53 protein-coding genes and 1 pseudogene (2 of these 54 running past the window's edge) are annotated in these 56,220 nt (G+C 65.5%); 32 read left to right on the top strand and 22 right to left on the bottom strand.

The genetic code is table 11. The features are described from left to right. Together IOC61_RS06840 and IOC61_RS06835 are read left to right on the top strand one after the other, a co-directional pair. On the top strand, positions 1-73 hold the 3' portion of the coding sequence (locus IOC61_RS06840) for a hypothetical protein (RefSeq protein ID WP_195688117.1). 254 nt of this gene lie to the left of the window's left edge; 73 of the gene's 327 nt are visible here — the last part of the coding sequence; the start codon falls outside the window, past its left edge; it ends in the stop codon at positions 71-73. Positions 74-147: 74 nt separating this feature from the next. Beyond that, complete coding sequence (locus tag IOC61_RS06835; protein ID WP_195688116.1) at positions 148-726, top strand: hypothetical protein; 579 nt, start codon at positions 148-150, stop codon at positions 724-726. 368 nt (positions 727-1,094) lie between these two features. Here the strand turns inward: IOC61_RS06835 and IOC61_RS06830 are convergent. Continuing rightward, positions 1,095-1,277: pseudogene (locus IOC61_RS06830) on the bottom strand (IS630 family transposase); the annotation flags it as partial. Positions 1,278-1,901: 624 nt separating this feature from the next. Here IOC61_RS06830 and IOC61_RS06825 point away from each other — a divergent pair. The 5 genes from IOC61_RS06825 to IOC61_RS06805 all read left to right on the top strand — a co-directional run bounded on the left by IOC61_RS06825 (position 1,902) and on the right by IOC61_RS06805 (position 7,882). Then, entirely contained in the window at positions 1,902-3,539 is a 1,638-nt protein-coding gene (locus IOC61_RS06825; protein WP_195688115.1) for a BCCT family transporter, read from the top strand. 109 nt (positions 3,540-3,648) lie between these two features. Beyond that, positions 3,649-5,025: an NAD(P)/FAD-dependent oxidoreductase gene (locus IOC61_RS06820; protein WP_195688114.1), complete on the top strand. Its 1,377-nt coding sequence runs from the start codon at positions 3,649-3,651 to the stop codon at positions 5,023-5,025. 59 nt (positions 5,026-5,084) lie between these two features. Continuing rightward, a complete protein-coding gene (locus tag IOC61_RS06815; RefSeq protein ID WP_195688113.1) occupies positions 5,085-5,471 on the top strand; it encodes a nuclear transport factor 2 family protein in 387 nt (128 codons plus the stop codon). Between the two features lie 148 nt (positions 5,472-5,619). Next, positions 5,620-6,222 carry a helix-turn-helix domain-containing protein gene (locus tag IOC61_RS06810; RefSeq protein WP_195688112.1) on the top strand — a complete coding sequence of 201 codons (603 nt, stop codon included), beginning with the start codon at positions 5,620-5,622 and terminating at the stop codon, positions 6,220-6,222. A gap of 1,201 nt (positions 6,223-7,423) precedes the next feature. Further along, complete coding sequence (locus IOC61_RS06805; protein ID WP_195688111.1) at positions 7,424-7,882, top strand: DUF302 domain-containing protein; 459 nt, start codon at positions 7,424-7,426, stop codon at positions 7,880-7,882. A 30-nt stretch (positions 7,883-7,912) separates the two neighbouring features. Here IOC61_RS06805 and IOC61_RS06800 read toward each other — a convergent pair whose 3' ends face one another. Then, positions 7,913-8,110: a zf-HC2 domain-containing protein gene (locus tag IOC61_RS06800; RefSeq protein WP_267491297.1), complete on the bottom strand. Its 198-nt coding sequence runs from the start codon at positions 8,108-8,110 to the stop codon at positions 7,913-7,915. A 2-nt stretch (positions 8,111-8,112) separates the two neighbouring features. After that, a complete protein-coding gene (locus IOC61_RS06795) occupies positions 8,113-8,727 on the bottom strand; it encodes a sigma-70 family RNA polymerase sigma factor (RefSeq protein WP_195688109.1) in 615 nt (204 codons plus the stop codon). A 361-nt stretch (positions 8,728-9,088) separates the two neighbouring features. On the opposite strand from IOC61_RS06795, the gene IOC61_RS06790 reads away from it, so the two are divergent. Beyond that, complete coding sequence (locus tag IOC61_RS06790; protein ID WP_229332978.1) at positions 9,089-9,715, top strand: lipo-like protein; 627 nt, start codon at positions 9,089-9,091, stop codon at positions 9,713-9,715. Here IOC61_RS06790 and IOC61_RS06785 read toward each other — a convergent pair. Further along, the gene (locus tag IOC61_RS06785; protein WP_195688107.1) at positions 9,667-10,332 is read right to left on the bottom strand and encodes a TIGR04282 family arsenosugar biosynthesis glycosyltransferase; all 666 of its coding nucleotides are present in this window, start codon (positions 10,330-10,332) and stop codon (positions 9,667-9,669) included. The genes IOC61_RS06790 and IOC61_RS06785 overlap by 49 nt on opposite strands. Further along, positions 10,322-11,020 (bottom strand): TIGR04283 family arsenosugar biosynthesis glycosyltransferase, encoded by a 699-nt coding sequence (locus IOC61_RS06780; protein ID WP_229332977.1) that lies wholly within the window; start codon positions 11,018-11,020, stop codon positions 10,322-10,324. Before IOC61_RS06780 ends, IOC61_RS06785 begins: the two co-directional genes overlap by 11 nt. 112 nt (positions 11,021-11,132) lie before the next feature. Here IOC61_RS06780 and IOC61_RS06775 point away from each other — a divergent pair, with 112 nt between their 5' ends. Next, complete coding sequence (locus IOC61_RS06775; RefSeq protein WP_195688105.1) at positions 11,133-13,331, top strand: FAD-dependent oxidoreductase; 2,199 nt, start codon at positions 11,133-11,135, stop codon at positions 13,329-13,331. Then, the gene (locus IOC61_RS06770) at positions 13,324-14,163 is read left to right on the top strand and encodes a sterol desaturase family protein (RefSeq protein ID WP_195688104.1); all 840 of its coding nucleotides are present in this window, start codon (positions 13,324-13,326) and stop codon (positions 14,161-14,163) included. Before IOC61_RS06775 ends, IOC61_RS06770 begins: the two co-directional genes overlap by 8 nt. On the opposite strand, the gene IOC61_RS06765 is transcribed toward IOC61_RS06770, so the two are convergent. The 4 genes from IOC61_RS06765 to IOC61_RS06750 are packed head-to-tail and all read right to left on the bottom strand — an operon-like array spanning position 14,150 to position 18,912. Then, positions 14,150-14,782, bottom strand: coding sequence for an ATP-binding cassette domain-containing protein (locus IOC61_RS06765; protein ID WP_195688103.1), 633 nt, complete (start codon positions 14,780-14,782; stop codon positions 14,150-14,152). The two genes, IOC61_RS06770 and IOC61_RS06765, sit on opposite strands and share 14 nt — an antisense overlap. After that, a complete protein-coding gene (locus IOC61_RS06760) occupies positions 14,779-16,497 on the bottom strand; it encodes an ABC transporter permease (protein ID WP_195688102.1) in 1,719 nt (572 codons plus the stop codon). Before IOC61_RS06760 ends, IOC61_RS06765 begins: the two co-directional genes overlap by 4 nt. A gap of 37 nt (positions 16,498-16,534) precedes the next feature. Then, on the bottom strand, positions 16,535-17,806 hold the full coding sequence (locus tag IOC61_RS06755) for an ABC transporter substrate-binding protein (RefSeq protein WP_195688101.1): 1,272 nt from the start codon (positions 17,804-17,806) through the stop codon (positions 16,535-16,537). A 2-nt stretch (positions 17,807-17,808) separates the two neighbouring features. Continuing rightward, positions 17,809-18,912 (bottom strand): phosphotransferase family protein, encoded by a 1,104-nt coding sequence (locus IOC61_RS06750; protein WP_195688100.1) that lies wholly within the window; start codon positions 18,910-18,912, stop codon positions 17,809-17,811. Positions 18,913-19,129: 217 nt separating this feature from the next. Between IOC61_RS06750 and IOC61_RS06745 the strand changes: the two genes are divergently transcribed. After that, complete coding sequence (locus IOC61_RS06745; RefSeq protein WP_195688099.1) at positions 19,130-19,861, top strand: hypothetical protein; 732 nt, start codon at positions 19,130-19,132, stop codon at positions 19,859-19,861. An 89-nt stretch (positions 19,862-19,950) separates the two neighbouring features. On the opposite strand, the gene IOC61_RS06740 is transcribed toward IOC61_RS06745, so the two are convergent. Continuing rightward, positions 19,951-21,984 (bottom strand): diguanylate cyclase, encoded by a 2,034-nt coding sequence (locus IOC61_RS06740; RefSeq protein WP_195688098.1) that lies wholly within the window; start codon positions 21,982-21,984, stop codon positions 19,951-19,953. Between the two features lie 256 nt (positions 21,985-22,240). On the opposite strand from IOC61_RS06740, the gene IOC61_RS06735 reads away from it, so the two are divergent. From IOC61_RS06735 to IOC61_RS06705, 7 genes are all read left to right on the top strand, one after another. After that, positions 22,241-23,734, top strand: coding sequence for an NfeD family protein (locus IOC61_RS06735; protein WP_195688097.1), 1,494 nt, complete (start codon positions 22,241-22,243; stop codon positions 23,732-23,734). Positions 23,735-23,792: 58 nt separating this feature from the next. After that, entirely contained in the window at positions 23,793-24,599 is an 807-nt protein-coding gene (locus IOC61_RS06730; protein WP_195688096.1) for a slipin family protein, read from the top strand. Between the two features lie 108 nt (positions 24,600-24,707). Beyond that, positions 24,708-25,586 carry a DMT family transporter gene (locus IOC61_RS06725; RefSeq protein ID WP_195688831.1) on the top strand — a complete coding sequence of 293 codons (879 nt, stop codon included), beginning with the start codon at positions 24,708-24,710 and terminating at the stop codon, positions 25,584-25,586. A gap of 215 nt (positions 25,587-25,801) precedes the next feature. After that, positions 25,802-27,289, top strand: coding sequence for a SulP family inorganic anion transporter (locus IOC61_RS06720; RefSeq protein ID WP_195688095.1), 1,488 nt, complete (start codon positions 25,802-25,804; stop codon positions 27,287-27,289). A 73-nt stretch (positions 27,290-27,362) separates the two neighbouring features. Next, entirely contained in the window at positions 27,363-28,217 is an 855-nt protein-coding gene (locus tag IOC61_RS06715) for a universal stress protein (protein WP_195688094.1), read from the top strand. Between the two features lie 197 nt (positions 28,218-28,414). Then, the gene (locus IOC61_RS06710) at positions 28,415-28,789 is read left to right on the top strand and encodes a RidA family protein (RefSeq protein ID WP_195688093.1); all 375 of its coding nucleotides are present in this window, start codon (positions 28,415-28,417) and stop codon (positions 28,787-28,789) included. Between the two features lie 220 nt (positions 28,790-29,009). After that, complete coding sequence (locus IOC61_RS06705) at positions 29,010-30,608, top strand: solute:sodium symporter family transporter (RefSeq protein ID WP_195688092.1); 1,599 nt, start codon at positions 29,010-29,012, stop codon at positions 30,606-30,608. Between the two features lie 96 nt (positions 30,609-30,704). Here the strand turns inward: IOC61_RS06705 and IOC61_RS06700 are convergent, their stop codons facing one another. Then, positions 30,705-31,565 (bottom strand): MurR/RpiR family transcriptional regulator, encoded by an 861-nt coding sequence (locus IOC61_RS06700; protein ID WP_195688091.1) that lies wholly within the window; start codon positions 31,563-31,565, stop codon positions 30,705-30,707. A gap of 227 nt (positions 31,566-31,792) precedes the next feature. Between IOC61_RS06700 and zwf the strand changes: the two genes are divergently transcribed. The 3 genes from zwf to IOC61_RS06685 all read left to right on the top strand — a co-directional run bounded on the left by zwf (position 31,793) and on the right by IOC61_RS06685 (position 34,735). Then, entirely contained in the window at positions 31,793-33,286 is a 1,494-nt protein-coding gene (zwf, locus tag IOC61_RS06695) for a glucose-6-phosphate dehydrogenase (protein WP_195688090.1), read from the top strand. Positions 33,287-33,383: 97 nt separating this feature from the next. Then, positions 33,384-34,055, top strand: a complete 672-nt coding sequence (pgl, locus tag IOC61_RS06690; RefSeq protein WP_195688089.1) for a 6-phosphogluconolactonase — start codon at positions 33,384-33,386, stop codon at positions 34,053-34,055. 17 nt (positions 34,056-34,072) lie between these two features. After that, the gene (locus tag IOC61_RS06685) at positions 34,073-34,735 is read left to right on the top strand and encodes a bifunctional 4-hydroxy-2-oxoglutarate aldolase/2-dehydro-3-deoxy-phosphogluconate aldolase (RefSeq protein WP_195688088.1); all 663 of its coding nucleotides are present in this window, start codon (positions 34,073-34,075) and stop codon (positions 34,733-34,735) included. A 101-nt stretch (positions 34,736-34,836) separates the two neighbouring features. Here IOC61_RS06685 and IOC61_RS06680 read toward each other — a convergent pair whose 3' ends face one another. The 11 genes from IOC61_RS06680 to IOC61_RS06630 all read right to left on the bottom strand — a co-directional run bounded on the left by IOC61_RS06680 (position 34,837) and on the right by IOC61_RS06630 (position 46,801). Continuing rightward, the gene (locus tag IOC61_RS06680; RefSeq protein WP_195688087.1) at positions 34,837-35,721 is read right to left on the bottom strand and encodes an SMP-30/gluconolactonase/LRE family protein; all 885 of its coding nucleotides are present in this window, start codon (positions 35,719-35,721) and stop codon (positions 34,837-34,839) included. Continuing rightward, positions 35,718-36,329, bottom strand: coding sequence for a 2-dehydro-3-deoxy-6-phosphogalactonate aldolase (locus IOC61_RS06675; protein ID WP_195688086.1), 612 nt, complete (start codon positions 36,327-36,329; stop codon positions 35,718-35,720). The genes IOC61_RS06680 and IOC61_RS06675 overlap by 4 nt, the downstream gene beginning before the upstream one ends. A 24-nt stretch (positions 36,330-36,353) precedes the next feature. Further along, entirely contained in the window at positions 36,354-37,403 is a 1,050-nt protein-coding gene (locus IOC61_RS06670) for a 2-dehydro-3-deoxygalactonokinase (RefSeq protein ID WP_195688085.1), read from the bottom strand. Then, positions 37,400-38,170: an SDR family NAD(P)-dependent oxidoreductase gene (locus IOC61_RS06665; protein WP_195688084.1), complete on the bottom strand. Its 771-nt coding sequence runs from the start codon at positions 38,168-38,170 to the stop codon at positions 37,400-37,402. Before IOC61_RS06665 ends, IOC61_RS06670 begins: the two co-directional genes overlap by 4 nt. Positions 38,171-38,191: 21 nt before the next feature. Beyond that, positions 38,192-39,340 (bottom strand): galactonate dehydratase, encoded by a 1,149-nt coding sequence (dgoD, locus tag IOC61_RS06660; RefSeq protein WP_195688083.1) that lies wholly within the window; start codon positions 39,338-39,340, stop codon positions 38,192-38,194. Continuing rightward, positions 39,337-40,146 (bottom strand): FadR/GntR family transcriptional regulator, encoded by an 810-nt coding sequence (locus tag IOC61_RS06655; RefSeq protein WP_195688082.1) that lies wholly within the window; start codon positions 40,144-40,146, stop codon positions 39,337-39,339. The genes dgoD and IOC61_RS06655 overlap by 4 nt, the downstream gene beginning before the upstream one ends. Positions 40,147-40,311: 165 nt before the next feature. Further along, the gene (locus IOC61_RS06650) at positions 40,312-41,307 is read right to left on the bottom strand and encodes a Gfo/Idh/MocA family protein (protein ID WP_195688081.1); all 996 of its coding nucleotides are present in this window, start codon (positions 41,305-41,307) and stop codon (positions 40,312-40,314) included. Positions 41,308-41,345: 38 nt separating this feature from the next. Continuing rightward, on the bottom strand, positions 41,346-42,353 hold the full coding sequence (locus IOC61_RS06645; protein ID WP_195688080.1) for a D-hexose-6-phosphate mutarotase: 1,008 nt from the start codon (positions 42,351-42,353) through the stop codon (positions 41,346-41,348). 21 nt (positions 42,354-42,374) lie between these two features. Beyond that, complete coding sequence (gene glk / locus IOC61_RS06640; RefSeq protein ID WP_195688079.1) at positions 42,375-43,340, bottom strand: glucokinase; 966 nt, start codon at positions 43,338-43,340, stop codon at positions 42,375-42,377. 11 nt (positions 43,341-43,351) lie between these two features. Beyond that, positions 43,352-45,238 (bottom strand): phosphogluconate dehydratase, encoded by a 1,887-nt coding sequence (edd, locus tag IOC61_RS06635; RefSeq protein WP_195688078.1) that lies wholly within the window; start codon positions 45,236-45,238, stop codon positions 43,352-43,354. A 165-nt stretch (positions 45,239-45,403) separates the two neighbouring features. Beyond that, a complete protein-coding gene (locus IOC61_RS06630) occupies positions 45,404-46,801 on the bottom strand; it encodes a coniferyl aldehyde dehydrogenase (protein WP_195688077.1) in 1,398 nt (465 codons plus the stop codon). Between the two features lie 116 nt (positions 46,802-46,917). On the opposite strand from IOC61_RS06630, the gene IOC61_RS06625 reads away from it, so the two are divergent. From IOC61_RS06625 to alr, 11 genes are all read left to right on the top strand, one after another. Further along, positions 46,918-48,081 carry a GNAT family N-acetyltransferase gene (locus IOC61_RS06625; RefSeq protein WP_195688076.1) on the top strand — a complete coding sequence of 388 codons (1,164 nt, stop codon included), beginning with the start codon at positions 46,918-46,920 and terminating at the stop codon, positions 48,079-48,081. Between the two features lie 46 nt (positions 48,082-48,127). After that, positions 48,128-48,463 carry a cell division protein FtsB gene (ftsB, locus tag IOC61_RS06620; RefSeq protein ID WP_132043042.1) on the top strand — a complete coding sequence of 112 codons (336 nt, stop codon included), beginning with the start codon at positions 48,128-48,130 and terminating at the stop codon, positions 48,461-48,463. Continuing rightward, positions 48,460-49,194, top strand: coding sequence for a 2-C-methyl-D-erythritol 4-phosphate cytidylyltransferase (gene ispD / locus IOC61_RS06615; protein ID WP_195688075.1), 735 nt, complete (start codon positions 48,460-48,462; stop codon positions 49,192-49,194). Before ftsB ends, ispD begins: the two co-directional genes overlap by 4 nt. Next, a complete protein-coding gene (gene ispF, locus IOC61_RS06610; RefSeq protein ID WP_324254694.1) occupies positions 49,194-49,715 on the top strand; it encodes a 2-C-methyl-D-erythritol 2,4-cyclodiphosphate synthase in 522 nt (173 codons plus the stop codon). The genes ispD and ispF overlap by 1 nt, the downstream gene beginning before the upstream one ends. Next, positions 49,708-50,784: a tRNA pseudouridine(13) synthase TruD gene (truD, locus tag IOC61_RS06605; protein WP_195688073.1), complete on the top strand. Its 1,077-nt coding sequence runs from the start codon at positions 49,708-49,710 to the stop codon at positions 50,782-50,784. The genes ispF and truD overlap by 8 nt, the downstream gene beginning before the upstream one ends. 26 nt (positions 50,785-50,810) lie before the next feature. Then, entirely contained in the window at positions 50,811-51,557 is a 747-nt protein-coding gene (gene surE, locus IOC61_RS06600; RefSeq protein ID WP_195688829.1) for a 5'/3'-nucleotidase SurE, read from the top strand. Then, positions 51,544-52,224 (top strand): protein-L-isoaspartate(D-aspartate) O-methyltransferase, encoded by a 681-nt coding sequence (locus tag IOC61_RS06595; RefSeq protein ID WP_195688072.1) that lies wholly within the window; start codon positions 51,544-51,546, stop codon positions 52,222-52,224. The genes surE and IOC61_RS06595 overlap by 14 nt, the downstream gene beginning before the upstream one ends. Positions 52,225-52,237: 13 nt before the next feature. Beyond that, on the top strand, positions 52,238-53,308 hold the full coding sequence (locus IOC61_RS06590; protein WP_420706332.1) for a DUF368 domain-containing protein: 1,071 nt from the start codon (positions 52,238-52,240) through the stop codon (positions 53,306-53,308). Beyond that, complete coding sequence (locus tag IOC61_RS06585; protein WP_195688071.1) at positions 53,301-54,440, top strand: peptidoglycan DD-metalloendopeptidase family protein; 1,140 nt, start codon at positions 53,301-53,303, stop codon at positions 54,438-54,440. Before IOC61_RS06590 ends, IOC61_RS06585 begins: the two co-directional genes overlap by 8 nt. 113 nt (positions 54,441-54,553) lie before the next feature. Beyond that, entirely contained in the window at positions 54,554-55,531 is a 978-nt protein-coding gene (rpoS, locus tag IOC61_RS06580) for an RNA polymerase sigma factor RpoS (RefSeq protein ID WP_195688828.1), read from the top strand. 155 nt (positions 55,532-55,686) lie between these two features. Further along, positions 55,687-56,220 carry the 5' portion of an alanine racemase gene (gene alr, locus IOC61_RS06575; RefSeq protein WP_195688070.1) on the top strand. It continues 570 nt past the right edge of the window, so 534 of the gene's 1,104 nt are visible here — the first part of the coding sequence; its start codon is at positions 55,687-55,689; its stop codon lies beyond the right edge, outside the window.

The following is a 56,220-nucleotide window of genomic DNA, read 5'->3' as shown; positions in this document are numbered from 1 at the left end:
GGCGGAAGGAGAGGCGGAAGCCGAAGCAGAGGGAGAGGCAGAAGCAGAAGCCGAGGGGGAAGGCGCCTATTGATGTCGAGCAACCGCTGCGCCGGCCTTCCGGGCCGGCGTGGTATCGATATCCCTCGGCAGCCGTGAGGAGGGTGTATGAAAGAGACCCACTTGCCAGCCTGTGTCGATAGCCTGATCGAGGAGAATCGCTGTAGCCTCCATCAGCTGGAGACGCTGCTGGTGGAGATCACTCCGCTAGCGTATCGCCACGGCTTCGATGCCGAGGCTCACCAGACCCTGGGGCGTCATGTGCGCCATATCCTGGATCACTATCAGGCGCTGCTGGATGGCATCGGTGTCGCCTGCATCGACTACGAGGCGCGTGTCCGGGAGCCCGGCCTGGAGCGGGATCCGGCCCTGGCTCGAGAGCGGTTGGGCCAGATCCACGAGGGGCTGACCAGGCTAGTCGAGCACGCCTGCGTGCCACTGCAGTTGAAATACCCGGTCGATGAAGAGGGAGCCACCCTCACGTTGACCACGAGCCTTGCCCGAGAGCTGGCCTTTCTGACCAGCCATACCGTACACCATATGGCGCTGCTTCGGGTGCTGGCGCAGCAGCTCGGGGTGAGACTGTCCGCCGATTTCGGTGTACACCCCTCCACGCTGCGCCATTGGCGTCGACAGACCATGGAGACACCGTTGGGGACGATCAGCGAACAGAGGCAGCGAGCATGAAAGGCCTTACCCCTATCGTGGTTGCCCCTGGTTGTGTGGCGGTGCTGGTTGACGCCCCGCTGGCCGCCTAGCCAGTCTGGCCGGAACAGGGCTGGGAGGTCCGCCAGACCGAAATGGATTACCCCGGGCTGCTGGCTGCCCTCAAGGAGGCCATCGAGGCCGAAGGCAATCGCCGAGGAGCTCGATACCCGGTTGCCGCCATCGCTAGGAGGAGCATGAGGCCGTGCAGTAAAGTAGGACAAGCCCCTCTCCACAGACGCATCTCAAGACATCCCAATTGGTTGCCTGCACGTCGGATCGTATGCCGAGTGTAACCATCTTTATCAGGATGAAGGCCATGGCGAGCTAGCATCGCCCGCCTCACGTGGCTATTCAAAAATAATCGCGCACCCAGACCCGTAGCTGCCGAGTAGGCGAAAGGCCTCACTGCAGAGATGGTCAAACGAGAGATGGGCGCTCAACGGCAGTCATGCGTACTTCATCTTCCGCCACAGAGTTTCTAGCGGTCTCAGCCCCGGCGAGTAAACCGATAGGTAGACCAGGCGTACGCGACGCAGCGTTCACTACAGCCGATGGCATGGCCTTGGTCACTCGGCAATAGGGCATGCACACGCCGGTGTAGGGCACGCTTTTCACCATGGCGATAGGCGGAAGACAGCCTCTCCAGCGATAATTCCCGAGGCCAGGGTCGAGGTGTCCTTTAGTGATGGCATGAAGAAGGCTGGGCGATCCGGATCACCATTGTGAAAAAAACAAAAAAAATTTCATTGAAAATGGATTTTTTTTGCTACATTCATTTGTGTGATGATCATCACCCAGAGCCAATGTGCCCAAACAACCATAACTAGCTGTATCGAGGACCATCGCCATGCCTTTCCTACCTCCCTCCAGGATGAAACCCCTGACGCCAGTACATCTCAGGCCAAGCATCGGCTCCCCGGTGCCCATCGCATGGCCGAACCATCGGCACGCCTCGGTGGCGCGGCCAGTGGCATGTCGGTGAGCCGTTAGGGGATTCCGCTGCGGTAACACCTGCCGCCTCGATGCGTACCCATCCGCTGCAACAATGACGTGACTTGTCGGCTCGCCCCGTGGGTCGGGTGACGACCCGTTGGCGATCCGTGGGGTCAGCCCCGTGATGTTGGGCGGCAAGAGATCTTGTGAAGGATAAGTCGATGAACGAACAACTAATAAGTAGAGTCGAGCGATATCCATCGGGTCGCCTGACGACTCGTCTATTTGGTGACTACGATCACTCGCTTTTCTGGCCGGTATTGTCGATCTATACCGCGATCATGCTATGCGCTCTGCTCTTCCCGGAACTCATCGGTGAAGTGCTGTCTTCTACCCGAGATTTCCTGATCTTCAACTTCGGTTGGAGTTTCCTGCTGGGCATGGGGGCAGCACTGCTGTTCTGCCTGTACCTGATCATCAGTCCGTTCGGTGATCTGAAACTGGGTGCGGATGATGAAGTGCCGGAGTTCTCCTACGGTGCCTGGATCTCGATGCTCTTCAGTTGTGGTTTCGGCATCGGGTTCGTGTTCTTCAGTGTGGCCGAGCCGCTGACGCATCTGTACCAGTCATCCCATGTGATCGACATGGGCGCGACGGGGGAGGCCGCCGGCGTCGCCAAGGCGGTCCAGCTCACTCTGCTGGATTGGGGCATGCACGGCTGGGCGGTGTTTGCCATTGCGGCCTGGGCCATCGCATTTCCGGCGTACCGACTGGGACTGCCTCTCACCGTGGCCACCGGTCTCTATGGCATTCTCGGGGAGCGCTGCAACAGCAGCCTGTGGGGACGCCTGGCCAACGCACTGGGCATTATTGGCACCATCGGCGGCAATGCCACGATGATCGGGCTAGGCGTGGCCTCCATCAGCTATGGCCTAAACACTCTGTTCGGACTCGATCTGGGCCCGATAGGCCAGGCGTTGGTCATGCTGGTGGTCATCATCGCTTACGTGATTTCTGCGGCCACGGGGGTCGAGCGTGGCATCAAGTTTCTCAGTCAGGCCAACATGGTCATGGCTGGTACCGTCCTTCTGGTGTTGCTCTTTTTTGGTCATGCGCCGACCCAGTATCTCCTGAACCTCGGGACGCAGCAGATTGGTGACTATTTCGGTGACATCTTTGCCCTGCAGTTCTGGAGCGATGCCGGTAACTTCGAGCAGCGCGACTGGCTCGGCTGGTGGGTCGTGTTCTACTGGCTGTGGTACATCTCCTATATTCCTTTCTGCGGCGGCTTTATCGCTCGTATCTCCAAGGGACGCACGCTTCGCGAGTTCATCGTCGGTGTCATCCTGGTCCCCATGCTGTTAGCGATTGGCTGGTTCAGCATCTGGGGCGGCTCCGCGGGATTTGTCGAGGTGACTGGTATCGCCCCCTTGTGGGAAAGCGTTCAGGAAAAGCCCGAGTCTGGCATCTATGCCCTGCTCGAGAGCATGCCGGGAGGCTGGTGGTTAAGCCTTATCGTGCTCTTCAACATCATTATCTTTGCCGTGACCACCTCTGACTCCGCATCCTTCTTCGCCGCCATGCAGGTATCCAATGGCGAGGAAAATCCCCGGGTGTCCATGCGGCTCCTGTGGGGGGTGATCATAGGCTTTACAGGGATCATGTTTCAGCTTACTGGCGGCTTCGATGCCATCAGGAGCCTTGCCATTGTCGTGGGTGCACCCTTCTTCTTCGTGGGCATAGCCTACATGTTCTCGGTCTATCGCATGCTCAAGTCGGCGAAGAAGGGCGGTGTGAAGAATATTGAAATAGGCTCTTTCTCGAGAGGTCTGGCATCGCATATCAAGTCGAGCGGCTAGTCGCCTTGATAACGATCCGACGAAACCGGAAGCACACTAAAGCCAACGCCCGGGGGCATCGCCAACCATCGGATGAGACCCCGGCCACCAGATAGAGTGAATCGACCCTATGTCTGCATTTCAGCCCTACTATCCGCACTATGATCCTCTGCATAGCGATCTTCCCGGGCAGGGGATGGACTATGCGCCGAGCTACTGGCGCCACCATGCCGGAGAGCCACCCGAGGATGACGGTGCCGTCAGCGCCGATATGGACGTGGATGTAGTCTTGATTGGCGGGGGCTTTACGGGCCTGGCCACTGCGCTGTTTCTCGCTCGTGAGTACGGCATCAAGGCGACCGTTCTGGAGGCCAATCAGATTGGCTGGGGGTGCACCAGTCGCAATGGAGGGCAGGGGCACCTGGCCTGGGGGCGCCTGAGCCGGAGACAGTGGGTCAAGAAATGGGGCGCGGATACCGCGCGCCGCTTGCACGCCAACACCCTGGAGGGCTTCGAGGTCTTTCAGTCCATGGCCGAGGATCCAGAAATCGACTGCGAGCCCCAGAATCACGGCAACCTGCTCGTCGCCCACAGTCCTCAGGCACTGAAGGAGTTGCAGGCAGAGTCTCGGCTCTGTCATGACGTGCTCGGCTACAAGACGCATGTGCTGGATCGCGACACGGTGCTGAATGAGTATATCGGCGACCAGGAGAGTTTCGGTGCCTTTCTGGAGCCGGTGGGGATCGCCGTCCAGCCGTTGAAGCTTGCCTATGGCTATGCCCGACTCGCCCGCAAGCTGGGGGCCAGGATTCACACGGCAAGCCCGGTACAGAACTGGACGACGGAAGGGGGGATCCATCACTTGCAGACCCCGGGCGGCGTGGTGCGGACGCGGGCAGTTGGCATTGCCACCGCCGGCTATACCAGTCCGAGCCTGCACAAGCTCACGGCCTACCGCAACATGCCCATCATGGCTAATTCGGTCTGGACGAGAACCCTGACGGACGAGGAGATCGAGGCGTGCGGTTTCCGCTCCACCATGATCGTCACCGATACGCGGAAGTTGCGGTACTACTACCGCTTCTTGCCCGAGAAACGGCTTCAGATCGGCACCCGTAGCGCCATCAGCGGCGCCGATGCGCAGAATCCCAAGCACCTGAAGGTTGTCCATGAGGCCATCGCGCGCAAGTTCCCGGCCCTGGCAGGCATCGAGACGCCCTGGTTCTCCCATGGGTGGATGGATATCTCCCACGACATGATGCCGCGTATCGTGCAGCCCGATGCGTCTCAGCAGATCTTCTATGCCCAGGGATACAGCGGCAATGGCGTTGCTTTCTCTGCCTATGCCTCGAAGAAACTGGCGACGCTGATCGCCGGCGGCAAGATCCCTGAGTCCGATCTTCCCATCTTCAGCTCGCCCCTTCCTGCGCACCCCTTGAGGCCGATTCGACGCATGGGGCAGAGGGCGCTGTACAAGTATTTCCAGATGCTGGATACCGTGCGTTGATGGCATGTGGCCTGCCAGGCAGGCAATCACCTAACCCGATTGGCAAGAGGAGTAGCACTATGAACGGCATGAGCAATGACACCCTGAACGCCATGTTCGACGCCTTCAACCGTCACGACATTGATGCGGTCATGTCATACTTCGCGGATGACATCGTGTTCGATACCGTCTCGGGATCCGAGGCGCATGGCACCCGTATCGAGGGTCGTGATGCCGTCCGGGCCGCGTTCGAGAACACCTGGGGCACCCAGCCGGATGTTCAATGGCTAAATGGCACCCATTACTTTGCCGATAATCGTGTGGTGTCGGAATCGACCTTTGTCGCCACACAGCCCGACGGTAAGCTTATTGAAGCCGATAGCGTAGACCTGTTCACGGTTCGCGATGGCAAGGTCGTGCGCAAGCAGGCGTTTCGCAAGCAGCGCCCGCCCTTCGATCCCGCCTGATGCGATGCGCCCCGGACGCGTCGCTCGACCGGGGCGCCTGTCATGGCACAACAGGCGGCCGATGGGGTGATGCCATCAGGCGGTGTTTCGGTATCCCGCGTTCTGTTATTCTTTTTCGGTGTGATTCTTTGCCATCCGAGTACCCGAGATGCCTGACGAAAGCGTGAATAAGGCGGCCAATGCTGATCCCGATGACCTGCGCCTCGGGCGTCAGATTCGTGACCTGCGAAAGGCCAAGCGCATCACGCTGGCCAGTCTGGCCAAGGAGGTCAACAAGTCTGTCGGCTACTTGAGTCAGGTCGAGCGGGGTGTGTCGTCATTGCCCATCGGCGTCTTGCAAGCCATCAGCAATGCTCTGGGCGTGCGGGTCAGCTGGTTCTTTCAGCCCGAGGGCGGAGCCGAGAACGGCGAGCATGACTATATCGTGCGTGCTGACCACCGGCGTGCCATGGCATTTTCCGGCATCGGTGCGCGGGAAGAGCTGTTGTCTCCGCGCCTGAGCGGCCAGCTGTTGCTGATCATGACGAGGCTCGAGCCAGGCGGCGGTGGTGGGGAAGTCCCGCGGCAGCGCAACGGGGAAGAGGCGGGGTACGTCGAGGCTGGCACCCTGGAATTGACCATCGGTGAGCAGACGTTCGTGCTTGAGACTGGCGACAGTTTTTCGCTGACCGGTGACGCCCCTCACTGGATTTATAATCCGGGTGACACCGAAACTCGGGTGATTTGGATAATGACAGGTGTCGAATACTGACGCTTTAGGCTGCACGATGATACTCCTCAGGCTTATATATTATTATGTGGAGAAAAGAATATCTAACGCCAGCACTATTACGCTCGATAAGTCCGAACCCGTCTCACGATAATCCGCATCCAGGCTTTGTCTGAAAAGTCGGCGAGCGAAGGTTAGACAAGGAAAAGTCGGCGAAAAGACGGACCGGGCTCGCGCACGAGTTTACGGAGGGTAAGTGAGCGCTTTGATTCGATTGTTAACGCCGTATAGCCGAGCGCAGAAAGATTTCGGGCAGAGCCTAAGGACAAACCAAAGATCGGCGTTACACTGCCCAATACGTTACCTATTTCGAGCATGGCTCTGGAATGGCTGAAGTGTCATCTTGTTGCATGGCCGCGTGATTATGCTAACTGACAGACGATAAACAACAGGCCCGGAGTAGTAGCGCACGGATCACAGTAGGGCCAGAAAAGCACTCCATCTCGTTTCATCAGAATGAACGCTGCCAAAAAGGCCACATGAGGTGGTCGTCGATGGTCACACGGACATACCCCACCCCGCACCAGGCGTACTCTGCTGATGGTCGCCCGTTACATGATCTCCTGGTCGCTTCAAGCGGTCCAGCATCTTGATGCCCAGATGCAGGAGGAGCCTGAGGCATCATGCTCATATTATCAGGTCTCCCCGGTGGCAAGGCAGCCAGCCGGTTCAGGCCGTTCGATCAGAGCCCTCGTGAGTGAGGCAGGGTAATTAGTTTCGATTTTCTGGTGTAAGGAAAGTGGTAGCCATAGGGACAAAGTGGCAAGACCCGAGCGAAGGTCTTGGTAGTGCCAGAAAACATGAGGTGTTGTTATGAATATTCGATCTGCAGTTATTGCCATGATAGCTCTTATGCTTAGTGCCGGACCCCTAATGGCGATGGATTCCGAGTATCTTGAGAAGCGCCGCAAGTCTTTGTATGAGGATAGTGCCGGGCCGGTCTCTCAGGACGAAGGTTTTGGGGGAAGGAGCGTTGAAAGAGATATCAGCCAGAGTGGAAGAGAACAGCCCAGAGGAGCAAGTAACGAGAAGGGAGTTACACAGGACCACTTGCGCTACTGGTGGCTATAGTCAACCAGCCCCCTGAAAAGCCCCGAACCTGAAGGATCAGGCTCGGGGCTTTTCAGGGGGGCTGTTCTTGGCCATCCTGATAGGGAACTCAACAAAAGAGAGAGCCGGTATCATGAGAAAGTGTCTGATCGGGGCGGCAATGACCATGCTCGTGGCCATGCCGGTGATAGTGCAGGCGCAAGAGCATGGGGTGATGCACCTGCAGTCGAGTGATGGTATCGAGAGTGTCGAGCAGCGGCTTCGTGGCGCCCTCGAGGAGAAGGGGCTGACGCTGATGACGGTTGTCGACCACGCCGCCAACGCGGAAGGAGTTGGGCTCACGCTGCCCGCAACCCGTACCTTTATCTTCGGCAACCCGAAGGTGGGAACGCCGATGATGCAGTGTCGGGGAAGCATGGCGCTGGATCTGCCCCAGAAGATCGTGGTCCGTGAAGTCGACGAGGGCGTCAGGCTGGAGTGGAACTCGCCTCTCTATCTGGCCGAGCGTCACTCCCTGGAGGAGTGTGATCTGCCGCTGGACAAGGTCGCCGGTGTACTGGAAAGCGTGGCAAGCGCTGCCGCCGACCGGTGACATCAATGGAGTGGGGCTCCGACGGACGCGTCAGCGCCCGTCGTCTTCGTGATCCACCCGATGGTCAGAGCCGTATCGCCTGCAGGCCTCTCGAAGCAGCGTAAACTGCCTGTCACACTGCCTGCAGGCACCGCACATTGACAGGTGAAACCGTAGTGAAACCCTTTCCTGAAGGGTCAGGTTGCGTTCATGCTTGAGTGACATCAGCCGTGTGGCCTCTTTGCACATCATCATGATGTTTCTCCTTCCAACCAGCCTTTCTCGATGCATTGGCGTAGACGAAGGCGCGCACGGTGCAGAATCACCCAGCAATTGTTTTCCCGAATCTCGAGCAGCCGGCAGATCTCCTCGGTAGAGAGTCCCATCAGTTCGCGCAGCGAGAAGACCCGGGCAGTATTCTCCGGCAGTGCGATCATGCAGGCGTCGAACACCTTCCAGAAGTGCTGGCTTTCGACGACGGCGTCAGGATCTCCCCAGCTTGCCGGGCGAGAACGGGCTTCCCAGCGTCCGTTTTTTCGAAACTGTCGATCGATGACCTCATCACTCTCCTCGTCATCGAGAGGCTGGAGCCGCCCCTGGCGCTTCTGGTAGCGCATGATATCGAGAATCTTGTACTTCAATATTCCAAACACCCAGGTGTCATAGCCGGAACGACCCGCGAAGGTGGCATCCTTCTCGATAGCCGCCATCAGGGCTTCCTGAACGGCATCCTCTGCCATTGCACTGTCGCGTAGATGCATCCTGGCGAAAGCGACCAGTTTGGGTCTGATCGATGAAAGATGCTCCAGGCGTGTCGATCGCTGATTGGCAAGCCTGTCACCCTCGCTCGCGGCCGGGTCTTCCATAAGGGTTGTCTCCAATATCTTGGGGGGACAGGCGCAGGAACTTCTGATGCACCCCTTTCGTCGCCTGACTCTCATCGGTGGCACTGTGCTTGCTGCTTGAGTTCAGGGTTGCAAGCCTCCTTCACGGTGAGTGTAAGCCGATGCTGTCTCCAGCGACAAAAAACAAGCGCACTGGACGATACTGATCCATAGGGACACGTGTGGAGGGGTGGGGATGAAAGCCCTGGAGAGCTGTGGCTATCGCATTAGTTGCTGGCTGTCGAGGCCCAGGCCATGGCACCGGCCCGAGTCGGTGACGGTTGGCGAGGTGTGGTGCTGTCTGCTTCCCGGTGACGTCCTGCTGGTCGAAGGATCATCACGCTTGAGCACTGTCATCAAGTACCTGACCCAGTCGTCCTGGTCACATGCGGCGTTGTTTGTCGGATCCGAGGCGGCGATAGGGGCCGGGGGCGCGCCCGGCTCCGCATTCGTCGAGGCGGACCTGGCCGAGGGGGTCCGTCTGGTCGGTTACGATGAGTTCAGTGGGTACCCCTTGCGGATCTGTCGCCCCGTTGGCCTCGCCGATAACGACATCCAGCAATTGATAGAGCATGCTACCCATCGCGTCGGCCAACGCTATGATCTGCGCAATATCTTCGACCTGGCACGCTACCTGATGCCGCTCCCTCCGGTTCCGGTTCCCTGGCGGCGTGGAATGCTGGCACTGGGTAGTGGCGACCCGACCCGTGCAATCTGCTCGACGCTGCTTGCCGAAGCGTTCCAGTTTATCAACTACCCCATTCTTCCCATCGAGGAGTGGCTGAGAGATGAGCAGCGCTGCGCCGAATGTCGCCGCCGGATCTTTCGCCGCCGACACTTCAGCCTGTTTACGCCTCGCGACTTCGACCTGTCGCCCTATTTTCAGATCATCAAGCCGGGTCTTGGGTCAGGGTTCGACCCTCATCGGCTGCGCTGGGCGTCATCCGAAGGAGAAGGGGAGGTGGTGTAACGGCTGCGGGAAGCGTGTCGCCAGCGCCTCAGGTCCTCGGGGCGGTCGACGTCCCACACGGTGGCCGGGCAGGCCAGGCGCCAGCCCAGGGCATCCAGGCGTTGGCGGGTCTGGGCCATGACGCGCCCGCTGCCCCAGTCGATATCGGTGAAGAGGCTGGGGTGGGCCTCGTGGAGGCCGAGCAGTGCATAGCCGCCATCCTCTGCCGGCAGGCAGGCGGCGTCGTGATCGGCCAAGGCCTCGGCACAGGCGCTCAGCAGCTCGGGCGTCAGTGTCGGGCAGTCACTGCCGATAACCATCGCCGGACCCGGCGTCAGCGCGAATCGCATGCGCTCGCCCAGGTCACCCTCGGGCTGCGCATGCCGGGCGACGCCATGTTTCGTCGCCAGCTCGAGAAACAGCGGGTGCTCATGCTCGAGGGCCGTACACAGCGTGATCCGCTTCGCCGGCAGGGCCGCACAGGCCACGGCCAGGGTGTGGCGAAGCAGGCTCGCATGAACACGGGCGGCCTCTTCGGCACCGCAGCCCGGAATGAGGCGTGTCTTGACGCTTCCGGGAATCGGGGCCTTGGCCAGGATGGCGAGCCTGACCCTGCCGGCGACCCCTTCAGCGCACATGTCGATACTCCCTGGCCAGTGTCTCGGGTGGTGCTCCCCGCCAGTATCGCAAGCGCAGTCGCCACATCAGCCAGATGGTACGCCAGGGGCCCTGGCTGTCCCAGCGGCGACCGGAGCTGGTCACCCGCGAGCGCAGGCAGGCCGGGGGAGAGAGTCGCCCGAGGCGACGACTGATGGCGATATCCTCCATCAGTGGCTGGTCGGGGAAGCCCCCTACGGCATCGAAGGCGGCGCGCGTCATGAACAGCGCCTGGTCGCCGGTCGCGATGCCGGTCAGTCGCGAGCGCAGGTTCATGGCGCGAGCCACCACCGGCAGCAGTCGGCTATCACCCTCCAGGCGGATATCGAATCTTCCCCAGCAGCGTTCCCGGGAGAGTGCCTGGTCGATATGGCTATCGGCATTGTCGGGCAGGTGAGTGTCCGCATGCAGAAAGAGCAGCGCCTCGCCACGGGCCACCTCTGCCCCGCGGTTCATCTGTCGTGCCCGCCCGCAGGGTGCTTTAATCAGCCTTTCGCAGTGAGGTCGGGCCAGTTCAGGGGTACCATCCCGGCTGCCGCCATCGACCACGATCACCTCCGTGCCATCTTGGCGCAGGGGAGCAAGCCTGCTCAGGGTGGTCGTGATCGTTGCGGCTTCATTCAACACGGGAATGATCAGGCTCAGCGGTGGGTTGGGCATCGTCTCCATGGCCATCATGGGATTGAAGCGTAAGGATACCGTACCACCGACGACTCAGATTCACGCTTTCATTTCTCGCCTTTTCTTTATTTTCTTGTCCTTTCAGGCCCGAGGAGGCCCGATGCGCTCACATCGACTGCTGTTACTCCTGCTGATTGCCGCCCTGGTGGTGGCCTTCTTTCTGTCCGGTGCCAATGATTACCTGACCCTGGAGGTGCTGCAGGCCGAGCAGGCGCGCTTTCATGCCTGGCTGTCGCGAGAGCCGGTGACGGTGATCGGTGGCTTCTTCCTTTTCTATGTCGCGATGGCGGCGCTCTCCCTGCCGGGGGCGGCCCTGATGACGGTGCTCAGCGGCACCCTGTTCGGTCTGGGCGGGGGGCTGCTGCTGGTCTCCTTTGCCAGCACCATCGGGGCGACCCTGGCGGCCCTGATCGCGCGCACCCTGTTGCGCGGGCCACTGGAGCGGCGCTATGCCCGCCAGCTGGAGCGCATCAATGCCGGTATTCGACGCGAGGGTGCCCTCTATCTCTTTACCCTGCGCCTGATTCCGCTGTTCCCGTTCTTCGTGATCAATCTGGTGGTGGGCCTGACGCGCATGCGGCTGTCCACCTTCTACTGGGTCAGTCAACTGGGCATGCTGCCGGGCACCGTGGTGTTCGTGAATGCCGGCAGTGAGCTGGCCGACCTGGAGTCACTGGGCGATATCCTGTCACCCTCGCTGCTGCTCTCCTTCGTGTTGATTGGCCTCTTTCCCTGGCTCGCCAGGGGCGTGGTGGCGGTGGTTCGGCGCCGGGCCCTGGCCCGTCGCTACCGGCGCCCCGGGAGGTTCGACCGCGATATCGTGGTGATCGGCGCGGGTGCGGCGGGGCTGGTGGCCAGTTACATCGGCGCCGCCGTGCGCGCTCGAGTGACCCTGGTGGAGCGGGAGCGCATGGGAGGCGACTGCCTCAATACCGGCTGCGTGCCCTCCAAGGCACTGATTCGCGCGGCACGCTCGGTCCGGGAGATTAGACGGGCGGGTCGCTATGGCGTCCGGGTAGCGGAACCCAGGGTAGATTTCGCGGCGGTGATGGCCCATGTAGAGGATGCCATCGAGCGCATCGAGCCCCACGACAGTCCCGAGCGTTATCGTGGCCTGGGCGTGGACGTCCTCGAGGGCGATGCGCGACTGACGAGCCCCTGGGAGGTCAGGGTGGCGACGCCCGAAGGGGAGCGTACCCTGACCACACGGCAGGTGATCATCGCCAGTGGTGCGCGACCGCGGGTGCCTGAGCTGCCCGGTATCGAGGCGGTGAAGGTGCTCACGTCCGACAACCTTTGGCAGCTCGATACGCTGCCCGAGCGCCTGGTGGTGCTTGGGGGTGGCCCGATCGGCTGTGAGCTGGGGCAGAGTCTCGCCATGCTGGGCAGCCGGGTGACCCTGGTGGAGTCTGCCGAACAGCTCCTTCCCCGCGAGGATACCGAGGTGGCCAGGGAGCTCGAGGTCGCCATGGAAGAGGAGGGAGTGCAGCTGCTGCTGGGCCATCGGGCGCTGCGGATCGTCGCCGACGGCGAGGGTCACGCCCTCGAGGTGGCCGACGCCGATGACAGCCATACGCGCCTGCCCCTGACCCATCTGCTGGTGGCCGTGGGCCGCGAAGCCAATGTGACCGGCATGGGGCTCGAGGCGCTGGGAGTCGAGACCCGGCAGAACGGTACCCTGGAGGTGGACGAGACGCTGCGCAGCGTGCTGCCCAATGTCTGGGCCTGTGGCGATGTGGTGGGGCCCTACCAGCTGACGCATGCCGGTGCCCATCAGGCCTGGCACGCCACCGTCAATGCCCTGTTCGGGGAGGTCAAGCGCTTCCGGGTCAGTTACCAGGCGCTGCCGGCTGTCACCTTTACCACGCCGGAGATCGCGCGCGTCGGGCTCAATGAACGCGAGGCTCGAGAGAAGAGTGTCGATGTCGAGGTAACCCGCTATTCGCTGGGTGAGCTGGATCGCGCCCTGGCCGAAGATGAGGCCCGGGGCTTCGTCAAGGTGCTGACTCGCCCGGGGAGTGACCGCATCCTGGGGGCTAGCATTGTCGGTGCCGAGGCTGGTGAGATGCTGGCGACCTTCACCCTGGCGATGACCCGCGGGATCGGCCTCAATCGCCTGCTCTCCACCATCCACCCCTACCCCACCCGCAGTGAGGCGGTGAAGGCCGCCGCCGGGGTGTGGAAGAATGCCCATAAACCGGAGCGCCTGCTGGGGTGGCTGGCGCGCTACTTTGCCTGGCGGCGCGGTGAGCGCGAGCCGTCCAGGGATGGCTGCAACAAGGAGTCGCCTTATGCCTGAGGGGCTGCTGCAACATGAGCCCTGGTTGCGGTTGGTGGCCTTCGCCGGTGTGCTGCTGGCGATGGCCGGCTGGGAGCTTGTGGCCTCGCGTCGCCCGCAGCGGGTGCCCAGGCGGCGTCGCTGGCCCGCCAACCTGATGATCGTGGTGGTCGACACCCTGGCGCTGCGCCTGGTATTTCCGCTGGCGGCGGTGGGTGTGGCGCTGGCCATCGCACCCCATGGCTGGGGGATGATGCCCTGGCTGGGGGTGCCCTGGTGGCTGTCGGTGCCGCTCTGTGTGCTGGCCCTGGATGTCGTCATCTATTTCCAGCACCGTCTCTTCCACGCCGTACCCTGGCTGTGGCGGCTGCACCGAATGCACCACGCCGATCTGGAGATCGATGTCACCACGGGGCTACGCTTTCATCCGCTGGAGATCCTGCTCTCGATGCTGCTCAAGGTCGTGGTGGTGCTGGCGCTGGGGGCGCCGGCGGTGGCGGTGCTGCTCTTCGAGGTGATCCTCAACGCCAGCTCGCTGTTCAACCACGCCAATGTGCGTCTCTCGTCACGGCTCGACCGCTGGCTACGCTGGCTGGTGGTGACGCCCGACATGCACCGGGTTCACCACTCCTGGCGTCAGCATGAGACCGACAGCAACTTCGGCTTCAACCTCTCCTGGTGGGATCGCCTGTTCGGCACCTATCGTGCCCAGCCCGAGGAGGGGCACCTGGGCATGACGATCGGTCTCAAGATCTTCCGGGACCCCCGCGAACTGCGCCTGGGTCAGATGCTTACCCAACCCTTCCGCCGACCGGTGCCACAGCCGGAGGGCAAGCCGATCAGCCGAGAGTGATCACCGGCCCGCCGGCGTCCTCGGCATCCTCGTGGTCGTGGGTCACCAGCAGGCTGGGCAGGCCGGCATGCCGCAGCCGGTCGAAGACCAGCTGGCGCACCTCGTGACGCAGCTGGCGGTCGAGCCGGGAGAAGGGTTCATCGAGCAGCACCGCGGCCGGCTCGGAGAGCAGCAGGCGTAGCAGCGCGATGCGTGTCTGTTGACCGCCGGAGAGGGTCGCCGGGTCGCGGGGGCCGAAGCCGGCGAGGCCCACCTCAGCCAGTGCCTGCTCGATGCGAGCGGCCCTATCCTTGACTCGTCGAGGCATGCCGAAACGCAGGTTGCCGGCCACCGAGAGGTGAGGAAAGAGCAGCGGGTCCTGGAACAGCAGGCCGATGCCGCGGGCCTCGGCGGGCAGGGACGTGATATCGCGCCCGCGCAGCCATACCCGCCCCCGGGCCTCGAAGGCGGGATCGAGGAAGCCGGCGATCATGGCCAGCAGGGTCGACTTGCCGGCGCCCGAGGGGCCCATCACGGTCAACACCTCCCCGGGGCCGATGACGGCATCGAGCTCTACCAGTGTACGACCTCCCAGGGCGAGCCGAATCTCTTCCAGAACCAGGGGGTGTGATGTCTTCATGGCGCTCCTCGCATGCCACGACGGTTTGACCACAGCAGCCGGGGCAGGCCCATGGCGATGATGAAACCCAGCAGCGGCAGGCTGGCCTGAACCAGCGCCCAGACGCCGATCACGCGGCGGTTGCCGCCGCTGGCCAGGGATACCGCCTCGGTGGTGACGGTGGCAATGCGCCCGGCCCCCAGCAGCAGGGTGGGTAGATACTGACCGATGCTGATCGCCATGCCCACTGCGGTGGCGGTCAACAGCGGTGCCAGCAGCATGGGCAGGCGTACCCGCCAGAAGGCCCCGTTGCGGGAGTGGCCCAGGGTCAGGGCGAGCCGCGTCCAGCGCGGGTCGAAGCGGCGGTAGCTCTCGGCCATCGACAGGAAGACATAGGGCAGCACGAACAGCAGGTGCGCAAAGATCACCAGGGGCAATCGGGCGCGGATGCCCAGGGCTTCCAGCAGCACCACCAGGCCAAACAGGAAGGCGATCTGAGGCACGATCAGCGGCAGATAGAGCAGATTCATGGCGGTGATCCGCCGGCCTGGTGCAGGGAGCGGCCCGTTCACGCCAGGGCGCCGACCGCCACGCTGCTCGTTCTCCAGTACCGCCAGGGTCAGCAGCATGGCGAGCAGGGTGGCGCTTGCCGCGATGGTCAGGGTGGTGGTCACGGGGCCACCCAGCAAGGGAAGCGCGGTCTGCCAGTGGCCCAGGGTCAATGTGGTCGGCAGGGCATCGGGAAAGCGCCAGAAGCCGGCGACGGAGTAGAGGGCCAGGCCACCGAGCCCCAGCCCGGCGGTGAGCGTGGTGATGACCAGAGAGCCGCGACCGGTGAGGTGCAGCCAGCGCTCGCCGCCGCGCCGTTGGCCGTTCACCACCCAGCCTCGGCCCAGGCGCCTTGCCAGGCACTCCAGCCCCCACCAGATGAGCAGGGCCGTGAGCGTGACTCCCAGTTGAAGCACGGCGCCGGCCGAGGCCAGGAAGCGTTTCTCCAGGTCGGGGTCGTGGAACCACTCGAGAATCGAGACGGCCAGTGTCGGTGGCAGCGTCGGCCCCAGGATCATCGCGACATCCACTACCGAGCTGGCGAAGGCGATCACCGCGTAGACCGGCAGGCGAATCAGCGGGTAGAGCGCCGGGGCCACCGTCTTGAGCCAGGCGATGGTGGGTCGATAGCCCAGCGAGCGGGCCAGGGCCACTCGTCTTGGGGCGTCGAGCTGGGGGAGAGCCGCCAGGCTCATCAGCATCAGGAAGGGAAGCTCCTTGATGATCAGGCCGGCCATCAGGCTGAGGCCCCAGGAATCCTGGACAATCAGCAGGTCCGGCGGCCGCTCCCAGCCGGTCGCCCCCGGCGAGAACAGCCGCGCCATCAGCCCCGAGGGGGCGATCAAGAAGGCCAGGCCGAAGGCCGCCGCGGCGTGGGGCAGCGCCAGCAGCGGCGACACCGCACGGCGCAGCCAGCGGTCGAGTCGGGTGTCGGCGGCCGCGGCCAGGAACAGCAGCACCACGGCCAGTGATACGGCGGTGGCGATCAGGCCGCTGGCCAGGCTGATACTCACCGAGCGTGCCAGCCCCGGCTGGTCCAGCAGCTCGCGCCAGGGGGCCAGGCTGAACGTCTCGCCGCCCAGAGCGGGCAGATAGCCGAAGGCCGGTAACAGCACCATCGCCACGCCGGCCAGTATGGGGCCGACCAGCAGAGTGAACACCACCGTCGGCATCAGGCGCAGCCACATGGCGTCCGCTGCCTCCCGTCATCCTGCATGCGTTGCCTCACTGGGCGATGTAACGTGCTTGCCACGCTTCCTGCAGGGCCGTCATCCAGCTGGGATGGGGCTCGGGCAGGGTCTTCGCCAGGGCCTCGGGGGCGAGCATGGCGGGACTGTCCGCCTCGATGGCAAACAGCCGGCGAGTGGCGTCGTCCAGATGGGCCACGTCGAGCACCGTACGGTCGCCCCAGACGGCGAGGTCCTGCTTGTGGGCCTGGGCCTCGGGGGAGAGCAGGAAGTCGGCAAGCACCAGGGCACCCGCCTTGTGCGGCGAGTTGAAGGGAATCGCCACGAAGTGGACGTTCCCCAGGGTGCCGTCGTCGAACACGTAGCTGCGGGTGCTGGCGGGCAGCTCGAAGTCGGCCACCGCGGCGGCCGGCTCGGAGGGGTAGAAGGTGAAGGCCAGGGAGAGTTCGCCGGCCCCCATCAGGCTGCGCAGTTCCGGCCCCGAGTTGGGGAACTGTCGCCCGCCACGCCATAGGTGCGGGTGCAGGGCATCCAGGTAGTCCCACAGCGGGGCGGTAATCGTGGCGAAATCACTGGCTTCTACCGGCGCATAGAGTGCTTGGCGATCGTCGGCCAGGGCGATCAGCGCCTGCTTGAGGAAGGTGCTGCCGGTGAAGTCGGGAATGCGCGGGTAGCTGAAGCGTCCGGGATTGGCACGGGCCCAGTCGAGCAGCGCCTCGATGCTGCCGGGGGGGGTCTCCACCTCCTGGCTGTCCCCGCGGAGCTCGTCGCTATCCCCGCGAAGCTCATGGCTGTCATAGTAGAAGGTGATCTGCGCCTTGCCCCAGGGGGACTCGAAGCCCTCGGTGGGTAGGGTGAAGTCGGTGATCACCTCGGGGTTGTCGGCGGGGCGCGTCAGGGAGAAGTTGGGCAGCGCCTCGGCGAAGGGGCCATACAGCAGCTCGTGTTCGCGCATGGCGGCGAAGTTCTCGCCGTTGAGCCAGACCAGATCGATGCTGCCATCGTCCAGGTTGTTCGCCGCCTTCTCCGCGACGACCCGTGAAACCGCGGTGCTGGTGTCATCCAGCTTGACGTGCACGACCTCGACGCCGTGGGCCTCGGCCATCCGCTTGGCGACCCAGGCGATATAGCCATTGGTGCGCGTGTCGCCGCCCCAGGCGTTCCAGTAGACCGTCTGGCCGCGAGCCTGCTCGCGCACGGCCTGCCAGTCATCGAGATCGGGGCTGGCCGCCAGCGGTGAGGCCGACGCCAGGCCGAGAGAGACACAGACCAGTGCGGTGGCCAGGCGGGCGGGGCGATATCGGAGCATGGTCAGGCATCCTGTTCCAGAGCGTTCGAAAGGGCAGTGGCCAGCGCGTCGAACTCGCGCCGGACATGGTCGATGACGGCGGGGGAGAGGTAGTGGTCGACCCTGTCGCGCACATGGGCGATCAGCGCGTCATCGCTGAGCTCGGCAGACCAGTCTTCACCGCGGGCCCCGGCGTCTCGGGTGCGATCATGACTGGCACGCCACTTGGCGCACCAGGTCAGCGACCATAGCCACATGGCGCGGCGGCAGGCGAGCAGGGTGTCGAGCTCGCCGATGCCGGTGCGGCTCATCCAGCGCTGGTGGAAGTCGGCCAGTTCGCCGATGCCGAGCACGGCATGGCTGTTGGGGTCCCAGGTGGTGGAGGTATAGAGGCTGGCGTGGGCCAGGTCGAAGCCGGGGAGCCCGTAGCGGCACTTTTCCAGGTCGACCAGCACGGCGCTACCCTCGGCATCGATCAGGAAGTTGCCCGGGTGCGCATCGAAGCTGATCAGCCGGGGTCTCGACGCCTCGCCGCGCTCGAGTTCACTCGGCAGGGAGCCCAGCTCCTCTCGCACCATCGTCACCACCTCGGCAGACAGTCCAGCCTGGTCGAGGAACTCGGCCTGGGTCGTCACCTCTTCGCGCATGGCGGCCCAGGGATCGGCCGGTGCCAGCAGCGGGGCACGTGCTTCGGCGGGCGGCAGCGGTAGCCCATGCAGGGCGGCGAGTGCCTTGGCGATCGCCGGCAGGTCGTCGGGCAGTCGAGCCGGCCGCCCGTGTACGGCATCCACCAGCAGGCCGCCTCGAGGCAGCGTTGTCGATGGGGTGAGCACGCCCTGCAGGGATGGTGTGTGACCGGAGGCGCCGGCGCGTTCGAAACAGGTGGCCTGGTAGTCCAGATTGGCGCCTGCCGCAAGGCCCAGCTGGCTCTGCTTGGGGAGTCGTGCCACCCAGTCGTCCCCGTCACGGACGAGCCAGAAGTGGTGATGGGCCAGCCCGGTATCGGCCATCGGTCGCAGCTCACGTATCGCCTCCCGATAGCCCTGCCTGACCAGCGCCTCGGCCAGGCGTTCTCTCTGTGCGCCCCGTGTCTCGGTGGGTCTCGCTTCGCTCGTGGTCCCTGTCATGGGCCTCCTCGCTGGAATGATATCGATCTGTCAGGAGTGTCGTGGCGAAGCAGAGATCCTTACAGCCTTTAGCCGTAAGGTTCGCCGGGTCGGCTCCTACCAAGACGTATCGCCTAAGGGTGGCGGTCCCCATGGCGTCGAACGTCATCGGGAGAGTATCAATATCCCTTGTCCCTGTGGGCAATGACCCTGTGGGCAACCATCGAGGAGAAGCACCATGTCACACGATAACGACAAGAGACACCGGCTGCTGGGTCGCCTGAGTCGGCAGCTGGCCTGCACGGCCCCCGTGCTGGTGCTGGCGGCGGGGGGCGTCTCACTGCAAGTCACCATGGAGGATGAGAGCGGCGACACTGGCCCGGGCACTCTCTCACTGTTCCTCTCCAGCGCCCATGCCGAGGCGCAGGGTGAGGCAGAGGGCGAGGCGCAGGGCGAGGCAGAGGGCGAAGCTGAAGGGGAGGCAGAAGGAGGGGCCGAAGGAGAGGCCGAAAGTGAAGCAGAGACAGAAGGCGAAGGCGAGGCAGAGGCAGAAGGTGAAGCCGAAGAGGTTAAGGCCGATAGCAGTGAGGCCGTTAAACGCCCCGACGGCTATACGCCGGCATACAGCGAGGATGGCGCCAACGATGCCGGCCTGCTGGCCCAGGGTGAGGCGCTCTACCACGACAGCTCGCTGAGCAGCAATGGTCTGGCCTGTGCCAGTTGTCATGGCAGCGACGGCGAGGATACCGGTTATCAGGCTACCTTCGAGCAGCCCTTCCCCCATCGGGTGGCCATGGCCGATAGCCGGTTCGGCATGCCCGAGGTTCACGCCGATGAGATGGTGCAGGTCTGCATGGTCGCCCCCATGGAGGCCGAGCCGCTGGCCTGGGGGAGCGACGCGTTGACCTCGCTGTCGGCCTATATGGTCGAGGTGCAGCGCCGCTTCGCCGGCGAGTCTCACGATCTGTGATCTCCTCCGCTGGCGGCTCGCTCCTGCCTGAGGGCAGCCCGCCGGGTCTTGGGCCCAACCCCTGAGCTGCGCCCGAGGCCCGGTACCGGCTAGCCGGTAACGGAGCGTGGTTTGTCCTCGTCGATAACGACGCGATTGCGACCGCCCTGCTTGGCGCGATAGCTGGCGGCATCGGCCCGGGCGAGCATGGCATCGATCTCCCTGTCGCCCGGTTGAAAGCAGGAAATGCCGATACTGGCGGTGACCTGCCAGCGATGCTCCTGGTGTTCGATCGCGAGAGAGGCGACGCGCTCCCGCAACACCTCGGCGAGGGTCTGAGCCTGGTCGAGGCTGCAGCCCGTCAGCAGTACGGCGAATTCGTCGCCGCCCTGGCGTGCCGCATGATCGCTGCTGCGTGCCACGCCCCGAATCGTTTCGGCGATCCGTTGCAGCATGCGGTCTCCCAGGGCGTGGCCGCCCTGGTCATTGATCGGCTTGAAGTGATCGAGATCGAAGAGCAGTACCGCCGTCTGATCACCGGTCTTCTGCCACTCCACCAGAGCCTCTTCCAGCCGGCGTGTCAGGCCGCGTCGATTGAGCAGTCCGGTCAGCGGGTCGTGTTCCGCCTCCCAGCGACGGAGCGCGTCATCGTGACGATGCTGGGTAATATCGCGAACGGTTCCGACGACGCCGATAAACTCCCCCTCCACATGTATCGCGCTTGTGTGAATATCCAGCCAGCGCTGCTTGCCCTCGTGATCCACGAAGCGGAACTGGCGCATGAAGCCCTGCTGCCTTGCAAGACTCTGTCGCCAGGCCTCCCGCACCGGGACGCGCTCCTCGGGATGGATGCGATGGGCCCAGGACTCGAGTGTCTGCGATACGGAAGTGCCGAGGGTCTTGTTGAGCGCCTCGTTGAGGAAGGTCAGCCGACCCCGGGGGTCGGTAACGAACATGCCCTGAGGCGATGCCGCCAGCGTGGCATTGAGCAGGGCCTTGCGACGAGTGAGATCATGCAGGTTGGCTCTCCGGGCCTGGGTGGTCTGGTTGATGACATCGATGACCCGACGCAGCTCCGGCATCCGGGTGGGAATCTCGAGCAGGTGGCGCTGTCCGTCGCGAAGCTCACGCGCCTGCCTGGCCAGCCGGGTCAGCGGGCGCAGGGCCAGCCAGATCAGAAGACCGAGCACCGGCAGTACCAGTCCCAGAGCCCACCAGGCCAGCTGCGTGATCCGTCGCATGCCGGCAACCAGCGGCGCCTCGGCCTGAGCATTGGGAAGATGCACGCCGACGATCCAGTCCGCCGGCCAGACCTGACGGTAAGCCACCAGCGCAGGCTCCCCGCTGGTGGTGGCCTCCTCGGCTTCCCCCTGCCAGCCGTAGAGGGCCCGGTCGAGGGCCGGGGGGAGGGTGTCGGGCAACTCGACGACAGCCTGGCGCTGCTCGGGGTGATAGAGGCGCTGGCCGGCTGCGGTAGTGATGGTGACATGCCCGCGTTCGCCGAGGCGCAGGTGCTCGAACCCCTTGAAGAGCCGGCTCTGGTCGATATTGACCACGCCGCCCAGAAAGCCGGTGTAGCGCCCCTCGGCGTCATGCAGCGGCACCAGCATCATTACCAGGGGGTCGCCGGTGAGTCGGCTCACGAAGGGGGCACTGACATGGGGCTGCTGGAAGGCGTGCATGAAGCGCGCATAGTCCCGGTCGGGAAAGCGGGCCCCCACGATGCCACTGCGGGTAGGCCAGGCGTCCACGATGCGGCTATCGAGATCGAAACGTACCAGGCCTTCGAACAGTGGGGTCAGGGCGTCTAGCTGCCGAGTGCCGAGGGCGTCACCGATCGGCTCGGAGAGATGCTGGGCGAGACGCTCCAGCACCTGCAGGCGTGCGTTGACCTGATACGTGATGGAGTTGCGTATCAGCTCGGCTTCATAGCGCAGGTGTTGATGGTTGGTCTTGTCCACCAGCAGGTGTCCCGCCTGCCAGCCATAGGTTAGCAGCGTGATACAGAGCACCGCCCACAGTAGCCCTGCACCGGCCAGCAGGCGGCCGCGCAGCGTCAGCAGGGGGAGTGTCAGGGGGCGGCTCAGAATGCCGAGGAGTCGACTCCCGAACCCTCGGCCGCCTCCTTCGGAGCTGGTGGTCATAAGCGAACATGTTGCCAGCGTGCGGGGACGAGCACCAGTCACCGCACTGATTTGGTTGTTGAAATCCAGGGCGAAGCTGTTGCAGGAGGCGTCTTTGACAAGGTTGGCGTTGCAGGACGAATGGAGGCGACGGCAGGGTGCCGACTTCAACCGTATGGGACATACAGGGAGGCGGCCTGCTATGCTGAATATTACAAGATGTTAATCATTCCAGTGTGGCGCCTCCCAGGGTCTAGGTGCCGCTCAGGAGAGTTCCATGAAGCCGTTGCGTACCGCGTCTCCCAGGCATGTGGCAATGCTGTTCAGTCTCGTCTGCCTGGCCCTGGGGCTGTTGCTGCTGCTTGGACAGGCCGCGGTGCAGGCACAGCAGAGTGAGCGCAACACGCTGGTGATGCGGGTGGAGGGGGCCATCGGGCCGGCCACCAGCGACTACTTTCAGCGCGGCCTGATGCGTGCCGCCGAGGCCGATGCCGAGCTGGTCGTGGTGGAGATGGATACCCCCGGCGGCCTCGACGCCGCCATGCGCGACATGATCCGCGCCATGCTCTCCTCCGAGGTGCCGGTGGCCTTCTATGTCACGCCGGCGGGGGCCCGGGCGGCCAGCGCCGGTACCTATCTGCTCTATGCCAGTCACGTCGCCGCCATGGCGCCGGCCACTCATCTCGGCTCGGCGACGCCGGTGCAATTAGGCGGGGGAGGCGGGCTACCGGGCCTGGGTGAGCCCGAACCCGAACCCGAATCCGAATCGAACGGCTCCGCCGACGCCGAGGGGCGCGACGACGACTCGACTGAGGCCACGCCGGACGAGGGCGAGTCGATGCCAGACGAGGCCGCACAGGAGGCGCCGGCCAAGCGCCGCGGCGAGACGGCGATGGAGCGCAAGGTGCTGGAGGATGCCGTCGCCTATATCCGCTCGCTGGCCGAACGCCATGGCCGCAATGCCGACTGGGCCGAGCAGGCGGTGCGCGAGGCGGTCAATCTTACCGCCCGGGAGGCGCTCGAGCAGAATGTCATCGAGGTGGTGGCCAGTGATCTGGACGACCTGCTCGCCCAGCTCGACGGTCGCACGGTGGTGATGGATGACGGGGAGCGCACCCTTGCCACCGCGGAGCTCACCGTCGAACGCTTCGATCCCGATTGGCGTACCGAGCTGCTGGCGGTGATCACCAATCCCAACGTCGCCTACTTCCTGATGATCATCGGCTTCTACGGGCTGATCTTCGAGCTTTCCAATCCGGGCAGCCTGGTGCCGGGCACCATCGGCATCATCTGCCTGCTGCTGGCGCTGTTTGCCTTCCAGGTGCTGCCGGTCAACTACGCCGGCCTGGCGCTGATCCTGGTGGGTCTGGGGCTGATCGTGGGCGAGGCGCTGATGCCCAGTTTCGGCATTCTCGGCATCGGCGGCATCGTCGCCTTCGTGATCGGATCGGTGATACTGATGGACGCGGATACCCTGAACATCTCGCTGCCGATGATCGGTGGCATCGCGCTGCTTGCGGCGGGCCTGATGCTGTGGGTCGTGACCCGTTTCATCGGCCTGCGGCGACGCCCACCGCGCACCGGCCATGAGGAGCTGGTCGGCAGCGAGGCGCTGGTCCTCGAGGACTTCACCGACCAGGGCCACGTACGCCTGATGGGCGAGCGCTGGCGGGCGCGCAGTCCCACGCCGCTCGCCCGCGGGCAGTCGGTACGCGTCACCGCGGTCGACGGCCTGACCCTGGAGGTCGAACCGCTGGCCTCATCGTCCTGAGGCTTGTCCGGCACGGTCGATGATCCGCATCGTCCGGCCCAACCAAGGAGCCGACACCATGCTGCTTTCCTACCTCGTCCCGGTCGTCCTGCTGATCATGCTGCTGGCGGCCTCGATTCGTATCCTGCCCGAGTACAAGCGCGGGGTGGTGTTCTTTCTCGGCCGCTTCCAGTCGGTCAAGGGGCCGGGGCTGATCATCATCATTCCCGCCATCCAGAAGATGCAGGTGGTCGATCTACGGGTGGTCACCATGGATGTGCCCGAGCAGGATGTGATCTCCCAGGACAACGTCACCGTCAAGGTCAACGCCGTGCTCTATTTCCGTGTGGTGGACCCCGAGAAGGCGATCATCCAGGTCGAGAACTTCACCCTCGCCACCAGCCAGCTGGCCCAGACCACCCTGCGCTCGGTGCTCGGCAAGCACGACCTCGACGAGATGCTCTCCGAGCGCGACAAGCTCAACGATGATATTCAGGAGATCATCGACACCTCCGCCGAAGGCTGGGGCATCAAGGTGGCCAATGTGGAGATCAAGCATGTCGATCTCGACGAGAGCATGATCCGTGCCATTGCCCGCCAGGCCGAGGCCGAGCGGGAGCGTCGCGCCAAGGTGATCCACGCCGAGGGTGAGCTGCAGGCCTCGCGCAAGCTGGTGCAGGCCGCCAATGTCATGGCCGAGAACTCGGCGGCGCTCCAGCTGCGCTACCTGCAGACCATGAGCGACATGAGCAACAAGAATGCCTCCACCATCGTCTTCCCGCTGCCCATGGATATCATGGAGGCCTTCAAGCATATGCGGGCGTCAGCGGCGGCTCGGGAGGGCACCTCCGGTCCGGCGCCCGACGACAGCGGTGATTCCGCCTGATCCACCCCGTGCCACGGCCAGCTGGTCGTGGCATGCTGTGGCGCCCGGCTTGTCCATGAGGTTGCCTTGACACTCTCCCATCTGAACCGCCGCCAGCAGGGGCTGTTGATGACCGGTGGCGGGGTACTGTTGATTTCCCCCGATGCGCTGCTGATCAAGCTGATCGGCCTGCCGGACGCCGAGATCCTGGTGTGGCGGGGGCTGCTTACCGCCCTCGGCTTTCTCGCCATTGTGCTCGCCCGCCACGGGCGGGGGGCGGCGGCGGCCTATCGTCGCTGTGGCTGGACCGGTATCGGCGTGGCACTGCTGTTCAGCCTCTCCACCTTCGGTTTCGTGCTGGGCAACCAGTATACCCGTGCCGGCAATGTGCTGATGATCCTCGCCGGAGCCCCCCTGATCGCCGCGCTGCTCTCCCGCGTCTTTCTTCACGAGCGCCTGCCGCGGCGCACCTGGCTGGCTATCCTGGCCTGCCTGGTGGGCATCGCGCTGATCGCCCTGGACGACGCGGGTGTCGGTTCCTGGCGCGGCAACGCCTTTGCGCTGCTTGCCGCCACGGCGATGGCGGCCAACTTCACCCTCTGTCGAACGCGCCAGGATGTCGACATGAGCCCCATGCTGACCCTGGCGGGAGGGATCGTGGCGGCCGTTGCCGGGCTCTATGGCCTGATGGGGCCGGGCATCGCCTTGCCACTCGGCACCACCCTGGCGTGGCTGCTGGTGCTCTGCCTGGGACTGCTGCCGCTGGGCTTCACCCTGCTTCAGCGTGGCCCGCTCTACCTGCCCGCCGCCGAGGTGGGGCTGCTGATGCTGCTGGAGGTCGTGGTCGGCACGCTCTGGGTATGGTGGCTGCTCGGGGAGCGCCCGTCGCCAGCGGCGTTTGCCGGTGGTGCCCTGGTACTCGGCAGCCTGCTGCTCAAGGGACTGGTCGATCGACGGGTCGAGCGGCGCCAGCGCGCTCGGGGTGCAGTGCAACATGAGCTCTGCTAGAATCCGCGCCCTGTCTCACGCAAGCACTGGACCTTACGCAAGCATTGGACCTTCGTCCGATGATGCTCCTGAGCGACTCGATGCGTCTGGCAGGGCTGGTCGCGTCGTCCTGCCACACTCCCTTCTCCCTGCGTGATACATGGGCGCCCCGGCGTCAATCCGGCACGTCCCCCGATGCCTCATGGCCTTCCAATCACTCCTGACTGGACCGCAGCATGTACGAAAAGATGAAACGGAGCTGGTTCTCCAACCTCAAGGGCGACACCCTGGCGGGAATCGTCGTGGCTCTGGCGCTGATCCCCGAGGCGATCGCCTTCTCCATCATCGCAGGCGTCGATCCCAAGGTGGGCCTCTACGCCTCCTTCTCCATGGCGGTGATCATCGCCTTCGCCGGCGGCCGGCCGGGCATGATCTCGGCGGCCACCGGCGCCATGGCGCTGCTGATGGTCACCCTGGTCAAGGAGCATGGCCTGCAGTACCTGTTGGCCGCCACCCTGCTCACCGGGGTCTTCCAGATCATTGCCGGCTACCTGCGCCTGGCCGATCTGATGCGTTTCGTGTCGCGCTCGGTGGTGACCGGCTTCGTCAATGCCCTGGCGATCCTGATCTTCATGGCCCAGCTGCCGGAGCTCACCGATGTGACCTGGCACGTTTATGCCATGACGGCGGCGGGGCTGGCGATCATCTACGGCTTCCCCTACCTGCCAAGGGTGGGCAAGCTGCTGCCCTCGCCGCTGGTGTGCATCCTGGTTCTCACCGCGGTCTATCTGCTCACCGGCATGGAGATTCGCACCGTCGGCGACATGGGCGAGCTGCCCGATACCCTGCCGGTCTTCCTGTGGCCCGAGGTGCCGCTGAATCTCGAGACGCTGATGATCATCCTGCCGTACTCGATCATGCTCACCGTGGTGGGACTGCTGGAGTCGATGATGACCGCCACCATCGTCGACGACCTGACCGATACGCCCAGCGACAAGAACCGTGAGTGCAAGGGGCAGGGCCTGGCCAATATCGGCACCGGTCTCATCGGGGGCATGGCGGGCTGCGCGATGATTGGCCAGTCGGTGATCAACATCAAGTCGGGAGGGCGGACGCGTCTCTCCGCCCTGATCGCCGGCGTCGTGCTGCTGCTGATGGTGGTATTCCTCGCCGACTGGGTGTCGCAGATTCCCATGGCCGCCCTGGTCGCGGTGATGATCATGGTCTCCATCGGTACCTTCAGCTGGAGCTCCATCCGGGATCTCAGGAAGCACCCCATGAGCACCAACGTGGTCATGCTGGCCACGGTGGCCGTGACCGTGGGGACCCACAACCTGGCGATCGGTGTCTTCGTCGGCGTGCTGCTCGCCGCCATGAACTTCGCCAACAAGGTGGGCAATATCCTCTACGTTGGCGCCGAGACGCCGGAAGAGGGGCACCGGGTCTACAAGGTGGTGGGTCAGGTGTTCTTCGCCTCCTCCGAGCGCTTCGGCAACGCCTTCGACTTCAAGGAGACCGTGGAGAAGGTCACCATCGATCTGTCACGCGCCCACTTCTGGGACATTACCGCCGTTCAGGCGCTGGACCGCATCGTGATCAAGTTCCGGCGCGAAGGCACCGAGGTGGAGCTGGTCGGCCTCAACGAGGCGAGTGCCACCATCGTCGACCGTTATGCGGTGCATGATGACCCCGAGGCCGTCGAGAAGCTGATGGGCGGTCATTGACCCGTCGGCCGGATGATGTAGAACGATGGTGTACTAACGTAATGGATACCCACGCCAGCTTCAGGACAAGACGATGACAGAACAGGTGATGGCCGCCATCGACGGCTCGAAGTTCTCCGAAGGAGTGTGTGACTACGGCGCCTGGGCGAGCCAGGCGCTGAATGCCCCGCTGACCTTCCTGCATGTGAACGACAACCACCCCCAGACCGCCGAGACGGACCTGTCCGGCAACCTCGGTCTGGGGGCCCGGGAGCATCTGCTCGAGGAGCTGGCCCAGCTGGAGGAGAAGCGCGCCAAGGTGGCTCAGGAGCAGGGGCGGCTGATGCTCAAGGCCGCCAGGGAGCGTGCCGTCGAGGGTGGCGTGAGCGATCCCGGCATTCGCCAGCGCAACGGTACCCTGGTGGAGACCCTGGAGGAGCTGCAGGAGGAGATTCGTCTGCTGGTGGTGGGCAAGCGCGGCGAGACCGCCCACCAGGACAGCGGGCACCTGGGCTCCAATCTGGAGCGGGTGGTGCGCAGCCTGCACCGGCCCATTCTGATGGTGCCGGATACCTTCCGTCGCCCCGAGAAGGTGCTGCTCGCCTTCGATGGCAGCAAGACCACCCGCAAGGGTGTCGAGATGTTGGCCCGGAGCCCGCTGTTCGACGGCGTGCCGGTCCATGTGATGATCGTCGGCGCCGAGACCGGTGATAACCGCTCACAGCTCGAGTGGGCCCTGAAGACCCTGGGCGATGCCGGGCACGAGGCCGAGGGCGCCATCCGCGCCGGCGAGGTGGAGGCGACCCTGCGCGCCTATCAGGAGGAGCAGGAGATCGACCTGCTGGTGATGGGGGCCTATGGTCACTCGCGTATCCGTCACCTGCTGGTGGGCAGCACCACCACCGCCATGCTGCGTAATGCCCGAGGGCCGGTGCTGCTGCTGCGCTGATCCTTTCGCAATCGTCCTGTCACCATGACGCCCCGGGGCCGGTTCGGCTCGGGGCGTCGTCGTTTCCGGCTGCTGGCTCTTGAGGCCCTGAAGCCTACTACCATGATGAGGGATTTCGGCGTGTCCGGCATCGACGCTGTCGGGCGCAGCGGTGATAATTGGTCTCCACCTTTCATGCAACGGCGAGGAGAAACACGATGACGATCAATCGCTACGACACCAAGGCACGCATGAGTCGTGCCGTCATCCACAACGGCATCGCCTATCTGTGCGGCCAGGTAGCCGGCCCCGAGGCACGCCATGGCGACATCACCGCACAGACCGAGAGCATGCTGGCCCGTGTGGATGCACTGCTCAAGGAGGTGGGCAGCGATCGCGAGAGCCTGCTGACGGCCACCATCTATCTCAAGGATGGCCATGACTTCGCTGCCATGAACGCGGTGTGGGACGCCTGGGTTCCCGACGGCCATGCCCCGGCACGTACCTGCGTCTGTGCGCCGATGCCGGCCGATGAGCTCAAGGTGGAGATCACCGTTACCGCCGCCGTGGCCTCGATCGACTACAGCTACTGACGGTCCTGGCGCCCGGGTGTCGCCCCTGGCGGGGCGCGCTCCGGCGCGGAGTGATAGCACCTCCCTGCTCGGTAAGATTAACAAAGCTATCGTGCTCTTTTTGACCAAAGTCGAATATTGACGGAGGGATATCCGGCTAGAATGGCGTGGCAATTCTTAATGTCAGACATTCCGGCCGGCTGTGGTCGGGCCCCGACACCGACAGAAGAGAGGCTCCCCCATGCATGCCCTCACCCTGGCGTCCTTCCTGTTCTTCACGGGACTGGTCGCCTTCATCACCTGGCGCATCACGCGCCGTGACGATCACTCAAGCACCAAGGGTTACTTCCTTGCCGGCCGCACCCTGACCTTTCCGCTGATTGCGGGGTCGCTGCTGATGACCAACCTTTCCACCGAGCAGATGGTGGGGCTCAACGGCGCCGCCTTTACCGACGGCCTCAGCGTGATGGCCTGGGAGGTGGTGGCCGTCATCGCACTGGTGGCGCTGGCCCTGTTCTTTCTGCCTCGCTTCCTGAGAAGCGGTATCGCGACGCTACCGCAGCTGCTCGAGATCCGCTTCGACCGTGGCACCCAGCTGATCACCAACATCATCTTCCTGATCGCCTATGCGGTGATCCTGCTGCCCATCATCCTCTACTCGGGGGCCATGGGACTGCAGGGCATGCTCGATCTGCAGGGGCTCACCGGTATCCAGTCGCCCACCGTGCTGCTGTGGCTGACCGTCTGGATCGTGGGCATCATTGGCGCCGTCTATGCGCTGTTCGGCGGCCTGCGCACCGTTGCCGTCTCCGACACCCTCAACGGGGTGGGGCTGCTGATCGGTGGCTTCGTGATCGTCTATTTCGGCCTGCAGGCGGTCAGTGACGGCAGCGGCGTGCTGGAGGGGTGGAACACCCTCAAGGCCAGCGATCCGGAGAAGCTCAACTCCATCGGGGGGGCCGAGCAGCAGGTACCCTTCTTTACCCTGTTTACCGGGGTGTTTCTGATCAATGTCTTCTACTGGACGACCAACCAGCAGATCATCCAGCGCACCTTCGCGGCCAAGAACCTCGCGGAGGGCCAGAAGGGTGTGCTGCTGACCGGGTTCTTCAAGCTGCTGGGGCCACTCTATCTGGTGCTGCCGGGGATCATCGCCTATCACCTCTACGCCGATCAGGGAGTGCGCGCAGACGAGGCCTATGGCCAGCTGGTATTCAACGTGCTGCCGCCGTACCTCACGGGCTTCTTCGCCGCAGTGATGGTGGGTGCCATCCTCTCGTCGTTCAACTCGGCACTCAACAGCACGACCACCATCTTCAGCCTGGGGATCTACAAGGGGGTGCTCAACAAGGAGGCCAGCGAGGAGCAGGTGGTCAGGTCGGGCAAGGTGTTCGGCTGGGTCATGGCCGTAGTGACCATGATCATCGCTCCGTTGCTGGCCGGACAGGAGAGCCTGTTCGGCTATCTGCAGAAGATGAATGCCATCTACTTCATCCCCATTCTGGCGGTGGTGCTGGTGGGGCTGCTTACCCGTCGGGTCCCGCCCATGGCAGCCAAGATCGCGCTGATCGGGGGCTGTCTGCTGATCGCCGCCGGCTACTTCGTGCCGCCCTTCGACAAGCTGCCCGTGATCATGCACGAGTTCCACTTCGTGACCCTGGTCTTTGTGCTGCTGGTGGCGATGATGCTGCTGATCGGCAAGCTGCGCCCACGTGACACCGCCTGGGTGCATGAGGATGTTCAGGCGGTGGACCTGACACCCTGGAAGGGAGCCGTGCCCGTGGGGATCGTGCTGGTGGTGCTGGTGGTGGCGATCTACGCGGCCTTCGCCGGCGTGTAGGACGCATGCCAGCAGCCTTCTGCTGACCATCCTCTGATGCCAGAGACAACGCCGCCTCGCCGAAGCTCGGCGGGGCGGCGTTGCGTCGGTGGGGGCTCAGTCGTCGCTGCCGGGGTAGCGGGTATCCTGAAGACTATCCTTGATCTTCTTGAGGTGGCCGAGGAAGTCCTCGCCGCGACGCAGGGTGACCCCGGTGGCCAGCACATCGATCAGGGCCAGCTGGATCATCCTCGAGGTCATGGGCATGTAGTAATCGGTATCCTCGGGGGTCGCGACCTCCAGGGTCTCGCTGCACTCCCGGGCCAGCGGAGAGCTCGGCGCGGTAATGCCCAGCACCACGGCACCGTTCTCGCGTGCCAGCCTGGCGATGTCGACCAGTTCGCGGGTGCGGCCGGTCCATGAGATGACCACCACCACATCCCCGGTATGGCAGGTGGAGGCCACCATGCGCTGCATCAGCACGTCGATATAGGCAGTGACCGGCAGGTTGAAGCGGAAGAACTTGTGCTGGGCATCCTGGGCCACGGCACCCGAGGCGCCCAGGCCGAAGAAGTGGACCTGTTTGGCCTGGATCAGGAAGTCGACCACGCGCTCGATGCGGGTGACGTCGGTCTGGCGACGAGCCGCGTCCAGGGCGGCGATGGTGGCCCCGAAGATCTTCTGGGTGTAGTCGGCGGCGCTGTCGTCGGGCTCCACCGCCTGGCTTACGTAGGGGGTGCCCCTGGCCAGGCTCTGGGCCAGCTTGATCTTGAAGTCCGGATAGCCCTTGGCGTCGAAGCTGCGGCAGAAGCGATTGACGGTGGGTTCGCTGACGGATGCGGCCTGTGCGAGGGTGGCGATGCTCATGCCGGTAGCGGCCGTCGGGTCGGCGAGAATCACGTCGGCGACCTTGCGTTCGGAGCGGTTGAGTTCCTCGAGGCGCTGTCGGATGCGATCGATCAGGTCGTGACGAGCCATGGGGGGGCAAGCTCTCCGTGCTGGGGCGGCGCGTGGCCGCGAGTTGGCGCGATGGTGGAAAATGTGGTGATTTAACTACATGGTGGTGACTATCCTAGCTCGCCCTCCCGGGGTTAGGCCACAAGGGGTGGCCGGCAAGCCATTTTTATTTGTAAGGTTACTATCGGCGCTTGCTTTTCCTGCGTCTTGTGCGTATTTTTTTTGTAAGTTAACGAAAGGGGGTGGGGATGAGCCAACACAACCGAGCCGGGCAAGCGACTGGAACCGAGATCGATCTGGCGCTGTTCGGCGCTCTCGGCGACCTGGCCCAACGCAAGCTGTTTCCGTCGCTGTTCCACTTGGAGCGTGAAGGGCTGCTGGATCCCGCCACTCGCCTGCTGGGGCTGGCTCGTCAGGAGCATGACCGTGACAGCTTTAGAGCGGTGGTCGAGAAGACGCTGAAGGCCCGCGTCAAGCCGGAGGAGCTCGATCGCAAGGCACTGGAGCGTTTTCTGGCGCGTATCGACTTCCTGCAGCTCGACTTCACCCGCCCCGAGGGTTATGCCGCCATCCATGAATGGCGCCAGGGTGCCGAGCGGCCGATGGTGGTCTATCTCTCGGTGGCCGCCAGGATCTACGGCGATATCTGCCGGCACCTCGAGTCCACCGGCTGCCTCGATGACGAGTCACGCGTGGTGGTCGAGAAGCCGATCGGCTACGACCTGGCCTCTTCTGCCGAGATCAACGACGCCATCGGTGCCGTCTTCCCCGAGTCCCGTATCTATCGCATCGACCACTACCTGGGCAAGGAGACGGTGCAGAACCTGATCGCGCTGCGTTTCGCCAACCCCCTGTTCGGCACCCAGTGGAACCAGAACCATATCTCCCATGTGGAGATCACCGTGGCCGAGCAGGTCGGTATCGAGGGGCGCTGGGGTTACTTCGATGATGCCGGCCAGCTGCGTGACATGGTCCAGAACCACCTGCTGCAGCTGGTCTGCCTGATCGCCATGGATCCACCGGCGAACCTGGATGCCGACGCCATCCGCGATGAGAAGGTCAAGGTGCTCAAGGCACTCAAGCCCTTCACCGACGACATGCTGGGGCGTGACGTGGTGCGCGGCCAGTACATCGCCGGCACCATCGACGGCAAGAGCGTGCCCGGCTACCTCGAGGAGGAGGGCGCCAATACCGAGAGCCACACCGAGTCCTTCGTGGCCATGAAGACCGGCGTGGCCAACTGGCGCTGGGCCGGGGTGCCCTTCTATCTGCGCACCGGCAAGCGCATGCCCGAGAAGCTCTCGCAGATCGTGATCCACTTCCGCCAGCAGCCGCACTATATCTTCGATCCGGATCAGCGCGATCTCGCCGCCAACAAGCTGGTGATCCGCCTGCAGCCCGAGGAGGGCATCGCCCTGGAGGTGCTGACCAAGGACAGCGGCCTGGACAAGGGCATGCGCCTGCGGCGTGGCCCCCTGCACCTGGACTTCAACAGCGCCTTTCCCAAGACGCGTATCCCCGATGCCTATGAGCGTCTGCTGCTGGAGGTGATGAAGGGGCAGCAGTATCTCTTCGTGCGTCGCGATGAGGTGGAGTACGCCTGGCGGTGGTGTGACAGCCTGAACGCCGCCTGGAAGGACCGGGACGAGCCGCCTCGCCGCTATCCGGCTGGCTCCTGGGGCCCGGTAGCGTCCATCGCCATGATCACCCAGGATGGCCGCAGCTGGTATGAAGACTATTGAGGCATCCCGGCCGGCTCCGTATGGCCGCTGTCGACTCTCTCGAGACCGCCATGATCACCCAGGATGGCCGCAGTTGTTGGTATGAGGATTATTGAACATGACGAACGTTTCTCCCCGTGAACGGCTTGCCCGGCAGCTGGCCGAGGCGGTGGCCGAGGCCCTGCGCGCCGACCTCGAGCACCAGGACCACGCCCTGCTGGTGGTCTCCGGTGGCTCGACGCCGGTACCGTTCTTCACGGCGCTGGCCGCCTGCCGGCTACCCTGGGAACGGGTCCAGGTCACCCTGGCCGATGAGCGCTGGGTGGCCGAGAGGGCCGACGACAGCAACGCCCGCCTGGTGCGAGAGCATCTGTTGCGCGGCCCAGCGGCGGCGGCCACCTTCACGCCCCTGACCAGTGACCACTCCACCCCCGAAGAGGGGGCCGAGGTCGTGGCCGAACGCATCGAGGCCCTGGCCTGGCCGGCCAGCGTGGTGATTCTCGGCATGGGGGGCGACGGTCACACCGCCTCGCTGTTTCCCGATAGCCGCGAGCTCGATCTGGCACGGAGCACCGATGCCACCACGGTGGCCGTGCGGACGCCGAGCCAGCCCCAGCCGCGTATCACCCTGAGCGCCGGTCGCCTGCACCAGGCGCGCCGCCATTTTCTGCATATCACCGGTGGTGACAAGCAGGCCGTGCTGGCCCGAGCGCTGGCCGGCGACGACGTCCGTGAGCTACCGATTCGCGCCTTCCTGGCCTGCCCGTTGGCGACCTACTGGGCCCCCTGAGCTTTGGAGATATCTTCATGACCCCCGACAAGCAGCTTCCCTCGACCCGTACCACCGAGCTTGACAGCATCTGCCTCAAGGCAGAGGTCATTCCGGTGCTGGCCATCGAGCGTATCGAGGATGCCGTGCCTCTGGCTCGCGCCCTCTTCGAAGGTGGCCTCTCCGTGCTGGAGGTCACCCTGCGCACCGACTGTGCCCTGGAGGCGATTCGACGCATCAAGGAGGCGCTGCCCCAGGCCAGCATCGGCGTGGGTACCGTGTTGACGCCGGCCCAGTACCGGCAGGCCGAGGAGGTGGGGGCCGACTTCATCGTTACCCCCGGCACCACCGAGGCGCTCTATCGCCATGGCGTGGAGAGCCCGGTACCCATGCTGCCCGGGGTGGCCAGCGTCTCCGAGCTGATGACCGGCTGGCAGTTTGGCTACCGCCGCTTCAAGTTCTTCCCCGCCGAAGCCAGTGGTGGCGTCAAGGCGCTCAAGGCCTTCGCGGGCCCCTTGCCCGAGGCGAGATTCTGCCCCACCGGCGGCATCAATCTGGACAACGCCGGAGACTATCTGGCGCTTGTGAACGTGATGTGCGTGGGGGGCTCCTGGCTGACGCCGAAATCCCTGGTCGAGGCCGAGGACTGGAACGGCATCCGTCAGCTGGCCCGGGAGGTGGCGGAGCGCTACCACCACTGAGGGTTTCATGACCCTGTGCTCTCTCGACAGCCAGTCGCTGTCGCCTTTCACCCGGCCTTCCAAGGCCGGGTTTTTTACCTCGGCTCTATGTCGGTTCGGCCCTATGTCAGCCGCAGCAGCGGCTCGGCCAGCCCGGTCACGCCCACATCGGCCACGAACAGGGCGCCCGCCAGTGGCTGTGCGGCGAGGGCGGCGTCGTCCAGGCTCTCCCGGGCGGTGGTGATATAGAGCCGCTCGAGGTTCTTTCCGGCGAAGACGGGGCAGGAGGGCTGGGTCACCGGGAGCTCGATCTCGGCGACGATATGGCCGTCGTGGTCCAGTCTCACCACCTGGCCGGCGCCCCACAGGGCGAGCCAGAGGTAGCCCTCGGCGTCCACCACTGCGCCGTCGGGATGGCCCGAAGTGCCCGAGACGTCGGCCCAGTGGGTAGGCTCTCCCAGCGGCCAGCCCTCATGATCCAGGGCCCAGCGCATCACCACGCCGGTCACGGTGTCGGTAAACCAGGCAAACTCACCGTCGGGCGAGAAGCAGATGGCGTTGGGGATGGTCAAGCCGGTACGCAGGCGCGTCAGCTCACCCCGATGCAGACGATAGAGGCTGCCGGCACCGGGCTCGGCTTCCTTGCCCATGCTGGAGAGCCACAGGCTGCCGTGGCGGTCGACACGGCCGTCGTTGCTGCGGGTGACGGGATTGTCGGCCTCGAAGTCGAGGAGTTTCTCGACCCTTCCATCATGAGGATCAAAACGGCTGAGGCGGTCCTCGCCCACCAGCAGAAGCTCCCCACCCGCCAGTGGGGCGGCCAGTGAGACCCGATGGTCGAGGGCATGCTGGCCGGTGGCCCCGGTGGAGGGCGCCAGCCAGTGCAGTCGCCGAGCGAGAATATCGCACCAGTAGAGGCGCCCCGTGGCGGCATGCCACTGGGGGCCTTCGCCCAGTTCGCAATGACGCTCCACGGCGAGTTCGGCACGGATACGCGGTGTCATCATGCCTCACCTTCCGCGGCACGCCAGGCCGCCACCAGCGCCTGGGCCTGCTCGCCCACCACTGCCGGACTCTGACCGGGCCGGTAGAGGGCGCTGCCCAGGCCGGCGCCATCGATGCTGGCGGACCGCCAGGCGGCAAAGTTGTCCACGCCGATGCCACCCACCGCATAGAGCCGGGTGCCGGTGGGGAGCACGGCACGCATGGCCTGCATGCCCTCGAGACCCACCTGGGTCGCCGGGAACAGCTTGAGGCCGCTGGCGCCTGCTTCCAGGGCGTTGAAGGCCTCGGAAGGGGTGACGATACCCGGCCAGCTCTGCATGTCGAGACGACGGCTCTCCTCGATGACCGCCGGCCGGCAGTTGGGCGAGACCACGAGTCGACCGCCCGCGGCGAAGACGTCGCGTACCTGGGAAGGCGTCAGCACGGTGCCGGCGCCCACCAGGGCCCGGTCGCCCAGGGCGTCGGCCAGGCGGCGGATGCTCTCCAGCGGGTCGGGGGAGTTGAGAGGCACCTCGAGGGTGGTGATGCCGGCGGCGAGCACCGCCTCACCCACCGCCACCGCCTCGTCGGGGGTGACGCCGCGCAGGATGCCGATCAGGGGCAGGGTCATGGGTCGATCTCCATCAACGGGGATTCAGGCGCCTGAGGCGCGGTTCATGGCGGCCTGGCTCAGGGTGCGATTGGCCAGGCTCAGGCCGGCGAGCACCGCGCTCTCGCCGTCCAGCGTGTGGCTGGTGTGGCCCAGGGTCGAAAGCGCCAGGGCGTAGCGCGCGCAGAGCGAGGCGTTGCCGATCAGGGTGATGTCCCGGGCCGCGGCCGACTCGAGCCTCAGCTCGTCCCGCAGTCCCGCGAGCTCCAGGCCGATGACGAGACCCGACAGACGCGCGGCAAGACGCGCCCCACGGGCCTCGCCGACCGGCAGGCCGTCGTCCAGCAGGTCGCGGGCACGCAGGCCGAAGAGCCTGGCGGTAAAGGCGGCGGGGGCGTCGTTGATCTCGCGTACGGCCGCAATGAACCACTCGCGATTGCCCGGGTCGCTCGGGTCGTCGATACCGGCCGGATGGTCGAGAGAGTGGTGCAGCACCGACTGGCGGGCCAGCAGGTCGTATAGTTCGCCGGTCATGCAGGTGGTGAAGCGGGTGACCGTTCCCTCTTCGAGCCGTGCCCACTTGGCGTGGGTGCCGGGCAGGCAGGCGAGCCCCGTGACAGGAGAGAAGGCCTCCTCTCGCCCATCCCGACCGGCACCGGCACGACAGAGGCCGGCCAGCTGAGTCTCCTCGCCGCGCATCACATCGAAGCCGTGCTGCTGGTCATCGGCTGCCTGGCAGAGCCCCGGCAGCAGGGTGACCTCCAGGCGTGGGTCCTCGAGCGAGGGCCTCACCGCGCCCCGAGACAGATTGTCCAGCCGGGTCGGCACCGGCAGGTAGGCGGCCTCGAGCCAACCCTGGCGGGCCCCGGCCATGCCGCATATCCGCACCGGTACGCGGCCAGTGGGGGGCAGCCAGTCGCCGATCACCCGCTTGAGTTCGGGCTCATAGTCATGGGGTGTCAGCGAGAGCATGCCGCGCCGGGAGCCGGTGCGAGCCAGCACCCTGTTCCGGGCGTCCAGGGCCCAGGCGCGCAGATTGCTCGAGCCCCAGTCGACAGCGACCCAGGCCAGCGACTCGGCCACCGAATGGCTCATGCTCGACCCCCATCGATGATCAGCTCCTGGCCGGTCATCATCCGCGATGCCCGGGAGGCCAGGAACAGGCAGGGACCGATCATGTCTTCCACCGGAATCGGCTCCTTGAGGCACTGCTGAGCCAGACACTCCCGGAGGTCGGCCTCGTTGACCCAGAGCTCCTTCTGACGCCTGGTCATCACCCAGCCGGGGATCAGGCAGTTGACGCGGATGGCATCGGGACCCAGCTCGCGGGCCAGTGCTCGGGTCAGGCCCAGAATGCCGGCCTTGGCGGTGACATAGGCCGGATAGCCGGCAAGGCCCAGGTGCACGCTGTTGGAGGAGAGGTTGATGATCGCGCCGCCGCCTAGCTCGCGCATGTCGGCGGCGACGGCCTGGGCAGTGAAGAACTGCGGCCGCAGGTTGGTGGCGAGGGAGTCATCCCACTCCTCGGCACTCCACTCATCGAGGCGATGACGGGTGTCCCTGGCGGCATTGTTGACCAGCACGCCGATCGGGCCGTGGGCATGACGCGCCTGGGCGATGGCCGCCTGGAGCGCCGTCACGTCACGGATATCACAGGCGATGGCGAGCGGCCGGCTGGCGTACTTCGCCTCCATGGCATCGCAGAACGCTTCGGCATCGTCCAGGTCGACGAAGGCCACCCTGGCGCCCTGGGCCAGGAAGCCCTCGGTCAGGGCCGCGCCGATGCCCGAGCCACCGCCGGTGATGAAGACGCTCTGGTCCTTCAGGTCGCCGAAGGTCAGGTCGTTGAAGCTGAAACTCATAACTCTTCTCTCTCCTGTTCCCTACCATTCGGCGATGGAGCCGTCCTCATGCGTCCACACCGGGTTACGCCAGCGATGGCCGACCTTCGCGCGCTCCTCGACGAAGGCCTCGTCGATCTCCACGCCGAGTCCCGGTCCCTGAGGAATGGCACAGAAGCCCTCCTCGATGGACAGCGCCGACTTGTCGACCAGGTAGTCGAGTACATCGTTGTCGCGGTTGTAATGGATGCCCATGCTCTGCTCCTGGATGAAGGCGTTGTGACACACCGCATCGAGCTGCAGGGAGGCGGCCAGGGTCAGCGGGCCGAGCGGGCAGTGCGGGGCCAGCGCGACATCATGGGCGGAGGCCATGGAGGCAATCTTGAGCCCCTCGCTGATGCCGCCGCAGTGGGAGAGGTCGGGCTGGATGATATCGATCATGCCATCGGCGAGCAGGTCGCGGAATTCGAAGCGGGTGTGCAGCCGCTCGCCGGTCGCCAGGGGATACCCCAGGCCACCGGCGATCTGCTTGAGGCAGGGCAGGTGCTCGGGGGCCACCGGTTCCTCGACGAACATCGGGTGGAAGGGCTCCAGCTCACGCAGCAGCGCCTTGGCCATGGGCCGATGGACCCGGCCATGGAAGTCGATGCCGATGCCCACGTCGGGGCCCACGGCGTCGCGTGCCTCTGCCACGCGTGCCACCGCCTCGTCGACCTTGCGGTGGGAGTCGACGATGGCGAGCTCCGCGGTACCGTTCATCTTGAAGGCGGTAAAGCCCTGTGCGACCAGGGCACGGGCCCCGGCGCCCACGTCACTCGGACGGTCGCCGCCCGTCCAGGCGTACATGCGCATGCGATCGCGCACCGCGCCGCCCAGCAGCTGGTGCACCGGCACCCCCAGGTCGCGGCCCTTGAGGTCCCAGAGCGCCTGGTCGATGCCGGCGATGGCACTCATTAGGATCGGCCCGCCACGGTAGAAGCCGGCGCGATAGAGCGTGTTCCACAGGTGTTCGATGCGGTGCGGGTCCTGGCCGATCAGATAGTCGGCGAGCTCGTGGACGGCGGCCTCCACGGTGGCGGCGCGGCCTTCGATGACCGGCTCGCCCCAGCCGTAGCACCCTTCATCGGTCTCGATCTTGAGGAACAGCCAGCGCGGGGGAACCTGCCAGGTCTTGAGTCGGGTGATCTTCATGGGGAATCCTCGGGAGTGGGATGGGAGTGAGAGGGGGTGGGCACGATGGCCAGGTCGATGGCGGTACGCCGGAGCACCTCACGGGCGGCACTCTCGGCGGCGGCGCCATCACGACGAGTGATGGCCTCCAGTACGCGGCCGTGGCGGGCCAGGCTATCGTCGAGACCCTCGTGCTCACCGGAGACCCGGGCCTGGGAGCTCTGGATCAGGGCAATGATCGAGGGGCGCAGCAGGTGGCCCATCTGGCGCCAGACCAGGTTGTGGCTGGCGCGATAGATGGCGTCGTGGAAGGCCACGTCGTGTTCGGCATGAAGGTCGCGGGCGCCGGGCTTGTCGGCGGTGGCACACATCCCCTGGTAGGCGGCCTCCAGGCGATCGAGATCCGCCGGCTCGGCGGCATCGGCGGCGAGCCGGGCGACGACCGGTTCCGCCGAGTAACGGAAGGCGAAGATCTCGCGAATCAGGGAGGCGTCGAGACTCTCGATGCCGGTCATCCAGTCGCTGACGAGCGGGTCGAGCAGGTGCCAGTCATCGACCATGCGCACCACACTGCCGCGGCCGGCGGTGCGCTCGATCAGCCCGGTGGCGGTGAGACTGGCCAGGGCGTTGCGAACCTGATTGCGACTCACCGCGAAGTGATGGCAAAGGTCCATCTCCTTGGGGAAGTCATCGCCGGGTCGCCAGCGGCCGGCGAACAGCGCCCGGGCCAGCAGGCGAGCCAAGGCTTCGGCGCCTCCCTGGTGGGGGGGGAGGTTGTTCAGGGAGGTCGTGCGGGTCTCGGTCGAGGGGGCTGCCTTGTCGGACATGGCATCGCTCCAGCATGGGCAATGCGTTTAGATTAATAAATGTCTGACATTTTGACAAGCCGACAGGGCAGTCGGCCGGCACCAGGCATGTCACAGCGTGGTAGAGGCCGTGGCAGCCTGGTTCGGTGCCGGTGGTTGGTCGGGGGGGCTAGGGGAGGTGTCGGCCTATGCGCGTAGGCGAATCGTGCACTCCTGATGCAGCGATTCCCGGCAGGCCGCCAGTAGCCGCGCCTGATCGGCGAGTTCGGCGGGGGCATCCGGAGCAGGGCGTTCGCCCAGGGCCCAGGCGGAGAAGGCCTCGACCTGAGCCGGATACTGATCGCCGTAGACCGGCTCGCGGCGGGTGCGGCCCCGTTCGTCGGTGATGACGATCTCGCCAACGCCGCCCTGCTTGTCGGGGCGGAAGGCAGTGGGAAGCAGCAGGCTGCCGTGGCTGCCGATCACCTCGTAGCGGTTGAGCATGGTCTGTTCGAAGCTGGCGCCGAACTCCGCCAGCCGGCCGTCGGCATAGCGCAGCACGCCGTTGACGCTGGTGTCCACGCCGAGCGCCTCGGGTACCCGGCCCACCACCGTGACCGACTCGGGCATGCCGAGCAGGCGGCGAATCACATCCAGTGGATAGCAGCCGACGTCGTGGAGGCTGCCGCCGGCGGCATCGGCGGAGAGGCGGATATTGTCGCTATCCAGGGCCAGGGGAAAGGAGAAGAGTCCGCGCACCTGGCGGACGTCGCCGATCTCGCCGCGCTCGATAAGCTCCCGGACTCTGAGATGCTGAGGGTGATGGCGATACATGTAGCCCTCCATCAGCGCCACCCCGGCCCTGTCGCAGGCCTCCTGCATGGTGCGGGCCTCTGCGGCGTCGAGGGCGGCGGGCTTCTCGCACAGCACATGCTTGCCGTGACGTGCCGCCTCGCACACCCAGCGAGCGTGGAGGTGATTGGGCAGTGGCACATAGACCGCTTCCACATCCGGGTCTTCCAGCAGCTGGCGGAACCCCTCGTGGGCCCGGGGGATGTCGTATTCCGCGGCCACATCACCGGCCTTGCCGCTTTCGCTGGCGATGGCGGTGAGGCGCGCGTTGGACGCGGCCTGGATGGCCGGGATCATCGCCTTGCGGGCGATGCCGGCGGTGCTCAGTATGCCCCACTGTAGCTGGCGCATGTCGGCGTCTCCTTGCGTGATTCGGGGTGCGTGGCAAGTCAGTGCTGCGGGCTCTCGGCATCCAGGCTGATGGTGGTACCCAGCAGATGCTGGGCGCCGGGCACCAGCCACACCGGGTCGAGACGGGTGTTGGCGGCCTCCACGCAGAGGAAGTGGCGACTCACCTCGGCCGGTGTATCGGCGGGCAGAGCGTCATCGCCGGGGTGCCAGACCACCGCCGAGTCGCTGCCCTGGCGAGCGATGCGCAGGCGGCGGTTGCCATCGTCGAGGGTGAGCTCGGCATTGCTGTGGTAGATGCGGTCCAGCGCGCCACGCACGCCGAGTTCGCCCTGCTGCTCCCGCTCGGCGAAGCCGGCCAGCTTGTCGAGATAGCGGGCGCCGGGGAGGCCTTCCAGGCGGCACCCAAAGGCGTCGGTTACCGCCAGATAGGTGTGCAGCGCACCGCTCATCTTCACCGGCGTCTCGCCGGTGTGTTCGGTGATGAGCTCCACATGAAGACGGTTGGCGTTGGCCTGGATCACCGCTCGCGGAGTGAGCTGACTATGCAGGCGTGACTCGGGGGAGAGATGAAGCTCCACGCCCTCTTCATGCTCGTCCACCGCCTCGAGGCGCCACGCCGCCTTGCGCGCCGGCCCATGCAGCGGGCCGGAGCGGTCCGCACTCTCATCGGCCGTGTGCTCGTCGGCAAACCAGGGCCAGCAGAGCGGGATGCCACCGCGGATGGCCCCGGGCGGGTCCTGGGGTGTGGGTGTCACCCATAGCCAGCCGCCGGCCGCCATGCCCTCGGGTGCCTCCGCCGCGTCGGTTGGACGAGCGCCCGCGGCTCGCGCGGTTTCGGGCGCGTTAGGAAGAGCGCCAGCGGCTCGCGCGGCTTCGGGCGCGCTAGAGAGCGGCGACGGGCAATAGTGAAGCACTTGAGCCCCCTGCAGCGAGACGACGAGCTCGCCCCAGGTTTCGTTGGCCAGCCATATATCGCGGCCATGCCATTCGGCACGACGCTGACCGGCGGTATCATCGAGCAGGGTTCGCAGAGTTGCGGGAATCATCGTTTGACCTCTTCCGTCGAGCTATTCGACTTCTTCATTGTGCAGTGCCTCGGCGGCGCCCAGCAGGCCCGGCCATGGCGCCGTGACGACATGGATCGGGATCGCGGCATTGTAGGCATGCATGCGCCCCTTGTCGGCGAAGGCCTCGCGGAAGCGGCTTTCGGGCAGCCAGTCGAGCAGCCGTGGCAGGATGCCACCGCATAGCGTGACACCGCCGCGGGCGCCCAGGGTGAGTGCTGCATCGCCACAGACATCGCCGAGGATCTTCAGGAATCGCAGCAGGGTATCACGGGCGATGGGGTCCTCGTCGGCGGCCGCTGTCACCTGGGCCGGGGTGGAGAACGCGGGCGTGGCGCTCTCCAGTGCGCAGTGGGCGAGGTAGAGGTCGAGCAGCCCCTGGCCACAGAGAACGCGCTCCACCGAGACGCGCCCGTAACGGTGATGGAAGTGGTGAAGCAGCTGTCGTTCCCGCTCATCGGTGGGTGCGTAGGTAATGTGGCCTCCCTCACCCGGCAGCGGGATCCAGGCGTGGCGTCCGGGGAAGAGGGTGGCCACACCGAGGCCGGTGCCGGGGCCGATGACCAGTCGGGCGGCGTGGGGAGTCGCCTCGCCGGACTGGATCTCGACCAGCTCCTCCTCGGCCACATGGGGTACCCCCAGGGCCTGGGCGGTGAAGTCGTTGATCGCCTTGAAGAGGGTGAGCCCGAGCTCGGCCTGGACCGCGGTGCGCGAGAAGACCCAGTGGTTGTTGGTCATCTTGATGCGGTCGTCATGCACCGGGCAGGCGAAGGCCAGGCACGCTTCTCGCGGTGCCTGTGTGCCGGTGGCGCCCACGCGGGCAAGGTAGTCCTGCACCGCTTCCACCAGGCCGGGGTAATCGGCGCAGGGCAGGCTGAGGATATCGTGAGGGGCGACTCCCCCGGGGGTGACCAGCGCGAAACGTGCGTTGGTCCCACCGATGTCACCGATCAGGGCCGGTCGTGTCATCGCAGAGATCCTCAGGCATCCTCATCGTGGATCTGTCCGGCCTGGCGGGCCAGGTCGTCGGCCTCGAAGCCGCCGAAGACCCCGGCTCCCTCCTCGCCGCGCATGGCGAGGTGACGAAAGCCGCTGAACAGCTCGCGGCCCAGCCCCACATGATAGTGGTCCAGCGCGGCGACGCGCTGCTCGCGATCGGCCCAGACATGGGCCTCGACCCTGGTCTCGAGAGTGCCGGCATTGGCATCGAGGCGCACGATATCGCCGTCGCGCAGCTTCGACAGGGGACCGCCGTCCAGCGCCTCGGGGCTGATATGGATGGCCGCCGGCACCTTGCCGGAGGCGCCGGACATGCGTCCGTCGGTGACCAGCGCCACCTTGTGGCCACGGTCCTGAAGCACGCCGAGATAGGGTGTCAGCTTGTGCAGCTCGGGCATGCCATTGGCCTTGGGGCCCTGGAAGCGCACCACGGCGATGACGTCACGGTCGAGCTCGCCGGCCTCGAAGGCGGCCTTGAGCTCGTTCTGGTCCTCGAAGATCTTCACCGGCGCCTCCACCACACGGTGCTCCTCGGCGACCGCCGAGACCTTGATCACGCCGCGCCCCAGGTTGCCGTCGACCACGGTGAGTCCACCGGTGGCGGCGAAGGGCTCTGCCGCGCCGCGCAGCACGTCGCGATCGAGGCTCTCTGTCGGCCCCTCGCGCCAGACCAGCTTGCCCTCCTCGAGGAAGGGCTCCTGGGTGTAGGCGGTGAGATCGGTACCGAACGCCGTGGGGATATCCCCGTGGATCAGACCAGCAGCGAGCAGTTCGCGGAACAGGAAGCTCATGCCGCCGGCGGCCTGGAAGTGATTGATGTCGGCCTGGCCGTTGGGGTAGACCTGCATCAGGCTCGGGGTCACCGCGGAGAGGTCGGTAAAGTCCTCCCAGGTGAGCGTCAGGCCGGCGGCGGCGGCCATGGCCACGAGGTGCAGGGTGTGATTGGTGGAGCCGCCGGAGGCGAGCAGACCGACGATGGCGTTGACGATGGCGCGCTCGTCGATCTGCTTGTAGAAGGGACGGTAGTCGCCGCCGGGTTCGGTGTTGCGGATCGCCTGCTCGGTGGCGAAGCGAGTCAGCGCCTCACGCATCTCGGTGCCGGGATTGACGAAGGAGGTGCCGGGCAGGTGCAGCCCCATCATCTCCATCATCAGCTGGTTGGAGTTGGCGGTGCCGTAGAAGGTGCAGGTGCCGGGGCTGTGGTAGGACGCGGACTCGGCCTCCAGCAGCTCCTCGCGGCTCGCCTTGCCCTCGGCGAACAGCTGGCGAATGCGTGCCTTCTCCTTGTTGGGCAGGCCGCTGGGCATGGGACCCGCGGGGACGAACATGGCCGGCAGGTGGCCGAAGCGTGCCGCGGCGATAAACAGCCCCGGCACGATCTTGTCGCATACGCCGAGGTAGAGCGCGGCGTCGAACATGTTGTGGGAAAGCCCCACGGCGGTGGCCATGGCGATCACGTCCCGGGAGAACAGCGACAGCTCCATGCCTGGCTGGCCCTGGGTGACGCCGTCGCACATGGCGGGCACGCCGCCGGCGAACTGGGCGGTGGAGCCCATGGCGCGTGCCGCGGCCTTGATGGTCTCGGGGAAGGTCTCCAGCGGCTGATGGGCCGAGAGCATGTCGTTGTAGGCCGAGATGATGCCCAGGTTGGCGCTGTTCATCAGCTTCAGGGCGTTCTTGTCTTCGACCCCGCAGGCGGCGAAGCCGTGAGCCAGGTTGCCGCAGGAGAGCTCGCCGCGGTGCACGCCACGCCGATGTTGGTCGGCCATGCGTGCCTCGTAGAGGGCGCGTCGCTCGGAGGAGCGCTGGCGAATGCGGTCGGTGACGGCGGCAACGGTGGCATTGAGGGTCGGTTTGGGGCTGGCCATGGTGCACCTCGGCAGTGACTGTTTGGTAAGTTTACCAAATCAATGTTCGGTACTCGGGGTCATGCTAGCGAATATTTCGCGATAAATGTAGTTTTGTTACCTTGCGTCTGTGGGTGTCGTTGAGTGTGTCGTTGGATATCGTGGCAGCCGCTGGCTGCCGGGGCATCAAAGCCCCAGTAGCCGCAACAGCCAGCGCCGGTAGGGGGGATTGAGCCAGCCCACCGGGCTGCGGGATGACTGGATGAAGACGGCGCGCGCATGGCTGAAGCGCTGGAAACCCGCCTCGCCGTGATAGGCGCCGCTGCCGCTCTCGCCGACGCCGCCGAAGGGCAGTGCCGGCACGGCGTTGTGCCACAGGGTGTCATTGAACACCACGCCGCCGGAATGGGTCTCCTCGAGCAAGCGTCGGCGCAGGGCGGAGTCCTCGGTAAAGGCGTAGAGCGCCAGCGGGCGCGGCTGACTCTTGATGCGCGCGATGGCGGCATCCATGTCGAGCACCCCGAGCACCGGAAGCCAGGGACCGAAGATCTCCTCTCGCATAAGGGTGAGGCCGTTACTCGGGTCGACGATCAACGTGGGGGGCAGTTTGACCCCGCCGTCGGCCAGCTCGAGCCTCTCACCGAGATCGATCACCCGGCAGACATGGTCGCGGGCCTCGTCGAGCATCGCCTCGAGACGCTGACGGTGTGCCGCGCCTGGCACCGCGCTGTAGTCATGGCTGGCGGAGCCTCGAGGGTAGAAGCGTGCCACCTGGCGCTGCATCGCCTTGAGAAATGCCTCGAGCCGGGAGGCCTCCACCAGCACGTGATCGGGGGCGATGCAGGTGCGGCCGGCGTTCAGCCACTTGCCGAAGGCGATGCGCTCGGCGGCCTTCTCCAGATCGGCGTCGGCGGCCACCAGCGCCGGCGTCTTGCCGCCCAGCTCCAGGGTGACCGGCGTCAGGTTGGTCGCCGCGGCACGCGCCACCTCCCGACCGATGGTGGCACTGCCGGTAAACAGCAGGTGATCGAAGGGGAGGGCGGCGAAGGCCCTGGCCAGGTCGGCATCGCCCTCCACCACGCAGAGCTCCTCGGGAGCGAAATAACGAGCCGCCAGGCGTGCCATCAGTGCCGAGGTGGCAGGGCTGTGCTCGCTGGGCTTGATCATTACCCGGTTGCCGGCGGCCAGGGCATCGATGGCGGGTAGCCAGGCAAGGTTCCAGGGGTAGTTGGACGGGGCGATGATGCCGACCACGCCCAGTGGCTGATAGTGAACCTTCGCCCGGGCCGGCAGTAGTCTCCAGCCCACCGGCTGGCGCTCGGGACGCATCCAGCGACGCAGTCGGCGTCGAGTGAAGCTGGCCGACTGGAGAACGGTGGCCACTTCGCTCAGGCGGGTCTCCATGGCGGCGCGATGGCCGAAGTCGGCGCTGATGGCGGCGGCGATCTCGTCGCGATGGCGGCGGGTCAGGGTGGCCAGGCGTGTCAGGCGGTCGCGACGGGTGGCGAGGCTCGGGAAGGGGGCTTCCTCGAAGGCACGCCGCTGTCTGTCGAGGAGGGCCTGGAGATCACTGAGATCGCTCATGCTGGAATCCTGTTCGGGGTGATGGAAGGTTGATGGGAGGCTGTGCACAATGGTGGCGCCATCTCGCCGCCAGGGCCAGGGAGGAAGGCGCAACGAACCGTGAAAGGAGTGATCGCATGACAATGCTGAGGCGCCAACCCCTGTCCTCCATGGAGGCGGTATCCACCAGCGCCTGGAACGCCCTGGTCGGTGATGATCATCCCTTTCTGCGCCATGAGTTCCTGCATGCCCTGGAAGCCAGCGGCTCGGCGTGCCCGGCCACCGGATGGGTGCCGCGCCACCAGACCCTGTGGCAGGGCGAAGCGTTGGTCGGCCTCATGCCGCTCTATCACAAGCATCACTCCTTCGGTGAGTACGTCTTCGACTGGGCCTGGGCCGATGCCTGGGAGCGCGCCGGTGGGCGCTACTACCCCAAGGCGCTGACGGCGATTCCCTATACCCCGGCTCCCGGTCCGCGCCTGGCCCTGGCGCCGGGTGTCGATCCATGCGAGGCACGTGAGACCCTGGCCTGTGCCTGGGAGGAGGGCGGGCTATCCGGCTGGCACCTGCTGTTCGCCGAGGAGGCGGAGGTGGCCGAGTGGCAGAAGGCTCGGCCAGGGCTGCTGGCGCGGCACGGTGTACAGTTCCAGTGGCAGGATCGTGGCTATGGCGACTTCGAGGGCTTCCTGGCCACCCTGACCTCCAAGCGGCGCAAGGCGATTCGCCGTGAACGGCGAATCGTCGCCGACCAGGCGCTGAGCCTGCATCGTCTGGAGGGCGAGGCGATCGACGCCGCGGCCCTCGAGCACTTCTATCGCTGCTATGAGATCACCTACCGGGAGCGTGGTCGCCATGGCTACCTCAATCTCGACTTCTTTCGGCGCCTGCGTGCCAGCATGCCGGAGAGCCTGCTGCTGGTGCAGGCGCGTCGCGACGACCGTCCCGTGGCGGCGGCGCTCTACCTGCAGGGTGCACGCACCCTCTTTGGGCGTTACTGGGGCAGCGAAGTGAGCGCCGACTGTCTGCACTTCGAGGCCTGCTACTACCAGGGCATCGAGCACTGCCTGGCGCGTGGCCTGACGCGCTTCGACCCCGGCACCCAGGGCGAGCACAAGCTCACTCGTGGATTCGAGCCGCGGCTGCTGACCTCGCTTCACCATATCGCCGATCCTCGCTTGCGTGACGCCGTGGCACGCTTCTGTGGCGAGGAGCGCGAGCATGTGCTGGCCTATCGGCGCGCCGCCGAGTCGGCACTGCCGTTTCGCGATGAGGCGAAGATTGACTCTGCCGGCGAGCAATGAAAATGGCATAATGCGCGGCATCGTATCGAGGTGACGGGAAGGCATCATGCTCAAGGGGTTGGCGCTGACGCTGACGATCCTGCTGGCGTTGCTGCAGTATCGACTGTGGCTCGGCCAGGGAGGCGTCATGGAGCTGCGTGAGGTTCGCCAGCGGGTGGCGTCGCTGGAGGCGGCCAACCAGCCGCTGCGCGACCGCAATGCGCGCCTGGCTGCCGAGGTGCTCGACCTCAAGACCGGCCTCGATGCCATCGAGGAGCGGGCACGCAGCGATATCGGCATGGTGCGCACCGACGAGCAGTTCTTCTGGGTGCCCGATGTGGCGGTGGAGGTGGAGCCGGTGGTCAATCCGCTGCCCGCCACCCGCCTGGAGGCGAGCCGATGAGTGCGACACCCTGGCTGGTGGTGCCGGCGGCGGGGCAGGGGCGGCGCATGGGGGCCGACCGTCCCAAGCAGTACCTGACCCTCGATGCCCGCCCGGTGATGGCCCATACCCTGACCCGGCTGCATGCCGCCTTCCCGGGGGCACGACTCTGCCTCTGCCTGGACCCCGACGACGCCTGGTTCGACCCCGACTGGGTACCCTTCGCCGACTGGCGGCGCGTGGCGGGAGGCGCCGAGCGTGCGGACAGCGTGGCCAACGCCCTGGGGGCCATCGACGGTGAGGCGCGTGATGATGACCTGGTGCTGGTCCATGATGTGGCGCGCCCCTGTGTCGCCGTCGATGACCTGCGGCGGCTGATGCGGGAGCTTGCCGATGATGTGGTGGGCGGGCTGCTGGCCGCCCCCGTGGCGGACACCATGAAGCGTGACGATGGCGCCGGCCGGGTCGCCCGTACCGAGCCCCGTGCGGGGCTCTGGCACGCCCTGACCCCTCAGGGCTTTCGCTATGGCCTGCTGAATCAGGCGCTTCGCCAGGTCGCGGCGTCCGGCATCACGGTCACCGACGAGGCCTCTGCGGTGGAAGCCCTGGGGCATTCGCCTCGGCTGGTGCCCGGGCGTCGCGACAACCTCAAGATCACCCACCCCGAGGACCTGGCCCTGGCCGGCATGATCCTGGCCGCCCAGGCCTCGGCGTACAGCGAGACGACGCCGGCGGGCGTTGCGGAGAGATGATGCGAATCGGCCATGGTTTCGATGTCCACCGCTTCGGCGAAGGCGACCACCTGATGATCGGCGGCGTCGCCGTCCCCTTCGAGCGCGGCTTCGTCGCGCACTCCGATGGCGATGTGCTGCTGCATGCCGTCAGCGATGCCCTGTTGGGCGCCTGCGCCCTGGGCGATATCGGCCGCCACTTCCCCGATACCGACCCGGCCTGGAAGGGCGCCGACAGTCGCGACCTGTTGCGTCGCGTGGTGGTCCTGGTGCACCAGGCCGGCTATCGGGTCGGTAACCTCGATGCCACGCTGATGGCCCAGGCGCCGAAGATGGCCCCTCACGTCGAGGCCATGGCGGCCAATGTCGCCGCCGATCTGGGCATCGAACGCGGAGCCGTCAACGTCAAGGCCACCACCACCGAGCGCCTGGGCTTTACCGGCCGCGGCGAGGGCATCGCCGCCGAGGCGGTGGCGCTGCTCCTGCCGGTCTCGCCGGGCACTGTAGATGAGACCATGACGAGCGAGGGCGCCGGTGAGTGAGTCGTCGACACGCCATCCCCTCGACGCCCTCGACTGGCCCCCGACCTGGCCGCGAGTGCTCGATGCCGAGTTCGGGCCGCCCCCGGCGGGGGACTATCGAGCACGCCCCGAGGACTTCCTGGTCGAGGAGACGCTCGACTTCGACCCCGAGGGGGAGGGCGAGCATCTCTGGCTCTATATCGAGAAGCGTGACCTGACCACCGCCATGGTGGTAAAGGAGCTCGCCAGGCTATGCGAGGCCTCGCCGCGGGCGGTGGGCTACTCGGGGATGAAGGACCGGGTGGCGGTGACCCGCCAGTGGTTGTCGGTGCAGCTGCCGGGGCGCGAGGCGCCGGCGGGACTGCGCGAGGCCCTGGCCGAGCGTGGCATACGGGTGCTCGAGATGGCGCGTCACCCGCGCAAGCTCAAGCGAGGGGTGCATCGCACCAACCGTTTCCGGCTGCGCCTGACTGGCCCGGCGGTGGCCGACGAGGGCCTCGTTCATCGCTGGGAGCGCCTGCTCGAGCGTGGGGTTCCCAACTATTTCGGTCCCCAGCGCTTCGGCCCGGATGGTCGCAACCTGCTGCGTGCGCGTTCACTGCTGGCCCGCGGCTGGCGAAAGCGCGACGATCGCGATGGCATGCTGCTCTCGTCGGCACGCAGCTTCCTGTTCAATGAGCTGCTCGCCGAGCGCATCCGCGAGGGCAGCTGGGATCGACTGTTGCCGGGGGAGGTGGCCAACCTCGATGGCAGTGCCAGCCAGTTCGCCGTCGAGTCGCCGGACGCCGAGCTCGAGGCCCGGGCGGCACGCCTCGATCTGCATCCGAGCGGTGTGCTGTGGGGCACCGGTGGCTCGCTGGCGAGTGGCGAGGCTCGGCGCCGTGAGGAGCTGCTGGCGCAGCGCTTTGCGGGGCTATGCGCGGGACTCGAGGCGGCCGGCGTACGCCTGGGGCGCCGCCCGCTGCGCCTGCGGCTGGCCGAGACACGCCTGGAGCGTGGTGACGGCGAGCTGTGGCTGACCTTTACACTGCCCCGTGGTGCCTTCGCCACCGCGGTACTCAGAGAACTGATCGCGCACCCGACCCTATGACGGAGGCGCCCATGCAAGGATTCGAGATGCGTCGACTGCTGCTCTCCAACGACGACGGTGTTCACGCCCCCGGGCTGCGCGCCCTGCACGATGCCCTGGTCTCCCATGCCAGGCTGCGGGTGGTGGCGCCGGACCGCGACAAGAGCGGGGCCAGCAACTCGCTGACCCTGTCCCGGCCGCTGTCACTGACGGCCATGGAAAACGGCTTCTACAGCGTCGACGGCACGCCGGCGGACTGTGTCTACCTGGGCGTCAACGGTGTCTGGAACGAGAAGCCCGACCTGGTGATCTCGGGCATCAACCATGGCGGCAACCTGGGGGATGACGTGCTCTACTCAGGCACCGTGGCCGCCGCCATGGAGGGGCGCAACCTGGGCATGGCGGCCATCGCCATGTCGCTGGTGGGGCATCGCCACTTCGACACCGCCGGCCGGGTGGCGGCAAGCCTGGTGGGGGCCGCCGAGCAGCTCTCGCTGCCGCCGCGCAGCCTGCTCAATGTCAACGTGCCCGACCTGCCCTGGGACGAGATCCGCGGCTTTCGGGTTACCCGCCTGGGCTATCGTGGCCCCGCGGGGTCTCCCCAGGAGGTGCGTGACCCGCGTGGCAAGGTGAGCTGGTGGATCGCGCCGCTGAGCAAGAACGCCGATGATGGCCCCGATACCGACTTCGCCGCCGTGGAGGCGGGCTTCGTCTCCATCACCCCGTTGCAGACCGACCTGACTCGGCATGCGGCCATTGCGGATGTAGAAGGCTGGCTGGATGTACTCACCTGATCGCCTGGCCGAGCTGGTGCGTGGTGTGGGTATGACCTCCCAGCGTACCCGCGACCGCATGCTGGAGCGCCTGGCCGCCCAGGGCATCCGTGACCCCCGGGTACTGGAGACCCTGGGGCGTGAGCCACGTCACCTGTTTCTCGATGAGGCGCTCTCCCATCGCGCCTACGAGGATACCTCCCTGCCGATCGGCTACGGCCAGACCCTCTCCCAGCCGTGGATGGTGGCGCGGATGACCGAGCTGGTGCTGCAGGCATCGCCGCAACGCGTGCTGGAGGTCGGCACCGGATCCGGCTATCAGACGCTGATACTTTCGCGACTGGTACCGGAACTCTGGTCCATCGAGCGAATCAATGCCTTGCAGCGACGTGCCGCCGAGCGGCTGCGCCTGCTGGGGGCGAAGAATGCCCACCTGCGCCTGGCCGACGGTGGCCATGGCTGGGAAGAGGCCGCGCCCTTCGATGTGATCCTGCTGACCGCCTGCGCCAGCGAGCTACCGGCCGCACTGCTCTCCCAGCTCGCCGAGGGCGGTGTGCTGATTACCCCGCTGTCCGACGCTCGGGGACGCCAGTGGCTGACCCGTATCCAGCGCCAGGACGACCAGTTCGAGAAGCGGCGGCTGGAGCCGGTACGCTTCGTGCCGCTGCTCGAAGGCGTCATTCGTTGAAAGGAGTCCGCCGTTGAAGCGATATCTCGCCACCCTCTTGAAGGGCGCCGGCATGGGCGCCGCCGACGCGGTTCCTGGCGTGTCCGGCGGCACCATCGCCTTTATCACCGGGATCTACGAGGAGTTGATCCATACCATCAAGCAGTTCGGCCCCAGTGCCTTCGGGGCCTGGCGACGCGGCGGCGTGGCTGGCCTGGTGGCCCACCTCAATCTGCCCTTCCTGTTGCCGCTGCTGCTGGGGATCGCCGTCAGCCTGGTCAGCGTCGCCCACCTGGCGGTGTGGTTGCTGGAGGATCACCCGCTGCTGCTCAACGGCTTCTTCTTCGGGCTGGTGCTGGCCTCGGCGCTGGTGGTCAGTCGTCATCCGGCCGACTGGCGATGGTGGCATATCCTGCCGCTGATAGGGGGGCTGCTGCTGGCTAATGGACTGCCCTCGCTGATGCCGTTGATGAGCGAGCTGGGCAGCCAGGAGGTGATGCTGCTGGCAGGAGGCGCCATCGCCATCAGTGCCATGATTCTGCCCGGTGTTTCCGGCAGTTTCCTGCTGCTGACCATGGGCCTCTATGGCACCGTGATGGATGGCATTCGTGGCTTCGACCTGGGACTGATCGGACTCTTCGGCATGGGATGTGCGGTGGGGTTGTTCGCCTTTTCGCGGCTGCTCTCCTGGCTTCTCGACCACCATCACACCGCGACCCTGCAGCTGCTGGTGGGCTTTATCGTCGGCTCATTGCCGCTACTCTGGCCATGGCGGGAGCTGGTACGCTACCAGTTGGGCCCGGAGGGGCAGATGATTCCGCTGGACTATCGCTACCTGACACCGGGTGATTACGGCCTTCTCACCGGCGATGCTCCTCAGCTGGTGGCGGTGGTGGCGCTGATGCTGGCGGGTGCCTTCGTCGTGCTGCTGCTCGATCACTCGGGGCGACGCAGCGCGGCAGTGCGTAACGATAGCCTGTCTGCGGCAGGCTCTCAGGAAACCAGCGCTCGAGGGGCAGACCCTCAAGGGGCGAATTCTCAAGGGGCAATCTCTCGAGAAACCAACTCTCGAGAAACCAACAAGGAGGAAGGCTCTGATGCGTAATGTATTGATGATTTCGGGGCTGGCCCTGGCGCTGGTCGGTTGTGCCAACCAGCAGGGCGCCCCGAGCCAGGTGCCGGTGCGAGATCTCTCGGCGAGTCGCGCCGAAACGGCGGCCAGCCACTACACCGTGGAGCGGGGCGACACCCTCTATGGCATCGCCTGGCGCCACAACATGGATTATCGGGACCTGGCACGCCTCAATCGCATCGGCCCTCCCTACGCGATCCAGCCGGGTCAGCGTCTGGTCCTCGATGGCGAGGCAGCCGGGGAGCAGCCGGCGGCTCGCCAGCCTGGAAGCGATGGTGGCAGTGCCGTGGCGGTGGCCACCCCCCTCGGCGGTACCCAGGCCGACGCCGGCTCCGATGATATGGAGTGGCTGCTGCCGAGTGGCGAGACCGAAACGGTGTCACGCCGCGACCGGACGAGTGCCGCTCCCGGCGACTCGGAGGGCGTCCAGGCATCGACATCCAGCGGCGAGAATAATGGCGGGCCGGGGCCGGTCTATTCGCCGGATAGCCCGGGGGCCGACGGGAGCCTGAGCGAGCGAGACCTGGCCGAACGCAGCGAGCGGGATGCCGCGAGTGAAGCGTCGCAGGCTGCCTCTGCGGCCGGCGAGGAGAACGAGCCCCAGGCAGTCGCCGCCACCGAAAACCGGGAAGAACCGGCCAGGGAAGAGGCCAGCGGCGCCGATGCCGGTACTGCCGTTGCAGGTGGCACCCAGGCCCAGGAGCGCGGCTCACGTACCTATACCCCGGTCGCCGAGGTGCCCTGGCAGTGGCCCGTGGGCGGTGATGTGGTCGGCCAGTTCGGCGATGGCGGCACGATTACCGCCGGCATTGATATCGCCGGACAAAAGGGGCAACCTGTCAAGGCGGCTGGGCCCGGGATCGTGGTCTACGCGGGCAGCGGCGTCAGGGGCTATGGCAAGCTGATCCTGCTCAAGCACAACGACCAGTTCCTCAGTGCCTATGCCCATAACGAGACGTTGAAGGTAAGCGAGAATGATGTGGTCGAGGCCGGCGAGGTGATTGCCACCATGGGGGACAGTGATGCCGAGGATGTCAGGCTTCACTTCGAGGTGCGCAAGGATGGACAGCCTCAGGACCCCCTGGACTACCTGCCCTCGCGTTGATGCCGCCGCCCGGTGGGGAAGCCTCACCGGGGTTGTCACACAATAATAATCGGTTTCGCCGATGCTCCAGGGCTCGGCGACGGGACGCTAGCACGGGGTAGCCATCGATGAGCATGCTTGAACGGGACCTTCAGGATGTGGATCTGAACACGTTAGAGGAGAAGGAGCAGGAGGTCGTCGATTCCATCGACGAGCCAGAGAGGGATGACGAGGCTGCCTTCGAGAAGGCACTGACTCGCGAAGATCGCTACAGCCATCAGAGCCTCGACGCCACTCAGATCTATCTCAACGAGATCGGCTTCTCGCCGCTGCTCACCCCCGAGGAGGAGGTCTACTACGGCCGCCTGGCCCAGAAGGGCGACCCAATGGGGCGCTCACGCATGATCGAGTCCAACCTGCGGCTGGTGGTGAAGATCGCCAGGCGCTACCTCAATCGCGGCCTCTCGCTGCTCGATCTCATCGAGGAGGGTAATCTCGGGCTGATCCGCGCCGTGGAGAAGTTCGACCCCGAGCGAGGCTTCCGCTTCTCCACCTATGCCACCTGGTGGATCCGTCAGACCATCGAGCGGGCGCTGATGAACCAGACCCGCACCATCCGTCTGCCCATCCACGTGGTCAAGGAGCTCAACATCTACCTGCGCGCGGCCCGCGAGCTGACCCAGAAGCTCGATCACGAGGCGACTGCGGAGGAGATCGCCGAGTATCTCGACAAGCCGGTGGAGGCCGTCAAGAAGATGATGGGGCTCAACGAGCGCATCTCGTCGGTGGATTACCCGGTGGGAGGGGACAGCGACAAGCCGTTGATCGAGACGCTGGCCGATGACAGTGATGACGGCCCCGAGTCGAGTCTGCTCGACGGCGACGTCAAGCAGCTCGTGGACGAGTGGCTCTCCGCACTCAGCGAAAAGCAGCGCGAGGTGGTGGTGCGTCGCTTCGGCCTGCGCGGGCATGAGGCGGCTACCCTCGAGCAGGTGGGCGAGGAGATCGGCCTGACCCGCGAGCGGGTGCGTCAGATTCAGGTCGAGGCCTTGAAGAAGCTGCGCCGGCTTCTCGAGAAGCAGGGGCTCAGCCTGGATGCCATCTTTGCCTGATATTCACATATCAGCAAGAACCTCTAGTTAACCTGCCAAATTCAGCATGTCGTCGTGAGAAGCCACCATTCATATGGTGGCTTTTTCCGTGATTCCCGCTGCACATCCGACGATAATTCCCGGTTTGCCCACTATCCATCGTTCAGGAGTTTGCCATGGCCCGGCCGCTGATCGCCGAGATCGACCTCGACGCCCTGCGCCATAACTATCGTCTCGCCTGTGAGTGTTCCCCGCACAGCCGCAGTGTCGCCGTGATCAAGGCCGATGCCTATGGTCATGGAGCGGTTGCCTGTGCACGAGCCCTGGAGGGCATCGCTCCTGCCTTTGCGGTGGCCTGTATCGAGGAGGCGGTGAGGCTGCGCGAGGCGGGTATCACCGCACCCATCGTGCTGCTCGAGGGCATCTTCAGCGTGGATGAAATGATCCAGGTGGATGAACTTGGTCTGTGGATAGCGGTGCACAGCGACTGGCAGATCGATGCCCTGCTGGGGCAGCGACTCTCGCGGCCGGTGCCGGTGTGGCTCAAGGTGGACTCCGGCATGCATCGTCTGGGCTTCTCGCCCGAACGCGCACAAGCGGCATGGCAGCGTCTGGCTGCGGCGCCGGAGCAGGCCTGTGACCTCCACCTGATGAGCCACTTCGCTACCGCGGACCTGGTTGACGTTGGCTACTTCAGGCGTCAGCTGGCT

Source organism: Halomonas sp. KAO (assembly GCF_015595025.1).
GTDB lineage: Bacteria > Pseudomonadota > Gammaproteobacteria > Pseudomonadales > Halomonadaceae > Halomonas.
This window is presented reverse-complemented; position numbering and strand designations above follow the sequence as displayed.

Coding starts and splice junctions, on each gene's coding strand:
- IOC61_RS06835 (WP_195688116.1), top strand. CDS start 148: ATGAAAGAGACCCACTTGCCAGCCTGTGTCGATAGCCTGATCGAGGAG.
- IOC61_RS06825 (WP_195688115.1), top strand. CDS start 1,902: ATGAACGAACAACTAATAAGTAGAGTCGAGCGATATCCATCGGGTCGC.
- IOC61_RS06820 (WP_195688114.1), top strand. CDS start 3,649: ATGTCTGCATTTCAGCCCTACTATCCGCACTATGATCCTCTGCATAGC.
- IOC61_RS06815 (WP_195688113.1), top strand. CDS start 5,085: ATGAACGGCATGAGCAATGACACCCTGAACGCCATGTTCGACGCCTTC.
- IOC61_RS06810 (WP_195688112.1), top strand. CDS start 5,620: ATGCCTGACGAAAGCGTGAATAAGGCGGCCAATGCTGATCCCGATGAC.
- IOC61_RS06805 (WP_195688111.1), top strand. CDS start 7,424: ATGAGAAAGTGTCTGATCGGGGCGGCAATGACCATGCTCGTGGCCATG.
- IOC61_RS06800 (WP_267491297.1), bottom strand. CDS start 8,110: ATGTGCAAAGAGGCCACACGGCTGATGTCACTCAAGCATGAACGCAAC.
- IOC61_RS06795 (WP_195688109.1), bottom strand. CDS start 8,727: ATGGAAGACCCGGCCGCGAGCGAGGGTGACAGGCTTGCCAATCAGCGA.
- IOC61_RS06785 (WP_195688107.1), bottom strand. CDS start 10,332: ATGTGCGCTGAAGGGGTCGCCGGCAGGGTCAGGCTCGCCATCCTGGCC.
- IOC61_RS06780 (WP_229332977.1), bottom strand. CDS start 11,020: ATGGAGACGATGCCCAACCCACCGCTGAGCCTGATCATTCCCGTGTTG.
- IOC61_RS06775 (WP_195688105.1), top strand. CDS start 11,133: ATGCGCTCACATCGACTGCTGTTACTCCTGCTGATTGCCGCCCTGGTG.
- IOC61_RS06770 (WP_195688104.1), top strand. CDS start 13,324: ATGCCTGAGGGGCTGCTGCAACATGAGCCCTGGTTGCGGTTGGTGGCC.
- IOC61_RS06765 (WP_195688103.1), bottom strand. CDS start 14,782: ATGAAGACATCACACCCCCTGGTTCTGGAAGAGATTCGGCTCGCCCTG.
- IOC61_RS06760 (WP_195688102.1), bottom strand. CDS start 16,497: ATGTGGCTGCGCCTGATGCCGACGGTGGTGTTCACTCTGCTGGTCGGC.
- IOC61_RS06755 (WP_195688101.1), bottom strand. CDS start 17,806: ATGCTCCGATATCGCCCCGCCCGCCTGGCCACCGCACTGGTCTGTGTC.
- IOC61_RS06750 (WP_195688100.1), bottom strand. CDS start 18,912: ATGACAGGGACCACGAGCGAAGCGAGACCCACCGAGACACGGGGCGCA.
- IOC61_RS06745 (WP_195688099.1), top strand. CDS start 19,130: ATGTCACACGATAACGACAAGAGACACCGGCTGCTGGGTCGCCTGAGT.
- IOC61_RS06740 (WP_195688098.1), bottom strand. CDS start 21,984: ATGACCACCAGCTCCGAAGGAGGCGGCCGAGGGTTCGGGAGTCGACTC.
- IOC61_RS06735 (WP_195688097.1), top strand. CDS start 22,241: ATGAAGCCGTTGCGTACCGCGTCTCCCAGGCATGTGGCAATGCTGTTC.
- IOC61_RS06730 (WP_195688096.1), top strand. CDS start 23,793: ATGCTGCTTTCCTACCTCGTCCCGGTCGTCCTGCTGATCATGCTGCTG.
- IOC61_RS06725 (WP_195688831.1), top strand. CDS start 24,708: ATGACCGGTGGCGGGGTACTGTTGATTTCCCCCGATGCGCTGCTGATC.
- IOC61_RS06720 (WP_195688095.1), top strand. CDS start 25,802: ATGTACGAAAAGATGAAACGGAGCTGGTTCTCCAACCTCAAGGGCGAC.
- IOC61_RS06715 (WP_195688094.1), top strand. CDS start 27,363: ATGACAGAACAGGTGATGGCCGCCATCGACGGCTCGAAGTTCTCCGAA.
- IOC61_RS06710 (WP_195688093.1), top strand. CDS start 28,415: ATGACGATCAATCGCTACGACACCAAGGCACGCATGAGTCGTGCCGTC.
- IOC61_RS06705 (WP_195688092.1), top strand. CDS start 29,010: ATGCATGCCCTCACCCTGGCGTCCTTCCTGTTCTTCACGGGACTGGTC.
- IOC61_RS06700 (WP_195688091.1), bottom strand. CDS start 31,565: ATGGCTCGTCACGACCTGATCGATCGCATCCGACAGCGCCTCGAGGAA.
- zwf (WP_195688090.1), top strand. CDS start 31,793: ATGAGCCAACACAACCGAGCCGGGCAAGCGACTGGAACCGAGATCGAT.
- pgl (WP_195688089.1), top strand. CDS start 33,384: ATGACGAACGTTTCTCCCCGTGAACGGCTTGCCCGGCAGCTGGCCGAG.
- IOC61_RS06685 (WP_195688088.1), top strand. CDS start 34,073: ATGACCCCCGACAAGCAGCTTCCCTCGACCCGTACCACCGAGCTTGAC.
- IOC61_RS06680 (WP_195688087.1), bottom strand. CDS start 35,721: ATGATGACACCGCGTATCCGTGCCGAACTCGCCGTGGAGCGTCATTGC.
- IOC61_RS06675 (WP_195688086.1), bottom strand. CDS start 36,329: ATGACCCTGCCCCTGATCGGCATCCTGCGCGGCGTCACCCCCGACGAG.
- IOC61_RS06670 (WP_195688085.1), bottom strand. CDS start 37,403: ATGAGCCATTCGGTGGCCGAGTCGCTGGCCTGGGTCGCTGTCGACTGG.
- IOC61_RS06665 (WP_195688084.1), bottom strand. CDS start 38,170: ATGAGTTTCAGCTTCAACGACCTGACCTTCGGCGACCTGAAGGACCAG.
- dgoD (WP_195688083.1), bottom strand. CDS start 39,340: ATGAAGATCACCCGACTCAAGACCTGGCAGGTTCCCCCGCGCTGGCTG.
- IOC61_RS06655 (WP_195688082.1), bottom strand. CDS start 40,146: ATGTCCGACAAGGCAGCCCCCTCGACCGAGACCCGCACGACCTCCCTG.
- IOC61_RS06650 (WP_195688081.1), bottom strand. CDS start 41,307: ATGCGCCAGCTACAGTGGGGCATACTGAGCACCGCCGGCATCGCCCGC.
- IOC61_RS06645 (WP_195688080.1), bottom strand. CDS start 42,353: ATGATTCCCGCAACTCTGCGAACCCTGCTCGATGATACCGCCGGTCAG.
- glk (WP_195688079.1), bottom strand. CDS start 43,340: ATGACACGACCGGCCCTGATCGGTGACATCGGTGGGACCAACGCACGT.
- edd (WP_195688078.1), bottom strand. CDS start 45,238: ATGGCCAGCCCCAAACCGACCCTCAATGCCACCGTTGCCGCCGTCACC.
- IOC61_RS06630 (WP_195688077.1), bottom strand. CDS start 46,801: ATGAGCGATCTCAGTGATCTCCAGGCCCTCCTCGACAGACAGCGGCGT.
- IOC61_RS06625 (WP_195688076.1), top strand. CDS start 46,918: ATGACAATGCTGAGGCGCCAACCCCTGTCCTCCATGGAGGCGGTATCC.
- ftsB (WP_132043042.1), top strand. CDS start 48,128: ATGCTCAAGGGGTTGGCGCTGACGCTGACGATCCTGCTGGCGTTGCTG.
- ispD (WP_195688075.1), top strand. CDS start 48,460: ATGAGTGCGACACCCTGGCTGGTGGTGCCGGCGGCGGGGCAGGGGCGG.
- ispF (WP_324254694.1), top strand. CDS start 49,194: ATGCGAATCGGCCATGGTTTCGATGTCCACCGCTTCGGCGAAGGCGAC.
- surE (WP_195688829.1), top strand. CDS start 50,811: ATGCGTCGACTGCTGCTCTCCAACGACGACGGTGTTCACGCCCCCGGG.
- IOC61_RS06595 (WP_195688072.1), top strand. CDS start 51,544: ATGTACTCACCTGATCGCCTGGCCGAGCTGGTGCGTGGTGTGGGTATG.
- IOC61_RS06585 (WP_195688071.1), top strand. CDS start 53,301: ATGCGTAATGTATTGATGATTTCGGGGCTGGCCCTGGCGCTGGTCGGT.
- rpoS (WP_195688828.1), top strand. CDS start 54,554: ATGCTTGAACGGGACCTTCAGGATGTGGATCTGAACACGTTAGAGGAG.